This window comes from Solirubrobacter phytolaccae, from assembly GCF_027587195.1.
Taxonomy (GTDB): domain Bacteria; phylum Actinomycetota; class Thermoleophilia; order Solirubrobacterales; family Solirubrobacteraceae; genus Solirubrobacter; species Solirubrobacter phytolaccae.
In genome coordinates, this window is the sequence record NZ_JAPDDP010000033.1 from 1 (window position 1) to 57452 (window position 57452).

48 protein-coding genes, 1 pseudogene and 1 riboswitch (1 of these 50 running past the window's edge) are annotated in these 57452 nt (G+C 70.5%); of the genes and pseudogenes, 20 read left to right on the forward strand and 29 right to left on the reverse strand.

Annotation, left to right across the window (positions count from 1 at the left end; all coding sequences use genetic code 11):
- Window positions 1–547: pseudogene (locus OJ997_RS18150) on the reverse strand (hypothetical protein); the annotation flags it as partial.
- Window positions 548–700: 153 nt separating this feature from the next.
- On the opposite strand from OJ997_RS18150, the gene OJ997_RS18155 reads away from it, so the two are divergent.
- On the forward strand, window positions 701–4405 hold the full coding sequence (locus OJ997_RS18155) for a M14 family zinc carboxypeptidase (RefSeq protein WP_270026604.1): 3705 nt from the start codon (window positions 701–703) through the stop codon (window positions 4403–4405).
- Here the strand turns inward: OJ997_RS18155 and OJ997_RS18160 are convergent, their stop codons facing one another.
- Window positions 4406–4564 (reverse strand): hypothetical protein, encoded by a 159-nt coding sequence (locus tag OJ997_RS18160; RefSeq protein WP_270026605.1) that lies wholly within the window; start codon window positions 4562–4564, stop codon window positions 4406–4408.
- A gap of 94 nt (window positions 4565–4658) precedes the next feature.
- Here OJ997_RS18160 and OJ997_RS18165 point away from each other — a divergent pair, with 94 nt between their 5' ends.
- Complete coding sequence (locus OJ997_RS18165) at window positions 4659–5285, forward strand: cobalamin B12-binding domain-containing protein (protein ID WP_270026606.1); 627 nt, start codon at window positions 4659–4661, stop codon at window positions 5283–5285.
- Window positions 5286–5407: 122 nt separating this feature from the next.
- Window positions 5408–7255, forward strand: coding sequence for a M1 family metallopeptidase (locus OJ997_RS18170; protein WP_270026607.1), 1848 nt, complete (start codon window positions 5408–5410; stop codon window positions 7253–7255).
- A 27-nt stretch (window positions 7256–7282) separates the two neighbouring features.
- Here OJ997_RS18170 and OJ997_RS18175 read toward each other — a convergent pair whose 3' ends face one another.
- Window positions 7283–7435, reverse strand: coding sequence for a hypothetical protein (locus OJ997_RS18175; RefSeq protein WP_270026608.1), 153 nt, complete (start codon window positions 7433–7435; stop codon window positions 7283–7285).
- Window positions 7436–7485: 50 nt separating this feature from the next.
- Between OJ997_RS18175 and OJ997_RS18180 the strand changes: the two genes are divergently transcribed.
- A complete protein-coding gene (locus tag OJ997_RS18180) occupies window positions 7486–7806 on the forward strand; it encodes a hypothetical protein (protein WP_270026609.1) in 321 nt (106 codons plus the stop codon).
- Window positions 7807–8248: 442 nt separating this feature from the next.
- On the opposite strand, the gene OJ997_RS18185 is transcribed toward OJ997_RS18180, so the two are convergent.
- The 3 genes from OJ997_RS18185 to thrC are packed head-to-tail and all read right to left on the reverse strand — an operon-like array spanning window position 8249 to window position 10718.
- Window positions 8249–9142, reverse strand: coding sequence for a methylenetetrahydrofolate reductase (locus tag OJ997_RS18185; RefSeq protein WP_270026610.1), 894 nt, complete (start codon window positions 9140–9142; stop codon window positions 8249–8251).
- Window positions 9139–9414: a ubiquitin-like small modifier protein 1 gene (locus OJ997_RS18190; protein ID WP_270026612.1), complete on the reverse strand. Its 276-nt coding sequence runs from the start codon at window positions 9412–9414 to the stop codon at window positions 9139–9141. The genes OJ997_RS18185 and OJ997_RS18190 overlap by 4 nt, the downstream gene beginning before the upstream one ends.
- Window positions 9414–10718: a threonine synthase gene (gene thrC, locus OJ997_RS18195; protein ID WP_270026613.1), complete on the reverse strand. Its 1305-nt coding sequence runs from the start codon at window positions 10716–10718 to the stop codon at window positions 9414–9416. Before thrC ends, OJ997_RS18190 begins: the two co-directional genes overlap by 1 nt.
- A gap of 68 nt (window positions 10719–10786) precedes the next feature.
- Window positions 10787–10908: riboswitch (SAM riboswitch) on the reverse strand.
- 95 nt (window positions 10909–11003) lie between these two features.
- Here thrC and corA point away from each other — a divergent pair.
- On the forward strand, window positions 11004–11993 hold the full coding sequence (gene corA / locus OJ997_RS18200) for a magnesium/cobalt transporter CorA (RefSeq protein ID WP_270026614.1): 990 nt from the start codon (window positions 11004–11006) through the stop codon (window positions 11991–11993).
- Window positions 11984–12925, forward strand: coding sequence for a diacylglycerol/lipid kinase family protein (locus tag OJ997_RS18205; protein WP_270026615.1), 942 nt, complete (start codon window positions 11984–11986; stop codon window positions 12923–12925). The genes corA and OJ997_RS18205 overlap by 10 nt, the downstream gene beginning before the upstream one ends.
- A 66-nt stretch (window positions 12926–12991) precedes the next feature.
- Here OJ997_RS18205 and OJ997_RS18210 read toward each other — a convergent pair whose 3' ends face one another.
- Complete coding sequence (locus tag OJ997_RS18210) at window positions 12992–18418, reverse strand: OmpL47-type beta-barrel domain-containing protein (RefSeq protein WP_270026617.1); 5427 nt, start codon at window positions 18416–18418, stop codon at window positions 12992–12994.
- Between the two features lie 26 nt (window positions 18419–18444).
- The gene (locus tag OJ997_RS18215) at window positions 18445–22173 is read right to left on the reverse strand and encodes an OmpL47-type beta-barrel domain-containing protein (RefSeq protein ID WP_270026618.1); all 3729 of its coding nucleotides are present in this window, start codon (window positions 22171–22173) and stop codon (window positions 18445–18447) included.
- 213 nt (window positions 22174–22386) lie between these two features.
- Between OJ997_RS18215 and OJ997_RS18220 the strand changes: the two genes are divergently transcribed.
- Genes OJ997_RS18220 through OJ997_RS18230 form a run of 3 tightly spaced genes read left to right on the forward strand, consistent with a single transcriptional unit; the run spans window position 22387 to window position 25351 of the window.
- A complete protein-coding gene (locus OJ997_RS18220) occupies window positions 22387–23130 on the forward strand; it encodes a cupredoxin domain-containing protein (protein ID WP_270026619.1) in 744 nt (247 codons plus the stop codon).
- The gene (locus OJ997_RS18225) at window positions 23130–24635 is read left to right on the forward strand and encodes a multicopper oxidase family protein (RefSeq protein WP_270026620.1); all 1506 of its coding nucleotides are present in this window, start codon (window positions 23130–23132) and stop codon (window positions 24633–24635) included. The genes OJ997_RS18220 and OJ997_RS18225 overlap by 1 nt, the downstream gene beginning before the upstream one ends.
- Complete coding sequence (locus OJ997_RS18230) at window positions 24632–25351, forward strand: cupredoxin domain-containing protein (RefSeq protein WP_270026621.1); 720 nt, start codon at window positions 24632–24634, stop codon at window positions 25349–25351. The genes OJ997_RS18225 and OJ997_RS18230 overlap by 4 nt, the downstream gene beginning before the upstream one ends.
- On the opposite strand, the gene OJ997_RS18235 is transcribed toward OJ997_RS18230, so the two are convergent.
- Window positions 25348–25917, reverse strand: a complete 570-nt coding sequence (locus OJ997_RS18235) for a universal stress protein (protein WP_270026622.1) — start codon at window positions 25915–25917, stop codon at window positions 25348–25350. The genes OJ997_RS18230 and OJ997_RS18235 overlap by 4 nt on opposite strands.
- A gap of 265 nt (window positions 25918–26182) precedes the next feature.
- On the opposite strand from OJ997_RS18235, the gene OJ997_RS18240 reads away from it, so the two are divergent.
- Window positions 26183–26590 carry a hypothetical protein gene (locus OJ997_RS18240; protein ID WP_270026623.1) on the forward strand — a complete coding sequence of 136 codons (408 nt, stop codon included), beginning with the start codon at window positions 26183–26185 and terminating at the stop codon, window positions 26588–26590.
- On the opposite strand, the gene OJ997_RS18245 is transcribed toward OJ997_RS18240, so the two are convergent.
- From OJ997_RS18245 to recJ, 4 genes are read right to left on the reverse strand one after another with little or no spacing between them, the layout of a single operon-like run.
- Window positions 26587–27063, reverse strand: a complete 477-nt coding sequence (locus OJ997_RS18245) for a DUF3450 domain-containing protein (protein ID WP_270026624.1) — start codon at window positions 27061–27063, stop codon at window positions 26587–26589. The two genes, OJ997_RS18240 and OJ997_RS18245, sit on opposite strands and share 4 nt — an antisense overlap.
- Window positions 27064–27097: 34 nt before the next feature.
- Entirely contained in the window at window positions 27098–27466 is a 369-nt protein-coding gene (locus OJ997_RS18250) for a hypothetical protein (RefSeq protein ID WP_270026625.1), read from the reverse strand.
- Window positions 27467–27515: 49 nt separating this feature from the next.
- Complete coding sequence (locus tag OJ997_RS18255; RefSeq protein ID WP_270026626.1) at window positions 27516–29819, reverse strand: RelA/SpoT family protein; 2304 nt, start codon at window positions 29817–29819, stop codon at window positions 27516–27518.
- A 56-nt stretch (window positions 29820–29875) separates the two neighbouring features.
- Window positions 29876–32326 (reverse strand): single-stranded-DNA-specific exonuclease RecJ, encoded by a 2451-nt coding sequence (gene recJ / locus OJ997_RS18260; protein WP_270026627.1) that lies wholly within the window; start codon window positions 32324–32326, stop codon window positions 29876–29878.
- Between the two features lie 73 nt (window positions 32327–32399).
- Here recJ and OJ997_RS18265 point away from each other — a divergent pair, with 73 nt between their 5' ends.
- Complete coding sequence (locus OJ997_RS18265) at window positions 32400–32828, forward strand: methyltransferase domain-containing protein (RefSeq protein WP_270026628.1); 429 nt, start codon at window positions 32400–32402, stop codon at window positions 32826–32828.
- 7 nt (window positions 32829–32835) lie between these two features.
- Here OJ997_RS18265 and OJ997_RS18270 read toward each other — a convergent pair whose 3' ends face one another.
- The 7 genes from OJ997_RS18270 to OJ997_RS18300 form a co-directional block, all read right to left on the reverse strand.
- Window positions 32836–33126, reverse strand: coding sequence for a hypothetical protein (locus OJ997_RS18270; RefSeq protein ID WP_270026629.1), 291 nt, complete (start codon window positions 33124–33126; stop codon window positions 32836–32838).
- Complete coding sequence (gene secD, locus OJ997_RS18275; RefSeq protein WP_270026630.1) at window positions 33126–36092, reverse strand: protein translocase subunit SecD; 2967 nt, start codon at window positions 36090–36092, stop codon at window positions 33126–33128. The genes OJ997_RS18270 and secD overlap by 1 nt, the downstream gene beginning before the upstream one ends.
- A gap of 72 nt (window positions 36093–36164) precedes the next feature.
- Window positions 36165–36614, reverse strand: coding sequence for a PAS domain-containing protein (locus OJ997_RS18280; protein ID WP_121256239.1), 450 nt, complete (start codon window positions 36612–36614; stop codon window positions 36165–36167).
- Window positions 36615–36665: 51 nt separating this feature from the next.
- Window positions 36666–37700, reverse strand: a complete 1035-nt coding sequence (ruvB, locus tag OJ997_RS18285) for a Holliday junction branch migration DNA helicase RuvB (protein ID WP_270026631.1) — start codon at window positions 37698–37700, stop codon at window positions 36666–36668.
- A complete protein-coding gene (gene ruvA, locus OJ997_RS18290; RefSeq protein WP_270026632.1) occupies window positions 37697–38275 on the reverse strand; it encodes a Holliday junction branch migration protein RuvA in 579 nt (192 codons plus the stop codon). The genes ruvB and ruvA overlap by 4 nt, the downstream gene beginning before the upstream one ends.
- Window positions 38272–38787, reverse strand: coding sequence for a crossover junction endodeoxyribonuclease RuvC (ruvC, locus tag OJ997_RS18295; RefSeq protein ID WP_272599937.1), 516 nt, complete (start codon window positions 38785–38787; stop codon window positions 38272–38274). Before ruvC ends, ruvA begins: the two co-directional genes overlap by 4 nt.
- A 25-nt stretch (window positions 38788–38812) precedes the next feature.
- On the reverse strand, window positions 38813–39235 hold the full coding sequence (locus tag OJ997_RS18300) for a hypothetical protein (protein ID WP_270026634.1): 423 nt from the start codon (window positions 39233–39235) through the stop codon (window positions 38813–38815).
- A gap of 30 nt (window positions 39236–39265) precedes the next feature.
- Here OJ997_RS18300 and OJ997_RS18305 point away from each other — a divergent pair, with 30 nt between their 5' ends.
- Together OJ997_RS18305 and OJ997_RS18310 are read left to right on the forward strand one after the other, a co-directional pair.
- Complete coding sequence (locus OJ997_RS18305; protein ID WP_270026635.1) at window positions 39266–40060, forward strand: helix-turn-helix domain-containing protein; 795 nt, start codon at window positions 39266–39268, stop codon at window positions 40058–40060.
- Window positions 40057–40896, forward strand: a complete 840-nt coding sequence (locus tag OJ997_RS18310) for a hypothetical protein (RefSeq protein ID WP_270026636.1) — start codon at window positions 40057–40059, stop codon at window positions 40894–40896. The genes OJ997_RS18305 and OJ997_RS18310 overlap by 4 nt, the downstream gene beginning before the upstream one ends.
- A gap of 69 nt (window positions 40897–40965) precedes the next feature.
- Here the strand turns inward: OJ997_RS18310 and OJ997_RS18315 are convergent, their stop codons facing one another.
- Window positions 40966–41715: a YebC/PmpR family DNA-binding transcriptional regulator gene (locus OJ997_RS18315; RefSeq protein ID WP_270026637.1), complete on the reverse strand. Its 750-nt coding sequence runs from the start codon at window positions 41713–41715 to the stop codon at window positions 40966–40968.
- A 146-nt stretch (window positions 41716–41861) separates the two neighbouring features.
- Here OJ997_RS18315 and OJ997_RS18320 point away from each other — a divergent pair, with 146 nt between their 5' ends.
- A complete protein-coding gene (locus OJ997_RS18320; RefSeq protein WP_270026638.1) occupies window positions 41862–43904 on the forward strand; it encodes a hypothetical protein in 2043 nt (680 codons plus the stop codon).
- Between the two features lie 330 nt (window positions 43905–44234).
- Here the strand turns inward: OJ997_RS18320 and OJ997_RS18325 are convergent, their stop codons facing one another.
- A complete protein-coding gene (locus tag OJ997_RS18325; protein WP_308213577.1) occupies window positions 44235–45755 on the reverse strand; it encodes an RNA polymerase sigma factor in 1521 nt (506 codons plus the stop codon).
- A 16-nt stretch (window positions 45756–45771) separates the two neighbouring features.
- Here OJ997_RS18325 and OJ997_RS18330 point away from each other — a divergent pair, with 16 nt between their 5' ends.
- Genes OJ997_RS18330 through OJ997_RS18350 form a run of 5 tightly spaced genes read left to right on the forward strand, consistent with a single transcriptional unit; the run spans window position 45772 to window position 50853 of the window.
- The gene (locus OJ997_RS18330) at window positions 45772–46410 is read left to right on the forward strand and encodes a class I SAM-dependent methyltransferase (protein ID WP_270026639.1); all 639 of its coding nucleotides are present in this window, start codon (window positions 45772–45774) and stop codon (window positions 46408–46410) included.
- The gene (locus OJ997_RS18335) at window positions 46407–46928 is read left to right on the forward strand and encodes a hypothetical protein (RefSeq protein ID WP_270026640.1); all 522 of its coding nucleotides are present in this window, start codon (window positions 46407–46409) and stop codon (window positions 46926–46928) included. Before OJ997_RS18330 ends, OJ997_RS18335 begins: the two co-directional genes overlap by 4 nt.
- Entirely contained in the window at window positions 46921–48288 is a 1368-nt protein-coding gene (locus OJ997_RS18340) for a phosphomannomutase/phosphoglucomutase (RefSeq protein ID WP_270026641.1), read from the forward strand. Before OJ997_RS18335 ends, OJ997_RS18340 begins: the two co-directional genes overlap by 8 nt.
- On the forward strand, window positions 48285–49247 hold the full coding sequence (locus tag OJ997_RS18345; RefSeq protein ID WP_270026642.1) for an MBL fold metallo-hydrolase: 963 nt from the start codon (window positions 48285–48287) through the stop codon (window positions 49245–49247). Before OJ997_RS18340 ends, OJ997_RS18345 begins: the two co-directional genes overlap by 4 nt.
- 1 nt (window position 49248) lies before the next feature.
- Window positions 49249–50853 carry a Na+/H+ antiporter gene (locus OJ997_RS18350; RefSeq protein ID WP_270026643.1) on the forward strand — a complete coding sequence of 535 codons (1605 nt, stop codon included), beginning with the start codon at window positions 49249–49251 and terminating at the stop codon, window positions 50851–50853.
- On the opposite strand, the gene OJ997_RS18355 is transcribed toward OJ997_RS18350, so the two are convergent.
- The 3 genes from OJ997_RS18355 to OJ997_RS18365 form a co-directional block, all read right to left on the reverse strand.
- Complete coding sequence (locus OJ997_RS18355; RefSeq protein WP_270026644.1) at window positions 50819–51184, reverse strand: hypothetical protein; 366 nt, start codon at window positions 51182–51184, stop codon at window positions 50819–50821. The two genes, OJ997_RS18350 and OJ997_RS18355, sit on opposite strands and share 35 nt — an antisense overlap.
- Window positions 51185–51273: 89 nt before the next feature.
- Window positions 51274–52629, reverse strand: coding sequence for an NAD(P)/FAD-dependent oxidoreductase (locus OJ997_RS18360; protein WP_270026645.1), 1356 nt, complete (start codon window positions 52627–52629; stop codon window positions 51274–51276).
- On the reverse strand, window positions 52626–53570 hold the full coding sequence (locus OJ997_RS18365; protein ID WP_270026646.1) for a glycosyltransferase family 2 protein: 945 nt from the start codon (window positions 53568–53570) through the stop codon (window positions 52626–52628). Before OJ997_RS18365 ends, OJ997_RS18360 begins: the two co-directional genes overlap by 4 nt.
- Window positions 53571–53601: 31 nt before the next feature.
- On the opposite strand from OJ997_RS18365, the gene OJ997_RS18370 reads away from it, so the two are divergent.
- The gene (locus OJ997_RS18370) at window positions 53602–54486 is read left to right on the forward strand and encodes a dihydrodipicolinate synthase family protein (RefSeq protein WP_270026647.1); all 885 of its coding nucleotides are present in this window, start codon (window positions 53602–53604) and stop codon (window positions 54484–54486) included.
- Here the strand turns inward: OJ997_RS18370 and OJ997_RS18375 are convergent.
- The 4 genes from OJ997_RS18375 to OJ997_RS18390 form a co-directional block, all read right to left on the reverse strand.
- Window positions 54454–54852: a hypothetical protein gene (locus OJ997_RS18375; protein WP_270026648.1), complete on the reverse strand. Its 399-nt coding sequence runs from the start codon at window positions 54850–54852 to the stop codon at window positions 54454–54456. The genes OJ997_RS18370 and OJ997_RS18375 overlap by 33 nt on opposite strands.
- Window positions 54853–54976: 124 nt before the next feature.
- The gene (locus tag OJ997_RS18380; protein ID WP_270026649.1) at window positions 54977–56965 is read right to left on the reverse strand and encodes a TRAP transporter permease; all 1989 of its coding nucleotides are present in this window, start codon (window positions 56963–56965) and stop codon (window positions 54977–54979) included.
- Entirely contained in the window at window positions 56962–57414 is a 453-nt protein-coding gene (locus OJ997_RS18385) for a DUF1850 domain-containing protein (RefSeq protein WP_270026650.1), read from the reverse strand. Before OJ997_RS18385 ends, OJ997_RS18380 begins: the two co-directional genes overlap by 4 nt.
- Window positions 57411–57452, reverse strand: the final stretch of a protein-coding gene (locus OJ997_RS18390; protein WP_270026651.1) for a TAXI family TRAP transporter solute-binding subunit. Its footprint extends 912 nt past the window's final position; 42 of the gene's 954 nt are visible here — the last part of the coding sequence; its start codon lies off the right edge, out of view; its stop codon occupies window positions 57411–57413. The genes OJ997_RS18385 and OJ997_RS18390 overlap by 4 nt, the downstream gene beginning before the upstream one ends.

The window sequence follows — 57452 nt, forward strand, 5'->3', positions numbered from 1 at the left end:
CGGCGGGGTACCGCGCGCCGTCTTTGATCGGCCCGCGCGGGCCATTGGTCATGGTCAGCGGCGCCGGCGGCGCGCCCAAGCCGAGCCGGGCGAGGATCGCGGCGGCGTCGGCCGGCGCGGGCTTGCCGCACAGCTTCGCGGCGAGCACGCCGGCGAGGCCCTGCACGTCGGCCTTGCCCGCCACGCGCTTGGCCAGGAGCTTGTCCAGCCCGGAGCACGCGGGCGCCTTGCCACCGCCGTCGAGCGCGGCCGCGACCGTCTTGAAGCCCTTGACCTTGCCCTTGAGCGTGAGCACGACCTTCCCTCCCGTGGCCGCGCCACGCGGACGCACGACGGCGACGGCGAGCTTGCCGCCCTTCACCCCACCGGCGACGGTCACGCCGGCCGGCGCGGACTTGACCTTCACGCTCTTGACGCCGGACGCGAAGGTCACGGCGACCTGGCCTTCGGCGGGCAACGCGAGCGACTTCGAGGCCGCCTGCGCGGCCGAGCTGGATATCAGCAGGACACCGAGTGACGCGATGAGGAGGCGGAGAGCGGGGAGCATGGCCGGCGACGCTACGGTCAAGGCCCCGTGCGCACATCAGGGAACCCCCTAGTGAGCGAGTGTTGAGTGACCTCCACACTCATTTACCGCTAATCCGATCGGGTTTATGTATTTATCTCCCCCGTCCGTTTGAGAACGAGGGGGTCATCCATCTTGCGCACCCGCGCATTCGCGGCGTCCGTCGCCGCACTTCTACTGTCCGCGAGCCCAGCGCTTGCGTCCAGCCCAGCCGACGAGAAGCTCCAGCCGTACGAGGCGACCGTGTCGCGCGCCGAGGCCGGCATCGTCGCCGACTCGGGCATCGAGCTCGACCACGCCGGCTTCAAAGCCGGCGTCCTCGGCGAGCAGAAGCTCGAGATCGCCATCACCAAGAGTCAGGCCGCCGCGCTGGAAGCCCAGGGCATCGCGCTGACCGAGCAGGTGCTGGACAAGCCGGGCGTCGTCGCCACCGGCGGCGACAGCCCGAACCCGTACTACGACGTCTTCCGCAGCTACTCCGAGCCGGGCGGCATCGCGGACGAGCTGCGCGCGCAGGCGGCCGCCAACCGCGACGTCGCGAAGGTCGTGGAGATCGGCAAGTCGCTGCTCGGCAAGCCGATCCTCGCCATCAAGATCACCGACAACGCCCGCAACGTCGCCGACGGCTCGCGCCCCGCGGTGCTCTTCGGCGCCATCAACCACGCGCGCGAGTGGATCGCCGCGGAGGTCGCCCGCCGCGAGGCGAAGTGGTTCCTCCAGCACAAGAACGACCCGCGCGTCGCCGAGCTGCTCAAGACGACCGAGATCTGGGTCCTGCCGGTCTTCAACCCCGACGGCTACGACTACACGTTCACCTGCGGCACGGGCGCGACCGTCGCGCTCTGCGGCCCGGGCGCGGCGAACTCCAACCGCCTGTGGCGCAAGACGCTGCGTGACAACAACAACGACGGCATCTTCGGCAACGCCGGCGACGGCGTCGATCCCAACCGCAACTTCCCCGAGCAGTGGGCGCTCGACAACGAGGGCTCCAACCCCTCCCCCTCGGCCGAGGACTACCGCGGCCCGTACGCGAACTCGGAGCCCGAGAACGCGGCATACGACCGCTTCCTGAAGAAGATCAAGCCGGTCTACAACCTCAACTACCACTCGGCCGCGCAGCTGCTGAACGCCTCCTTCGGCTTCATCACCAACCGCCCGTCCGACGACGACACGCTCTCGCGCGCGATCAGCGGCACCGACGGCGACGCCGCGGTCGACCCGTACACGCCGCAGCAGGCCTCCGAGCTCTACGTCACCCACGGCGAGACCGTCGACTGGGCGTACTTCCAGCACGGCACGATCGGCTTCACCCCCGAGCTGGACACGGCCGCCACCGCGGGCGCGTCGGGCAGCTCGTTCGTCTTCCCGGACGACGAGACCAAGGTCCGGGCGGTGTTCGACAAGAACCTCGACCTGGCGCTTAACCTCGTCAACTCGGCGACCCACGTGGATCGCCCCTCGAACTTCACGCAGGACCCGGCGGAGTACCAGGTCAAGCCGACCGTCGACATCCAGCCGACGAAGTTCGACGTGTCCTACGGCGGCCCGCAGATCGTCGAGGCGATCGTGCGCCGCTCGCTCGGCAACGTCGACGTCTCGGCCACGATCTCCGGCCCGGGCGGCACCTCCCGCTCGCAGCTGCTGCGCGCGACGCCGTACCTCGGCGGCGAGCGCTACGGCGACGTGCCCGGCGCGTACTTCCAGCGCGTGCGGGTCACGCTGCCGGAGAACTGGAACACGGCGGCGGCGCCGCGCGTGCCGACCGTCGGCGACACCGTCGCGGTCACCGTCCGCGCGGGCGGTCAGCAGCAGCGCTTCTCCTACCGCATCGCCTCCACGCAGCAGGACAAGACCAAGCAGCGCGTGCTGGTGGTCGCGGCGGAGGACTACACCGGCACCTCGCCGAATCGCAAGGCCGGCTACGCCACGGCGCCGCGCTACCTGCAGCAGCACGTGGACGCGCTGAAGGCCGCGGGCTACGAGGTCGACACGTTCAACACGGACGCGCCGCCGCTGAACGCCGTCGGCGTCCCGGGGCAGCGCAACCCGACCTTCCTCGGCGTCTTCTCGCACTTCGACGCCGTCGACTACTACACGGGCGACGACTACGTCCCGCAGGAGCCCGCGGAGACCAACCCGCGCTACCTGAGCACGGCGACGGCCTTCACCGGCTCCAACGTGGTCGCCTCGTGGGCGGTCAAGGGCTGGTTCGAGCTGCGCGACTACCTCAATGAGGGCGGCAAGGCCGTGCTCGACGGGCGCAACGTGAACACCACGTTCGCGTCGACGAGCACGTCGCTGACGGCGTACTCGAGCTTCCAGTTCTACGCCGACCCGCTGTACGGCTTCAACTACCCGCCCAACGGTGGCGGCGACGACGACCGCCCGGGCACGGCCTACCTGCGCCCGCACGACGTCAACAACGACATCGAGCAGTACTTCTTCGGCGTCGGCTCGCGGGCCGGCGGCTACGGCTCGACCACCTACAACGCCGCGGCGGTCGGCCCGGTGGGCAGCGGCATCTTCGCCGGCGTGGCGCCGTTCACCGTCGACACGGCGGCGGGCGACGACCCGAACACCGACGCGGCCGGCACCACCGCGGTCCCGCGCGCGAAGTCGGTCACCCGTCTGCGCACGCTCTCGAGCATCACCTCGCAGCAGCCGCTGCGCCAGGAGCGCGCCGAGCTCGACGTCCAGACGACGCCGGCCCAGGCGTCCAATGGCGGCGTGGCGGTCTCCACCCGTGACACGATCACGTTCGGCTTCGGCCTCGAGCAGGTCGACCAGGCGACGCGCGAGACGCTGGTCGCCCGCGCGTTCGGCTACCTCCTGCCGACGGCCGCCGACACGACGGCGCCGGTGGGCGACTTCACCTACCCGGCGGCCAACGCCTCGATCGGCTCCAACAGCCCGGTCGACGCCGAGGTCCAGGGCTACGACGAGCGGGGCGACATCAAGGAGGCCCGCTACTACGTCAACGGCACGCTGATCACGACCGACAAGTCGTTCCCGTTCCAGTTCCGCTACTGGCCGACGGCGGCGCAGTCGAACACGACGCTCACGCTCAAGGCCGAGCTCGAGGACAAGGCGGGCAACGTCAAGGCCGTCGAGCGCCCGGTGCGCATCGTGGCCGAGACGCGGCTCGTCGAGGCGCCGCTCCCGGCGAACCCGCCGACGCTGACCGGCTCCCCGACGGTCGGCTCGGCGCTGACCGTGGTCAACGGCGGCTTCCTGAACAACCCGGCGTCGACGACGGTCGAATGGCTGCGGGACGGCGACGTGATCGCCGGCGCTTCGCAGTCGAGCTACACGCTCACCACCAGCGACCTCGGGCACCTGGTGAGCGCCCGCATCATCGCCGCCAACACGGCGGGCGACGCGGACGCGACGACCAAGGGCCTGTACGTGTCCGCGGCGTCGAGCGGGGCCACCGGTCCGCAGGGCCCGGCCGGTCCGACGGGCCCGACGGGTCCGACGGGCGCCACCGGTGCGACGGGCGCGACCGGGGCCACGGGTCCGGCGGGTCCGATCGGCGCCACCGGCCCGGCCGGCCCGAAGGGTGACAAGGGCGAGAAGGGCGACACGCCGAACGTGCGCGTCACCTGCGACCTGTCCTCCGACGGGCGCTCGATCGTCTGCACGATCACCGCGGTCTCCCCCGCGTCGAGCAGCGCGAAGCTGTCCGGCACGGCGAAGATCTCCGGCGCGAAGACCACTAAGCGCTGGAGCGGCAAGGGCCGCGTGAAGGTCACCCTGAAGTCGACCAAGCGCCTGAAGAAGGCGCCCAAGGTCGTGATCCGCGTGGGCAAGACCGCCAAGACGGTCCAGGCCAAGCGGTAGCTAGGTGCGCGGGCGGAAGCTCGCGTAGGCCCCGGAGTGGAACGCGGCGAAGGTCTTCGCCGCGTCCGGGGTCATTCCCAGGTGGACGAGGTGCTGAGCGGCCTCGCGGTCGTCGAGCGGGGCGCCCTTCGGCGCCTTGTCTTCCTGGGGCTCCGGCATGTTTGTGACGTTACGCCCATGGGCTTTCGACCGACACTGGCCAGAAGTCCGGGGTTATATTCCGAGCCGGGTGAGCCTGGACGAGCATCGCGATGTGTTTCTCGACGCCCTGCTGGCCCGCGACTCCGCTCGCGCGCGGCGGGTCGTCGAAGTCGCGCTCGAGCAGGGCTTCCCGGTCCCGGACCTGTACCTCTCCGTGCTCGACCCCGCCCTGCGCGAAGTCGGGCACCGCTGGGCGATGGGCGCGCTCAACATCGCCGAGGAGCACTACGCGACCGCGATCGCGCAGTCGATCCTCGACGGGCTCTCACGCCGCCTCTCGCGCGCGGCGCGCGACGGACGGCTCGCGGTGGTCACCGGAACGCCCGGTGAGCAGCACGCGCTGGGCGCTCGGATGGTCGGCGACTTCCTCGAGGCCGACGGCTGGGAGGTGATCCAGCTCGGGGCGGGCGTACCCGCCGCGGACCTGCTCGCGCTGGTCGAGCACGAGCAGCCGGATCTGGTCGCGCTCTCCACCGCCACGGCGGGCGCGCTGGACGGCGTGGCCGAGGTCCTGGGCGGGCTCGCGGCTCTTTCTCCGCGGCCGTTCGTGGTCGCCGGCGGGCAGTTCTGGACCGCCCACACGCGGGCCACGGCGCTGGAGCTCGGGGCCGATCACGTGGAGCAGGATCCGCGGGCGCTGGTCGCCGAGCTCTACGAGCGGATCCCGCCACCCGGTTGAGTGCGTATGGACATCCGTCCGCTTGTCTCACCCCTGACTCATCTGTAGCGTCGTCGCCCTACGGCGCGTGCGCAGGGTTCGCACGCATCCACGGATGGAGGGTTTGTATGAGGGGTCGGCCTTTGGCCATCGTCGGAGGACTGCTCGCCAGCCTGGCGCTCACGGCGCCGGCGTACGCGCAACAGTTCACCCCCGGCTCGCGGAGCCTGGGAGACCGCCTGATGCCCGCACTGGGCAACGGCGGCTACGACGCGCTGCACTACACCAACACGTTCAAGTACGACCCGGTCGCGAACTCGATGCTGCCGGGCTCGCAGAGCGAGATCACGATCAAGGCGACGCAGAACCTGAGCGAGTTCGCGCTCGACCTGCGTGCCTATGTCGTGTCCGAGGTCACGATCGACGGGGTGCCCGCGGGCGTCGCGCGCGCGGCGAACGACAAGCTCGTCGTCACGCCCGCCGCCGGCATCGTCAACGGCCGTGAGTTCAAGGTCCTCGTCAAGTTCACCGGCACGCCGCTGGAGATCGAGGACCCGGACGGCTCGTTCGAGGGCTGGTCGCGGATCGCCACCGGCGGGTTCGTCGTCAACGAGCCGCAGGGCGCGATGGGCTGGTTCCCGAGCAACAACTACCCGAGCGACAAGGCGACCTACGACTACAAGGTCACGATCCCGGCCACGCACACCAACGTGTCCAACGGCGAGCTGACCTCCCGCGTGGACAACGGTGACGGCACCCACACGTGGAACTGGTCGATGGGCTACCCCACGGCGACGTACCTGACGACGTCGACCGTCGGCGTCTTCGACTACCGCAAGTGGGACGCGCCGCAGGGTTCCGCGCTCGGCCGCAGCGGCCGGCCGCTGGAGATCTACGACGCTTGGGAGAGCGCGCTTCCCGCCGCCACCAAGACGTCGATCACGAACGCCGCCAACCGCCAGCCCGAGATCATCAAGTGGATGTCGGAGCAGATCGGCCGCCCGTACCCGTACGAGTCGCACGGCACGGTCACGCACCGCACGAGCCTCGGCTACGCGCTCGAGTCCTCGACCAAGTCGCACTTCGGCGGCGGCAGCATCAGCGTGGGCACCCTCGCCCATGAGATCGCCCACCAGTGGTTCGGCAACGCCGTCGGCCCGCAGACGTGGGAGGAGATCTGGTTCAACGAGGGCTGGGCCACGTGGTGGGCCTGGTACTTCGCCAACAAGCTCAACGGCAGCGCGACGACGACGGCGCAGCAGTTCACGAACAACTACAACTCGACCTCCCAGCCCGCGCGCTGGAACACGGCGCCGGCGACGCTCGCGAGCGGGGCGAACCTGTTCGACACGTTCCCGGTCTACACCCGCCCGGCGTTGATGCTCGAGGCCTACCGCCAGATCGTCGGCGACGCGGCGTTCTTCGGCTTCCAGCGCGCCCTGCTCGACGAGCACGGCAACGGGGACATCAACATCAACGAGTTCATCGCGCTCGCCAAGAAGGTCGCCACCCAGCAGGCCGGCTTCGACGCCACGAACGTCGGCAAGCTCGACACGTTCTTCACCCAGTGGCTGAAGACCGCGAGCAAGCCGACGATGACGCCGTCGAACTTCTTCCTGAGCTCGTCCTTCCCGGGCAACGTCTCCGGCACCGTGCCGGCGACGCTGTCGCTCACGCTGGGCACCGTGCCGAGCCTCGGCGCGTTCGTCCCGGGCGTCGCGAAGGAGTACACCTCGTCCACGAAGGCCAACGTCGTCAGCACCGCGGGCGACGCGACCCTCGCGGTGAGCGAGCCCGGCCACCTGGCCAACGGCGCGTTCACGCTGCCCGAGCCGCTCCGCGTCGAGCTCAGCAAGACGAGCTGGACCGGCCCGGTCTCCAACGACGAAGTCACCGTGACGTTCAAGCAGCTCATCAAGGCCACGGACGCCCTGCGCACCGGCGCCTACTCGAAGACGCTGACCTTCACGCTCTCGACGACCACGCCGTAAGCGCCCGCTGAACGCTGTGCCGCGGCCCTATTCGGGGTCGCGGCGCAGCGCGCGCTTGCCCGAGTGGAAGTCCAGGAACGTCCGCGTGCTGTCGAGGCTCATCTTCGTGATCTCGGCCAGCCGCTCGACGTCCGTGTCGTCCTGCTGCGTGGTGTCCGGCTGCGGGTTCGGGGCGTCCATGTGCCCGGGTAATCGGCCGTTCCGTCCGAATCGCCGAATAGGTTCGCCGCGTGGCCGCGATGACCATCTGCCCGCAGTGCGGGTCCAGCTTCCTGCAGCCCTTGCGCTGCGAGGCCAAGGGCTCGGACGTCCTACTCGTCGAGCTGCGCTGCTCCGAGTGCCAGGCCTGGCACAAGGAACCGCACACCCGCGCCGACATGAAGGAGCTGGATCGCCAACAGGCGGCGTTCCGCGCGACGATCGTGGACGGCTACGAGCGGTCGGTGGCCGAGAGCATGGAGGCGCTGGCGACGTGCTTCGGGCATGCGCTGGCCTTGGACCTGGTTACGGCTGACGATTTTCGGCCGCGCGGCGCGGCGCCTCGGGCCTAGCGGAGCTCAGCTCGTGTGGCGCGCCTCGGGCTGAGAGCGCGTCGTTCAACGGCCATCGAGGGGGGAATGGGAGTGCGCTCGTGATCACTTTGGTCCGCTCCACGTCCGGTCGACCAAGCTCGCGCAGGACCGCGCTCCGAACAAAGGGGGTGCGGTCGGAAAGCTTCCCCTGACGCAGCTTTCCGACCGCACCCCCTCTCCGCGCCCGTTCGTGGACCGGAAATCGATCACGCCGAGCCCAAGCGGCACGGCCGAGGGACGATCTCCGTGGCCCGTAACTGTCGGTAGGCCGGCACGGCGCTCCTAGGGAACACCGTGCGGAGCCCGAGAGGCGCTGAGCTCGGGCGCGCGGGTGGCGCCAGAGCTCACTTCCCCCTCGGTGGGCCGTTGAACGACGCGCTCTCAGCCCGAAGCGCGCCACCCGAGCTGAGCTCTACCCGCTCTACCCCGCCGTCGTAGCCGCCGGCAGCGCCCCCGCCGCCCGCAAAGCCGACACGATCGCCCGCGTCGCAGGCGACCGATTGAGCGTGTACAGGTGCACGCCCGGCGCGCCCTCGCTCAGCAGCTCCGCCGCCTGCGCCGTCGCGTAGGCCACGCCGAGCTCGGCGACCGCGCGCGGGTCGTCCTGGCGTAGCTCCAGCTCGCGCCGCAGGGCGGTCGGGATTGTCGCGCCGCACAGCGAGGCCACGCGCTCGATCATGCTGGTGCTGGTGACCGGGATGATCCCGGGGAGCACCGGCACGTCGACGCCGCCCGCGCGGAGGCGCTCGACGTAGCGGCGGTAGTCGTCGTTGTCGAAGAACAGCTGCGTGACGAGCACGCTCACGCCGGCGTCGACCTTGGCGCGGATGTGCGCGAGGTCCTCCGCCCAGCCGCGGGAGTCCGGGTGCGGCTCCGGGTAGGCGGCGCCGAGCACGCAGAAGCCCGCCTCGGCGGCCAGCTCCGTGAGCTCCAGCGACGACTTCAGGCCGCCCTCGGGCGCGCGCCACGTCGACTCGCCGCGCGGCGGGTCGCCGCGCAGGGCGAGCACGTTGTCCGCGCCGCCGGCCGCGGCCTCGGCCAGCAGCGCGACGAGCTCGTCGCGCGTGAAGCCGGTCGCGGTGACGTGCGGCACGGCCTCCAGGCCGCGCTCGCGCGCCAGCCGGCGCACGACGGCGAGGGTCAGGTCACGCGTGGAGCCGCCCGCGCCGCAGGTGACGGACACGAACGCCGGCTCGAGCGCCGCGAGCTCCTCGATCGCGCTCCAGAAGGAGAGCTCGGCCTCGACGGTGCGCGGCGGACCGAACTCGAACGAGACGATGGGCTCGGAGCCGAGCTGGGCGTCGATCCGGGTCATCCGCCGGCCACCGCCGGGAGGATCGTGACCTCGTCGCCGTCGGCGACCTCGGTGTCCAGCCCGTCGAGGAAGCGGATGTCCTCGCCCTTCAGGTACACGTTGACGAAGCGGCGCAGCGAGCCGTCGCCGTCGGCGATCCGCTCACGCAGCTCGGCGTGCTCCTCGTAGAGGCCGTTCAACGCCTCACCGACGGTGCCGCCCTGGACGGCGACCGACGTGTTGCCGCCCGCCGCGTCCCGCAGCTGGGTCGGAAGCTTGACCGTGACCGCCATCACGCCACCTCACCCGGGAGAATCGCCCCGTGGGCGATTGCTCCCCGCGAAGCGAGCCCGCTGGGCGAGGCTTCGCCCACCCCCACCGGAGCGAAGTGCTCGTCGAAGGCGTCCAGGGACGCCGGGATGGTCGTGACCTCGAACGTGTCGCGCACCGCGTCGATCGTCTTCAGGCCGTCGCCGGTGACCATCGCCACCACGCGCTCGTCGGTGCCGATGTCGCCGCGCGCGGCGAGCTTGGCCAGCGTGGCGATCGTGACGCCGCCGGCGGTCTCGGTGAAGATGCCGGTCGTCTCGGCGAGCAGGCGGATGCCGGCGCGGATCTCGTCGTCGGTGACGGAGTCGATACTGCCGCCCGTGCGCTGGGCGAGCTCGACCGCGTACGGGCCGTCGGCGGGGTTGCCGATCGCGAGCGACTTGGCGATCGTGTCCGGCTTGACGGGCTTGCAGACATCGGTGCCGGCGGCGAACGCCGTCGCGACCGGCGAGCAGCCGAGCGCCTGGGCGCCGTTCATCGTGGGGATCTCGCCCTCGACGAGGCCGGCGTCGATGAACTCCTGGAAGCCGCGGGCGAGCTTGGTGAACTGCGAGCCGGACGCGATCGGGCCGACGACGCGGTCCGGCAGCTCCCAGCCGAGCTGCTCGACGGTCTCGAACGCGAGCGTCTTGGAGCCCTCGGCGTAGTACGGGCGCATGTTGATGTTCACGAACGCCCAGCCGGGCCGCTCGCCCGAGACCTGCGTGCAGAGGCGGTTGACGTCGTCGTAGTTGCCCGTGACGGCCACGATCTGCGCGCCGTACGCGCCCGTGGCGAGGATCTTCTGCTCCTCGAGGTCGTGCGGGATCAGCACGTAGGCGGGCATCCCGGCGGCCGCGGCGTGGGCGGCGACGGCGTTGGCGAGGTTGCCCGTCGACGCACAGGCGAGCGTGTCGAAGCCGAGCTCCTTCGCACGAGCGAGCGCGACGGAGACGACGCGGTCCTTGAACGAGTGCGTGGGGTTCGCGGTCTCGTTCTTGATCCAGATCTCCTTCAGCCCGAGCTTGGCGGCGAGGCGGTCGGCCTTCACCAGCGGCGTCCAGCCCGTGGGCAGCGCGCTGCGCGCCGGGCCCTCGAGCGGGAGGAAGTCGGCGTAGCGCCACATCGTGTGCGGGCCCGCCTGGATCCGGCGCTTGAGCTCCGCGGGATCGGAGTTCGGGGCCGCGTAGCTGACCTCGAGCGGACCGAAGCAGCGCTCACAGACGAAGCGGGCCTCGAGCGGGTACTCGGTGGAACATTCCTTGCACTTCAGGGCATCTGCCGGCATGTGATCTTCGAATCCTCCGCCCGGTGTGCGGCGGAGTCTTCTTCGGCAGGTGCACCGGGGAGAACCCAACCGCATCTCCCAGGCTTTCTTGGTTGGAGCCTGATGGAATTGCCACCTTCTTCCCGGCGTGCGACGGGAGCAGGTTGGCGGGGGTTCAAAGGGCCAATCCCTCCCCCCCTCTGGATGCGTACAGCTATGTAGTCGGAAGCCTAGCGGATTTGCTTTAGAGGGAAGTACACTCCCTCGCGATGTTGCCCCCGACCGACGATCCGCTCAGTCCAGGCTATGCCGAGCCTGCCCAGAAGCCCGTTCGGTCGCCGGGGACGCGCCGCCGCTGAGGTCGCGCCTGAGCGCACCGAACCGCGCGTCGAGATCATCGAGTCGCCCGGCCTGCGCTGGATCAACATCGAGCGCCCGCGCTCCCTCGAGCAGGCGTGGCTGGAAGAGCACTTCGACTTCCACGCCCTGGACTTCGAGGACATCCGCTCGCGCAATCAGCGCCCGAAGGTCGATGAGTACGACGACTACCTGTTCATCGTGCTCCACTTCCCGCGCTACGACAAGAAGGTCTCACGGCTCAACGCCGCCGAGGTGGACTTCTTCGTCGGCCCGGACTTCCTGATCACGCTCCCGAACGAGAACGTCGAGCGCGTCGACGACCTGTTCGAGCGCTGCCGCAAGAACGAGGACTTCCGCGACCAGCTGTTCTCCAAGGGCTCGGGCTACCTGCTCTACAAGATCGTCGACGATTGCGTGGACGCCGCCTTCCCGATGCTGGGCAAGATCGGCAACAAGCTCGAGCGCATCGAGGAGGACATCTTCGAGGGCAAGGGCGACGACGTCGTGCGCGACATCTCCAACGCCAAGCAGGAGATCATCAACTTCCGCAAGATCGTCCGGCCGCAGCGCGTCGCCTTCCGCGACCTGGAGCGCAACAAGGCGCGCTACCTCGCCGAGGACCTGGACATCTACTTCGACGACATCATCGACGCGTCCGAGCGCGGCTGGGACATGCTCGAGAACTTCAAGGAAGTCGTGGAGGGTCTCGAGGCCACGAACGAGTCGGCGATCGCGCACCGCACCAACGAGACGTTCCAGGTCCTGACCGCGATCTCGCTGATCTTCCTGCCGTTGACGCTGATCGCGAGCTTCTTCGGGATGAACGTCCACCTGCCGTTCGAGGACTCCGAGTACGCGTTCTGGATCATCATCGCGGCCATGCTCGCGATCGTGGTCGGCGTCGCCGCGTTCTTCCGCCGGCGGGGATGGCTCTGAGCGAAGCCGCCCCACGGCGGCGGATGCTCGTGATCATCAACCCGGTCGCGTCGAAGATGACCGCCCGGATGAAGAGCCTGGTGGTCTACGCGCTGCAGGGTCGCTACGACGTGACCACGGCCGAGACGCAGGCCAAGGGCGACGGGATCGAGCTCAGCCGCCAGGCCGCGGCCGACGGCTACGACGTCGTGCTCGCCTTCGGCGGCGACGGGACGGTCAACGAGGTCGCCAACGGCCTCGTGGGCACCGATACCGCGCTCGCCTGCCTGCCCGCCGGCAACAACAACGTCGTCGCCAAGCTGCTCGGCGTCCCGACCGACGTCGTCGACGCGACCGAGCACCTGCTGCACCTGGCCGACGACTGGGCACCGCGCTCCGTCGACCTGGGCACGGTCAACGGCCGCCTGTTCACGTTCGCGGCCGGCATGGGCCTGGACGCGAGCGTCGTCGAGCGCGTGGACCGCAACCCGCGCCTGAAGAAGCGCTTCGGCCCCTTCTACTACGTCCAGTGCGCGGTCACGACGTTCCTGCGCAAGTACGTCGTGCACCCGCCGCGGCTCGAGGTCGAGGTCGACGGGCGCACGGTCGGCGGCGTCAGCCTCTTCGTCCAGAACGCCGAGAACTACACGTACTTCCACAACCGCGCGGTGCCGCTCGTGGAGGGCGCGCGCTTCGACTCGGGCAGCCTCGCCGGCGTCGTCCTCACCCGCGCGCGGCCGTACGACGTGCCGACCGTGACCTTCCGCGCCCTGTCCGGCGCGGCGCGGATCGCCAAGCACAAGGGCGTCGACGCCTTCGGCGGGTTCCACGAGGCCGTCGTGCGCTCCACCGACGGTCGCCCGATCCCGATCCAGGTCGACGGCGACCACATCGACGACGTCACCGAAGCGCGGTTCGGCATCCAGCCGGGAGCGCTCCGCGTCGTCGCGTAGTCGCCGCTTAAACGACAAAGGGGCCGCCGCGCACCGTGCGCGGCGGCCCCTCTTCACCTCACCTCGCTAGCGGCGCAGGGTGATCGTCGTCTTCTTCGTCTCGGCGGGCTTGCCCCAGTCCCGCATCTGCACGGCCACGTTGAGCTTGACGCTCTTCGGGCCGCCCTTGCGAGCGAGCGCGCGAGCGATCGCCGAGGAGGGCTTGAGCGTCACCGTCGCGGTGTGCGGACCCCAGCAGGTGACGTCCTCGCTGTCGATCGTGGCGGTCGTCAGCTTCAGGCGCTTGCGATCGGCGCTGGACACGGTGAGCTTCGCCGTGCCCGTCATCGCGCCGGTGCAGGCCACCGGGACCTTCACGCCCTTCTTGGTGAAGGTCGCGCGCGTCACCGACGACGCGACGGAGCCCAGGCGGTACGTGGCCGGGGTGTCGATCATCGGCGGCAGCGTGTTGCTCGTCGGCTGCAGCACCGTCGGCTGCTGGACCGGCGGGTTCGCACCCGGAGCCTCGGGCGCGCCGATCTCCAGGTCGAACGTCTGGCGGCCGACGTTGCCGGCGGCGTCAGTCGTGCGGACCTCGATCGTGTGCGGACCGACGCCCTCGATGTCGAACGGCGTGGCCTTCTTGGACGCGGGCGCGCCCGGCGTCAGGTCCTCGACCTTGACGTTGCGGTACTGCATGGTGTCCGCGCCGCCGTGGTTCTGGAGGCCGATGAAGCCGCGCGTGAACTGCCGCTGGCTCGTGTTCGGGTCACCGCCGCGGTCGGCGCTGATGCCCGGGTTGTTGTCCCACTCGTTGATGACCTTGCCGTTGCGGCTGATCTTGTAGTGCTGGCCGACGACCTCGACCTCGTAGTCCTCCCACTGACCGCGCGGCGTCTTGGGCTGCCCGATCTGGGAGATGTTGTTGTTGTCGAACGTGTAGATCGAGCCGGTCTTGCGGGTCTCGCGATCGTTCGCCTCGTCGTCGAAGAGCTGGATCTCGAAACCGCAGTAGATCGCGACCCAGGCCGGGTCGTTGGCGGCCGAGCCGACCTTCGAGCAGTCGTGCGTGCGCGGCGTCTGCTCCGGGTTCGGGAAGCGCACGAAGACGCCACCGTTGGAGAAGCCACCGTCCTGACGACCCTCGCGGAACTGGAGCTTGAGGCGGAAGTCGCCGAACTCCTGGACCGGGTAATAGAGCATGCCCAGGCCACCGACCGGCGTGATGCCGCCCGACCCGTCGGTCATGCGCGAGAAGTTGCCCGGACCGACCTGCTTCCAGCCGGCGAGGGAACCCTCGCTGCCGTCGAGCAGGACCTGCTCCGAGCTCGCCTCGTAGGTCGTCCACGGGCCACCGTCGACGCGGTACTCCGTCAGTGTGGTGCCGGAGCCCTTGTCGCCGTCCGGCGCGTCGAGCGTGACCGTGAGCGGACCGGCCGCCTCGTCGCCTTCGGCCGTGGCCTCGACGACGGGTGCCGTGCCGTCCACCCGCAGCACGAGCCGCTTGGTGGTCTCGACGTTCTCGGCCTTGTCCGTGGCGAAGTACTCGACCACGTGCTCGCCCGGGGCGTCGATCGTGAACGGACCCTCGTAGGTGCGGAAGTCGCCGCCGTCGACGCGGTACGAGACCTTGTCGATGGCGCCGAGCGTGCCGTCGTCGGCGGTGAGCTTGACCTGCGGCGCCGTCTTGTACCAGCCCAGCTTGCCGTCGGCCTTGGGCAGCTCGGCCGTCGTGCGCGGCGGCACGCGGTCCGAGCAGTCCACGCGGAACCAGTCGAACGCGGCGTAGTTCTCCGAGTTGCTGCCGTCGGAGACCTTGAGGCCGAACTTCAGCGTCTCGGGATCGCCGAGGCCGGTGATCTCCCCGCCGATCGCCTGCCACGTCTCGCCGTTGGTCGAGCCCTCGGCGACGTACGTGCCCGAGCCGTTCGCGCTCACCCGCAGCCAGACGTCGCCGTCCGGCGTCGAGATCTGCGGACCGGCCGTGATCTGGTTGGCGTTGTTGCGCGTGGCGACCCACTCGTACTGCGCGAAGGTGCCCTTCGAGATGTAGGTGATCTTCGCGAAGTTGTTCGGGGTCTCGCTGTTCCAGAGCACGAAGCCGGCCTGCTCGCCCTCGAGGGTGAGGGTCGAGACGTCGAGCTTGGTCTGGATCTGCCAGGACCCGGACGGGGCGTCCTGCAGCAGGACGTTCTTCGCGTCGGCCTGGTTGCCGATCATGTCGCCGGCACGGACCTTCATCCGCAGCGCGCCGTCCACGAAGGACCTGGCCGCCGCGTCACCGCGCTTGACTTCCCACTTCGGGTCCAGGTTCGGCCCGGTGAACTCGTCGTTGAAGTTCTGCGGGCAGTTCTCGGCCACGGCGATCGTGAACGTGAGCGCCTTGGTCGCCTCGACATTGCCGGTACGGTCGGTCGAGCGGAACTCGACCAGGTACATGCCCGGCTGCTCGCGGCGGATCGGCGCGGAGTAGCCCGTCCAGTCGCCGCCGTTGACGCGGTACTCGGTCCGGTCGACGCCGGAGCCCGGCTGGGCATCCGTCGCGGACAGGGTGACCGTGACCGGGCGGGTGTAGGTGCCGCCGTCGCCCGGCTGGGCCGGGGTGAGCGAGCCGACCGTGACCGGGGCGGTCTTGTCCTCGGCGGAGAGCACGTCGACGTCGACCGTCTTGGTGTCCTTGGCGCCGTCGGCGTAGGTGACCGTCAGGGTCGCCTGGAAGCGGCCCTCACGCGGGTAGGTGTGGGTCGGGTTGGCCTCGTTGGACTTGGCCGAGCCGTCACCGAAGTCCCACTCCCACGCGACGCCGCCGGAGCCGCCGCTGGAGAAGCGGACGCCCAGGGAGCCGATCGGAAACGAGCGCGGGTTGGCGCCCGGGGTCGGCGCGCCGCCGACGTAGTCGTAGCGGTAGATGCCGACGGCCTGACCGGCGCGGAAGAAGCCGTCGTAGGTCTGGACGTACAGCGCGCCGTCAGGACCGAACTTCGAGTCCATGTACGAGCCGCCCCACGACAGGGTGTCGCGCAGCGAGTCGGCGTAGATCGGCAGGCCGTTGGCCGTGCCGGCCGTGGCCGGGTCGAGCAGCAGGCCGTGCTTGACGGACGGGCCGCCGTTGTTGTGCAGGAACCAGCGGCCGGACCAGTAGGCGGGCCAGCGGCGCGAGTTGTCCGCGCCTTCCTTGTAGCGGTAGACCGGGCCGTTCATGACGGTCAGGCCGGAGTTGGTGACGAACGGGCAGCCCTGCTGGATGTCCGCCGCGGCCGCCGCGTAGTTCGGCGCGCCGAGGCGACCGGCCGGAGCCGTGCGCACACGCGGGTAGGACGGGCAGCCGTTCTTCTCGCCGCCGACGCCACGACCCCACCAGAGGTTGTTGCCGCGGACCTTGCCGGCGTCCGCGCCGGTGCCGGTCGTGTGCGGGAACTCCACGAGACCCGTGTTGTTGATCGAGTCGTTGCGGAGGTTGTCGCAGTCGTACCAGCCCTCGGTGCCGCCCGTCGCCGGGCCGCCGGGCACGTAGCCCTCGGGGCTGTCGGTACGCGCGGCGCCGGTGTTCAGGCGATCGCGGTAGGCCTGCTTGGAACCCATGCAGTACGGCCAGCCGTAGTTGCCGGCGCGGGTGATCTGCGCGGCGTTCTCGTAGGTCGTCGGGCCCCAGGAGGCGTTCGGCGTGCCGGCGTCCGGGCCGACCCACGCCGTGTACGGCACGTCGGTCTCCGGGTCGATCGACAGGCGGCTCGGGTTGCGCAGGCCCATCGCGTAGATCTCGGGCTTGGCCTTGCCGCCGCCACCCTCGGTGCCGTTGAACAGGTTCGGGCCGTTCGGCGAAGTGGCCGTCGGCAGCGTGTAGGTCTTGCCGGGGCCGACCTCGGCACCCGGATCAGCGAGCGGCTTGAACCGCAGCATCTTGCCGTTGTAGTCGTTCGTGTTGCCCGCGGTGCGGCGGGCGTCCTGGAAGGAGAACGTCGTAGGGCCGCAGTGCGCGCTGGACGGCTCGTTCGGGCCGGTCGGGCACTTGGCGATCGGGTTGTTGCCCGAGTAGCCGAGCGGGCCGGTGTCGACGCCGTTGGCGCCGGCGGTGTTCTGCGAGGAGTTCGTGTCACCCGTCGTGACGTAGAGGTTGCCCTCGCTGTCGAAGCCCATGCCGCCGCCGACGTGGCAGCAGGAGTAGATCTGGGCGTCGTACTTGAAGATGATCTTCTCGGAGTTCAGGTCGAGCTGCTTCGTCTGCAGGTTGACCGTGAAGCGCGAGATGCGCGGCTCCGACATCTTCGAGATGCGGCGCTCGAGCGGCAGGCCCTTCGGCTTGGCGTTCTCGTTGTAGGACGGGAAGTACTGGAGGTAGACGTGACCCGTCGAGGCGAAGTCCGGGGCCACGGCGACGCCGATGAGCCCGTACTCCATCTTGTGGTCGCCCTCGCTGGTGCGCTCGCCACCGGTGCCGCCGTCGCCGTAGACGGTCAGCGTGCCGGCCTTGCTGACACCGCTGTTCTCCGCGCCCGTGTACTGCGACGGGTCGAAGATGTGCACGGTGCCACAGGCGATGCCGACGTTCTGGTCGGCGTGGTTGAGGATGCGGCCGAACGGCGGGAGGCCGAGCAGGTTGCCGCGCTCGGTGTCGGTGCGGCAGTCGCCGCGGCCGATGTAGACGACCCAGCCGTTGGAGGCGACCGAGAGGCCGTGCGACTCGCCCGCGGTGGTGGTGCCGGTCGCGGTCGGGCCGGCGCTCAGCACGCGCGTGCCCTTGTAGTTGGCGCTGATGGTCGCCTTGCAGTCGCCGCGGACGAGGCCCGCGGACCACTCGAGCGCGCCCAGGAGGTGCTTCTGGAAGTTCGTGTCCGAGTAGGCCCCGACGACGCGGCCCATGCCGGTGTAGAAGGAGCGGCCGCCGCGGTAGTCGCGGCACCACGAGATCGGCCAGTCGGTACCGCCGACGGCGGTACCGTCGCCGGCCGCCGCGCCCACGGCGTGGTAGCGCGCGACGGTGTGGACCTGACCCGTCGGGCGGGTGCCCCACGTGTAGTAGAGGTCCGCGCGGTCCTGCATGAGCGGCAGATCGCGCGTGGAGGGGTGCACGCGGTCGCCGGCGACGATCGTCTGGGTCGTCTGCGACGGGGTGTTGTTCGGGCGCGCGCCGATCAGCCCGTTGACGAAGCTCGAGCCGGGCTCGACCGTCGCCGTGGTGCCGATGCCGAGGAAGCCGTTGCCGGCTTCGACGTACGTCTGGAGCGCGGCCTCACCGGCCGAGTCCAGCGTGTCGCCGCCGACGTTGACGAAGACCAGGGACTGGTAGCCGGCGAGCTTCGTCGTGTTGATGTCGGCCAGCGTCGCCTCGTCGACCGTGAAGTCGTTCTCGGTGCCGAGCGTCTTGATCGTGTTGAGCGCCGCCGCATCGACGTCGCTCGTGCTGCTGCCCTTGAGCACGAGCACCTTCGCGCCGCTCTGGGCATGCGCGGTCCCGGTGCCGAATACCCCCAGCGCGAGCGTGAGCAGCAATGCCCACAGCCAGCGTCCCCTCATTGCCTGGTCTCCCCTCCGGTGGAACATCACGACTTCCCCTTCAGCGTCACGTTCTGCGTGTCGGCCGGCGCACCGGTGACCCGCAGCGTCAACTTGGCCCGCACGGACGCCTTCGTCCGGGCAAGCGCCTTCTTCACGGTCGACGAAGGCGTCAGCGACACCGTCGCGCGGCCCTCGTCACCGCAGTCGAGCGCCTTCCTGGCGAGGGTGCTCGACTTCAACTTCAGCTTGCGCTGGGTGGCGCGGTCGACGGTCAGCGTCAGCGTGCCGGCGGAGACGCCCTGGCAGCTCACGTTGACCTTGAAGCGACCGGCGCGCAGCGCGGACGTCGACAGCAGCTTCGAGGACACGTCCTCGAGCGCCGCGTACTTGCCCGGTTTGTCCGTCGACGGCGCCTGCGGCGTCGGCGATCCGAGGACCGTCTGCGCCCGCACGGTGAACCGCACGCTCTTGTAGTTCTCGACGTTGCCGACGAGATCCTCGGAGCGGAAGTCCACCTGGTAGCCGCGCAGCTCGCTCAGGTCGAACGCGCCCTCGTACGCGGTCCACTCGCCGCCGTTGACGCGGTACTCGGTCGCGACCGCGCCCGAGCTGTCGTCGCCGTCCGCGCGGCTGAAGGCCACGCGCACCGCGCCGATGTAGTCCGCGACCGGGTCGGCGCCGTTGAGCAGCACCGCCGTGGTCGGCGCCTTCACGTCCACGCGGACGTTGAGCGTCTTGATCGCCTCGGTGTTGCCGGCAACGTCCAGCGTGCGGTACTCCACGAGCTGGGTGCCCGAGCCGCCGACCGAGAACGTGTCGTCGTACGCGGTCCACTCGCCGCCGTTGACGCGGTACTCGGTCTTGACCGAGCCGGAGCCCGCGCCGTCGACGCTGCGCAGCGTGATGCCGACCTCGTGGTCGTTCCAGCCGCTCGCCGGGAGGTCCGTCGGGTACGTGAACGACGTCGTCGTCGGCGCGGTGGCGTCCACCTTGAGCGAGATGCTCTTGAACGGCTCCGGGTTGCCGGCGCGGTCGATCGCGCGGTACTCGATCTTGAGGTCGCCCTCGGTCGTCAGGTTGAACGGGCCCGCGTAGAACAGCGTCGAGCCGCCGTTGATCCGGTACTGGATCTGCTCGACGCCCGAGCCGCCGTTCTCGTCCGTGCCGGTCAGCGTGATCCGCGGCGCCGTGGTGTGCCAGCCGCTCGCGGCGGGCTCACCCTGGAGCTGCAGGTTCGACGTCGGCGCGGTGTTGTCGTTCGGGAACGGGTTCACGCCGGTGAGGTCGGGCATCTCGAACGAGCCGCCCGGCTCCTCCAGCGTCATCGCCATCAGGTACGCACGGACGTTGCCGCCCGTGTTGGTGGACGTCGGCATCCGCCACGACGCGAGCTTCTTCGTCGGGTTGGGGTTGTCCACCGGCACGTGGAAGATCGAGCAGCGAGCGCCGTCCGATCCCGAGCCACCGGTCGTGTAGCGACCGCTCAGCGGGCCGATCGCGATGTGCGCCGGCAGCGTGGGCGTGCCACACCAGTCGGCGAAGTTCACCGTGATGTCGGCGAACGTCCCGTCGGTGTAGTTGAAGCGGAACGTGCCACCGCCGGCGCCGTCGGCCGTCGTGCCGAAGACGTGGAACTTGGTGAACGCCTTCTGGTCAGCCGGGTCCAGCGTGTACGTCTTGCCGGTGAAGCTGGCGAAGTTCGCCTTGGTGCCCGAGGTGTCGGGCATCCGCAGCGGAACGTCGTCGAGCGCGTCCTGGCCCGGCGTCGCGACCGTGTTCGAGGGCGGCATCTCGTCGCCCTTGAACGAGTAGCCGCCGCGGATCTGCGTGTTCGCGCGGGTGGCCGGGAGCGTGATGCCGATCGTGTCGAGGATGTTCGTGACCGCCGGGGCGGCGAGTTCCTGGATGCGGATGTTCCGGAAGGAGACGTCGTCGGCGGTGCCGTGGTTCTGCAGGCCGATGTAGCCGGCCGACGCGCCGTTGGCGCCCGTCCGGGTCCACGTGTTCACGACCGTGCCGTTCAGCGTCATCGTGTAGACGCCGTTCTGGAACTTGATCTCGTAGTCGTTCCACTGACCCGCGGGCTTGGCGGCACGCGCGTTCTCGCGGTCGAAGTTGTAGACCGAGCCCGTCTTCTGGTCCTCGCCGTCGCCGGCGACTCCCTCGCGGATCTGGATCTCGTGACCCTGGTTGATCGCGACGTTCGGGTCCGTGCCCGGGTTCGGGAAGCGGACGAAGACGCCTGAGTTGTCCGTCGCGTCGGCGGTCTTGAACTGCAGGCGCAGGACGAAGTTGTCGTAGGTCTTGGTGTTGAACCACAGCAGGCCGAGGCCGCCGCGGCTCTGGAGCCGGCAGCCCTCGCCCTCGTCCTGGACGAGGTCGAAGCCACCCGGGCCCGCCTGGGTCGTGCCCGCGAGGTCAAGGCCGTTCCAGAGGCGGGTGAAGCCCGACTCCACGGTGCCGTTGACCGTGCAGGCCGCGGCGACCGAGGGCCGGACGCGGAAGTAGTCGAACTTGGCCGTGACCAAGTTGGCGGCGTTGCCGCGCAGCGCCATCGGGCCGAGGTGCGCGGCGGAGAGGTCCGAGATGTCCCGGGCCTTGCCGATGTCGGTCCACGCGGTCCCGTTCGTCGAGTACTGCGCCGTCGCCTGGCCGGCCGCGTTGGCGCGCATCCGCAGGTAGAAGCTCGTGAGCGTCGTGGGGACGGTGACGCGGTACGGCTCGTCGAGCTGGTAGGCGCCGTCCTTGACGCGGACGAACTCGACCTGGGCCGACGTGTCGCCCGTGCGGACGAGCACCGCCTTGACCCAGTTCGCGGGCTCCTTGTAGAGGAGCAGGCCGGCCTGCTGACCGCCCGCGGCCGTCGTCAGGTCGATCTTGGTCTCGGCTTCCCACGTACCGGCGGGGACGGGCTGTCCGATCAGGTTCGGCGCGGTGCCGTCGACCTCGTTGGCGCCCGTGTCGATCTCGAGCGCGCCGTCCTTGACGCGGTAGCCGCCCGCGACTTCGCGGACGATCTGGCTCCAGCGGCACTTCTCGATCTCGGTGCCCGAGAACTCGTCGCTGAGCGCGTTGAGGGAGAAGGAGTGGAACGCGACCTCGGGGCCGTCCTGGGCGTTGTCGGCGGCGTACATGCCGACCTTCACGCCCGCGCCGATCTTGGCGGGACGTCCGATGGGTGACCAAGTGGTGCCGTCGCCCGAGTACTGGGCGCGGATCGTCTCGCCGTCGGAGATCACGCGGATGTACACGTCGGCCGGGAACGAGTCGCCCAGCGCGGGCGTGGTGTCCACGCCGATCTCGAGGCGCGGCTGCTGGTCGTTCGTGTAGATGTGCTCGAACCAGCGGCCCTGTGAGCCCTTGTTGATGACGACGACCTTCGAGAAGGTGCGGTCGTCCTTGTAGACCATGATCCCGGCCTGCTGGCCCTCACGGTTGAAGTCCTTCGAATCCAGCTTGGCGGTGGCCGCCCAGCCGCCGGTGGCCGGCGTGTTCTGAAGGATCAGGTTCTTGGCGGTGGCGCGGTCGCCGTACATGTCACCGGTGAGCGCCTTCAGCTTCAGATCCCCGTCAGCGACGCTGTAGCCGGTGGTGTCTGGACGGACCACCGTGCTCCAACGCGTCGTGTCGAGGGTGGTGCCGGTGAACTCATCGACACCGCATGACGCGACATCGAGTGCGGCGTCTCGCACCGGCGCCGCGCTCGCCGACCCGACGAGCGCGCACAACAAAATCAATACCCCACAAACCAGCGACGTCCGTGTGGACCGCATTCCCCCTCCGTTTCTCCCCCTGCGGCATTCAGCTACGACTTGGCGTAAGCTACCACCGAACTGGAATTAGGGTCGAGTCTTTGGTTCGCTTGTTGTCCGAAGTGCCAGGATGGACAGCAGGATTTGGGGGGGAGATCGGTGTTGGAGGAGAACATGAGGCAAGGAAGGCGTCGCTTCGGGCGCGCCGCAATGGGGGTCGTGCTCTCTGGAGCCGTGGTCGGATACGTCGGCGTGGCCGGTGCTTCCGAGCCGCGTGCGGACGAGACGATCGGGGTCACCGTGTCCAACGAGTGGGCCCCGAAGACGATCGCGATCGAGACCGGAGACACGGTCACGTTCGACTACTCCGCCAGCGCGGGGGTGCAGCACAACCGCAAGGGCGAGACCGGTCCGGCGGAAGACACGACGTGGTTCGTCGCGACCGAGTTCAAGGCCAGCGGCACGGACGAGCACACGTTCAACCTGCCCGGCGAGTACACGTTCATCTGCCAGGCGCACACGAACACGATGACCGGGACGATCACCGTCACGGGCGATCCGGTCGAGCCCACGCCGACCCCGACGGCCACGCCGACGCGGACGGCGACCCCGGTGCCCACGGTGCGCCCGACGGTCACGCCGGCGCCGACGCCGGCGGGCGAGAACCGCGACACGCCCGCGCCCCAGGGTGCGGCGCGCGCCGACACGGTCCCGCCTGCGCTGACGAACCTCAAGCTCAAGGCGCAGACCCGCGGCGCGAAGGTGTCCTTCAAGCTGTCGGAGTCCGCGGCCGTCACGCTCCGCGTCAAGCGCGGCAAGGCGACGGTGCGAACCGTCCGCGCGTCCTTCCGGGCGGGCGGCGGCTCGGTCACCCTGCGCCGGCTCCCGCGCGGCAGCTACAAAGTCGAGATCGAGGCGCGTGACGCGCGCGGCAACCGCGCCGCCGTCCAGCGCAAGACCGTGAAGGTGACCCGCTGATGGCCCCGATGGAACCGCCGATGGGCGCCGGGGGCAACCGGCGTGACTTCATGCGCAACGGCTTCGGCTCGTTCGCGCTGGTGTGCACGTTCGCCGCGCAGAGCTCGCTCCGCGGCTCCGAGGTGACGAAGTCCAGCGCGCCGGCGACGTCCGCCGGGCGCCGCTTCCAGGCGGCCTCGCCGTTCACGCCCTTCCAGCGTGACCTGCCGATCCCGCCGGTGCTCGCGCCGGTGTCTACCCGCAACGGCGTCGACGTCTACTCGGTGGACATCAAGGACGGCATCGCCGAGATCCTGCCGGGCTTCGAGACGCCGATCTACGGCTACGAGGGCGTCTACCCCGGGCCCACGATCCGCGCCGTGAAGGGCCGTCCGTCGGTCGTCCGCCAGACGAACAAGCTCGGGTTCGACTCCAACGTCCACCTCCACGGTGGCTACGTCCCGGCCAAGCACGACGGCCACCCGATGGACGTCATCCTGCCGGGCAAGTCGTTCGACTACACGTACCCGAACGAGCAAGACGCGGCGATGCTCTGGTACCACGACCACGCGCACGGCCGCACGGCGCACACGCTCTACTACGGCCTGGCGGGCATGTACCTGCTCTCGGACGAGCGTGACGTGGAGCTCGGCCTGCCGCAGGACGAGTACGACGTCCCGCTGATGCTGGCGGACCACGCGTTCAACAAGGACGGGTCGTTCCGCTACGCGGAGAACGTGGACCTGGGCTTCCGGGGAGACACGATCCTGGTCAACGGCGCGGTCTCGCCCCGGATGACGGTCCAGCGTCGCATCTACCGGCTGCGCTTCCTCAACGCGTCGAATGCGCGGTCCTACAACCTCAAGCTCGGCAACGGTCGCACGATGCTGCAGGTCGCGTCCGACGGTGGCCTGCTCGAGAAGCCGGTCTCGCGCTCGACGGTGCTCATCCACCCGGCCGAGCGTGTCGAGCTGCTCGTCGACTTCCGCGGGTTCCGGCCCGGCTCGGAGATCGTCCTGCAGAACATCGACGGCGAGTCGCCGGGCACCAAGTCCGTCATGCGCTTCGACGTCGAGAGCGGCGGCGGGGCCGAGGAGTTCGTGATCCCGACCGGGCGCATGCGCACGCTCGAGAAGCTGCCGGCGCCGAACGCGAGCCGTCGCTGGGACCTCGGGCTGTTCACGCAGTCCGGCGTGCAGTGGCGGATCGCCGAGCGGGGCTTCAACCCGGATCGCATCGACGTGCGGCCGCGGCTCGGCTCCTCGGAGCTGTGGCAGTGGCACAACCCGTCCAACCGCGTGCACCCGATGCACCTCCACGGCATGCTCTTCCGCATCGTGGAGCGCTCGACGGGCGTCGTCCATCCCGCCGACCGCGGCTGGAAGGACACGATCGGCGTGCTCCCGGGCGAGACGGCCACGGTCCAGCCGTGGTTCATCCCGCACACGGGCCGCTACGTGTTCCACTGCCACGCGCTCGAGCACGGCGATAAGGCGATGATGCTGCAGCTGGAGGTGGAGAAGTGAAGCGCGTCCTGATCTCGACGGCGCTCGCCTTCGGCGTGCTCGCGTCGCCGGCGCTCGCCGCCGACGAGGTGATCAGTGGGCTCGACACGCTCGTCTGGGACAAGCCGGCCGTCTCGATCCTGCCGGGTGAGAAGGTCACGTGGCAGTTCCCGGGCACGGCGCAGGCGCACCACGTCGCGTCCAACGGCGTTGACGGCGCGGCCGTCGTCGACGCCTCGTGGACGAGCTTCACCTCGCCGCTCGGCGTCCCCGCCCCGAACGCGGAGTTCACGTTCACCGAGCCGGGCACGTACAAGTTCATCTGCACGGTGCACAAGGACACGATGTTCGGCACCGTGTCCGTGGGCGTTGCGCCGCCGCCCCCGGCTCCGCCGCTGCCGCTCAGCCAGCAGCCGCTCGGCAACGACGCTCCGGCTCCGACCACCTTCGAGAAGGTGCAGGAGGACAAGGCCAAGCCGAAGCTGTCGAAGGTCTCGGCCACGCGACGCGCCCGGGGCACCGTGCGCGTGAAGTTCCGCGTCAGCGAGCAGTCCACCGTGCTCGTGTCGCTCAAGCGCGGCGGCAAGACGATCAAGTCGGTCGTCGGCGCCGGCACGGGCAGCGGCTACCTGGACGTCAAGAAGGTCAAGGCCGGCCGCTACACCGTCCAGGTGCGCGCGGCCGACGTCGCCGGCAACGAGGCGGCGATCAAGAAGACCAGCATCACCGTCCGCTAACCGCGGGCGACGGCGACGGGGCAGTCGACGGTCTCGATGAGATCGTCGACCGCGCTCGTCCCGAGTCGGCGGCGCAGCCCGTGGAAGCGCTCACGGGAGGTGACGGCCAGCAGCGGTGGCCGCTCCTCGCGATGGACGAGGCGTGCGTCGAGCGCGGCCGCCAGCGTGGCCGCCGCGTCCGCGTCTCCCCCGGCCAGCAGGCACGTGCCGCGGTCCAGCACGGGCGGGTGACGCACGAGCACCACCGCGCACGGCGCGCTGGCCAGCAGCTCGTGGCGCAACCGCGGCGCGATCAGCCGCGCGGACCCGGCGAGCGGCCGCGTGCCGGCGACGAGCACGTCGATCCGCTCGCGCTGGGCGAGCCACACGAGCTGCTCGGCGGTCCGGCCGCTGAGCACGTGCGTCCCCGGCGGCAGCGGGATCGCGATCTCGTCCGTCCCGGGCGGCACGACGTGGGCGATGATCAGCTCGGCGCGGCCTCCGCGCGCGAGCCGCGTCGCGAACGCGAGCGCCCAGCGCGACGGCAGCGAGGCGTCCCAGGCGACGCAGATGCGGCGCAACGGCATGTGCACCACCGTGCCGCGCGTGCGGTCCGCCCGCCATTGGGCGCTATCCCCATCATCGGACGTGTGGCCAGCCCCACGACCATTGACCAGTTAGGCCTATGGGCGCGGCGCCCGGTCCGCGAGACCATGCTGGACATGACCTCCCCGCAGCCGCAGCCGAAGCTCACGCAGGTCGTCGCGACCGCGCTCTCCAAGCCGACCGCGCACGACCGTCAGCGCGAGCTGGTCCGCGCTTCCCTGCTCTGCCGCTAGCCTCCGCCGCACGATGGGTGCGGACGAGCTCGTAGCGCTGTCGTTCTCGGCGAGTTGGGAGGACCGGATCCGCGCCGCCGAAGGGCTCGCCGCGCTTGGCCCCGAGGCCGGCCACGACGACCGCCTCCGCGCGCTCCTGAACGACCCGGACAACACGGCGCCGCCGGAGGCCGCCGCGGTTGCGCTCCTCAAGCGCGAGGACCAGTGGGGCGTCGACCTCGTTTTGGAGATGCTCGGCAGCAACCCGGACGACAACTACGTCGACAAGCTGCTGTTCCTGGTCGGGCGGCACTTCACGTGGGAGAACGCCGGCGGGATCGGCCCGCTCGTCCAGCACCGGCTCAACAGCTCGGATGACGCGCTGCGGATCGGCGCCGAGGAGCTGCTCTCCGACCTGCCCTGGCCGCCGCTCCCGGGCTAGCGACCGATCCCCGGGATCTTGTCGGCCAGCTCGCCGAGCGGGCCGAGCTCGGCCCGGAGCGAGTCCAGCCGCTCGATCACGCCACGGATCAGCGGCTCGAGGTCATCGACGGAGTGCCGCACCGCGTGCATGTCCTCGTCGAGCGGCTCGATGCCCTTGCGGACCTCGCTGATCTCCTTGATCGGCGCGACGTCGCCGCGGAGCGCGTCCAGCTTGCCGCCGAGCGTCTCCACGCCCCGGCGCACCTGCGAGATCTCCTTGATCGGCGCGACCTCGACGCGCAGCGCCTCCAGGCCGTTGCGCATCGCGGTGATCTCCTCGCGCACGGCTTCGAGCTCGCCCTGCATCGCGTCCACGCGCTGCAGGACGGCGTGCTCGATCTCCGGCAGACGGCGGGCGGCGTCGGCGATTGCGCCGAGGTCGTCGAGGAGGCGGGCAATGATGGTGGGCGGAAAGAGGCTGCTCAGGTTCATCGCCCGAGTCCTCCCCACCCCGGCGCCGCGCTAGTCAGTCGGGGAGCGGCGTCGCGCCCGGGTACCGCGCCACGATCCGCGCCAGCACCTCACGGTCCGAGGAGCGCACGTCCCACGCGTCGCCGCGGATGGACTCGATCATGACCCACGGCGCGCCGTCGCCGAGGTCGCCCACGATCCGGCCGCCGATGAGCTGCGTCCCGTCGAGCAGTGGCCACAGCTCGTCCGCGGGCACGGTCGCCTCGCGTTCGGACAGCTCGTGGAGCCGCTTCGCGTGCTCGCACCCGGTCGCCTCCACCCAGCGGTCCAGCGTCCACGTCGCCCGGCGAGCGTCGTCGCCGAGGGCGTCGAGGAGGTCGATCGCGTCGACCTCGCGCGCCGAGATCGTCAGCCCCGGCGTCACCGCACGGTGCCGTCCTGGCCGTACGGAATCGGCTCGAGGCCGACGAACTTCATCCGCCGGCGGGGATGACTCGGTAGGCGTCGAAGACGCTGTCGATCGCGCGGAGGCGGTTGATCGCCGCCTTCAGGGCCTGGGTGTCCCCCACTTCGATGACGAAGCGGTTGCGGGTCATCGGGTGCTGGACGAGGCAGCGGGCCTCGACGATGTTGATGCCGGCCTCGGCGAACGTGCGCGACAGGTCCTCGAGCAGGCGGTGGCGGTCCCAGGCGTCGACCTGGATCTCGACCTTGAAGCCCGTCTCGTTCTCGCCGTCCCAGGAGACCGGGACGAAGCGCTCGGGGTCCTTGCGCAGGGCGGCGACGTTCGGGCAGTCGTCGCGGTGGATCGTGATGCCGCGGCCGAGCGAGACGTAGCCGACGATCGGGTCGCCGCTCACGGGGCGACAGCACTTGGCCAGGCGGAGCGGGACGTCCGCCACGCCCTCGACCTGGATGCCGAACTTGGCCGCGTTACCGTCCGGGCGGCGCAGCGCGGGCGCCTTGCGGCGATCCAGCAGCAGGTCCTCGCCGGCCGTGGGTTCCTCGACGCCCGCCTCGCCCTGCTTGAGGCGCTGCAGGACCTTGTTGACGACGACCTTCGGCGAGATCTTCGCGCCGCCGAGGGCGATGTAGAAGTCGTCGGCCTTGCGGAAGCCGAGCTCACGGATGACGTCGGCGAGCAGCGGCGAGCCGGTGAGCTTCTGCGCGGGCAGGCCCGCCTTGTTCAGGTGCTCCTGCAGCAGCTCGCGGCCGGTGTGCTCGGAGTCGTCGCGCGACTCGGCCTTGAACCAGGCCTTGATCTTGTTGCGGGCGCGGGTGGTCTTGACCAGCGCGAGCCAGTCGCGCGACGGGCCGCGCTCACGCTTGGACGTGAGGATCTCGACGATGTCGCCGCTCTGCAGCTCGTAGTGCAGCGGGACGATCTTGCCGTTCACGCGCGCGCCGACGCAGCGGTGGCCGACGTCCGTGTGGATCTCGTAGGCGAAGTCCAGCGGCGTGGCGCCGATCGCGAGCGACTTGACCTCGCCCTTGGGCGTGAAGACGAAGACCTCGTCCTCGATCAGCTCACCGCGGAGCTGGTCGGTGAACTCGGTCGGGTCGTCCGGGTCGCCCTGCCAGTCCAGCAGCGACTTCAGCCACTTGAGCTTCTGGTCGGTGGCGTCGATCCGGCCGTTGGTGTTCTCCTTGTAGCGCCAGTGCGCGGCGACGCCGTACTCGGCCGTCTCGTGCATGTCGCTCGTGCGGATCTGGATCTCCAGCGGGCGGCCCTCAGGCCCGATCACCGTCGTGTGGAGCGCCTGGTACATGTTGAACTTCGGCATCGCCACCATGTCCTTGAAGCGGCCCGGAAGGGGCTTCCACAGGGAATGGATGACGCCGACGGCGCCGTAGCAGTCCTTGACGGAGTCCACGATGACGCGCATCGCCGTCAGGTCGTAGATCTCGTTGAACTCGCGACCCTTGCGGGTCATCTTGTTGTAGATCGAGTAGAAGTGCTTCGCGCGGCCTGAGATCTCGGACTGGATGCCGAGCGCCTCGAGCTCCTTCGCCAGGTAGCCGCCGGCGCGCGCGACGTAGCGCTCGCGCTCCTCGCGCTGCTGGTTGACCAGGCCCTTGATCTCCTGGTACTTGCGCGGATGGAGCGTCGCGAACGCGAGGTCCTCGAGCTCCCACTTGATCGCGTGGATACCCAGGCGGTGCGCGAGCGGCGCGTAGATCTCGAGGGTCTCCTTGGCCTTCTCGATCTGCTTCTGCTTGGGCATCGCGCCGAGCGTGCGCATGTTGTGCAGGCGGTCGGCGAGCTTGATCAGGATGACCCGGATGTCCGTGGCCATCGCGACCATCATCTTGCGGTAGTTCTCGGCCTGCGCCTCGTCGCGCGACTGGAACGTGATGCCGGTGAGCTTGGTGACGCCGTCGACGAGCGCGGCGACCTCCTCGCCGAACTGCTCGCGGACCTCGTCCAGGCTCGCGGACGTGTCCTCGACCGTGTCGTGCAGGAGCGCGGCGCACAGCGTCTCGGTGTCCAGCCGCATGCCCGCGCAGATGCGCGCGACGCCGACCGGATGCGTGACGAACTCCTCGCCGGACTGGCGGCGCTGGTCGGCGTGGTGCTCGCACGCGAACAGGAACGCGGCCAGCACCCGCTGGCGATCGACCGGCGCGGCGACCTCGTCGGCGTGCTCGGAGATGATCGCGAACAGGTCCTGCAGCAGCTCGTGCTCGAGCGCGGTCAGGTCGTCCGGGATGTCGACGGCGCCGTCGTCCGCGCAGTGGGCGAGGTCGACCGGCTTGTGCGGAGCGATCGCGACCACGGCCCCGTCCCCGTTCTGGGTCAGGGGACTGGCGCCGTCGATCGAGGCTTCCTCGGTCAGGCCGCTTGTCGCCTCATGTTCGCGCTGGTCAGAAATCGTCTGCCGTCCTCGAGCCGTCGCTGGTAGGCCACGTAGGCGGCCGATCGCTCGAGCGCGGTGCGCTCGGGGTTCTCGGCTGCTTCGAGGCCTGGCCCTTCACGATCGAGGTTGACGAGCCCCAGCTCGGTGAGGACCCGCACCAGGCGCCCCGCGAGTGCGGCGCTCCGTGGTTGCGGCCCCTCGCCCCGAAGCAGCTGCTCGACCGCCTCACCGCCGCTCGCCCTGCCTGCGCGCAAGGCGCGGTACACGGCGGTCAGCGGGTCGCGGAGGGCGAAGTCCCATTCGTGTATTCGTAGAGCAAAGTCTAGTTCAGGCGTACCCCACGCCAGGTGGGTCCATCCCTCACCGGTGTGGACCGTCGGTCGAGTCGGCGGATCGACCGCCACCACGTGGACGAACGGCTCGGCCAGCTCGGGCGCATCTTCGAGAGCGCACCAGGAGGTCAGGGCGAAGCCGCCGACCCGCTCCGACAGCGCGCGGGCCCGCGCCGGAGCGTGCGCGGCGACGGCCAGCACGGGCTCGCCGGAAGCGACGAGATCGCCCAGCAGGCCGGCGATTCCGGTGCCGCGCAGGTCACGCGTGAGCCGTACCCCGCCGACGTGGGCCGGCGCGGCGAGATCGGCGTGGGCGCGCGCGACGCCGCCGCGCGTCTCCGCGCCACTCCACGCGTCGAGGTCGCGGTCCAGCTCGCGCCGCCAGCCCGCGTGGAACTCGCCCTCGCCGACCACGTCGATCGCGCCGGGGGCGCAGCGCTGGGCGCGCCGGAGCACGAGCTTGGGCGAGACGGCGCCGTTCCAGCGGTCGATCTCCAGGCGGACGGCGGCATCCGCGGGCTCGTCGGGCTTCACCGGCAACGTCCCGCCGTTGCCGAACGCGACGCAGCGCGACTTCGCGCCGCCCGCGCTGAGCGTGAAGCGCACGTGGCGGCCTTCGCTCATCGGCTCGGGGTCGATCAGGTGCGCGGACGGGACGAGCAGCGAGACGCCCGGGTTGCCCATGCCGAACGGCGCGAGCTCCTGCAGCTCCTCAGCGAGGTCCAGCGAAAGCGCGTCGCCTTGGGCGACGGCGTCGATCCGCACCTCCGGGCGCAGATCCTCCTCCGTCAGCATCTCGTTCGCGTAGGCGAGGAAGCTGGCGCGGAACGCGTCGACCTCGTCGCGATGGATCGTCAGGCCCGCGGCGGCCTTGTGCCCGCCATGGCGCAACAGGTGACGCGCGCTCGCGTTCAGGCCGCCGAGCAGGTCGAAGCGCGGGATCGAACGCCCGGAGCCCGAGCCCTCGTCCCCTTCGAGCGCGATCAGCACCGCGGGCCGGTGGTGGCGTTCGGCGATCCGCGAGGCGACGATGCCGATGACGCCCGGATGCCAGCCGTCGGCGGCGAGCACGAGGGCGTTGCCCGCGGGGTGCTCGGCCACGAGGGCCTCGGCCTCGAAGCGGATGCGGGTCTCGACGTCGCGGCGCTCGCTGTTGACGGCGTCCAGCTCGGCGGCCACGGCGCGGGCGCGCTCCCGGTCGTCCGTGAGCAGGAGCTCCAGGCCGGCGTCGGCGCGGTACAGGCGGCCGGCGGCGTTCAGGCGCGGGCCGAGGCGAAAGCCGATCGCGCTCTCGTCCAGCCCGCTCGGGTCCACACGGGCGACCTCCATCAGCGCGCGCAGGCCGACCTTGCGCGTACCGGCGATCGCCTTCAGGCCTTCACGCACCAGCCGGCGGTTCTCACCCTGGAGCGGGACGACGTCGGCGACCGTGGCCAGCGCGACCAGATCCAGGTCCTCGTCGCACAGCGCCGGGTCCTCCCCGATCGCCGCGACCAGCGCCTGCGCGAGCTTGTACGCGACGCCGGCGGCGCACAGCTCCGGGCACGGGTAGCCGTTGAGCCGCGGGTGCACGATCGGCGCATCCGGCAGCGCACCGTCCGCGCGCGGCGAGTGGTGGTCGGTGACGATGACGTCCATCCCGAGCGCCTTGGCCGCCGCGACCTCCTCGACCGCCGTGACCGCGCAGTCGACCGTGATCAGCAGGTTCGTGCCGCGCCCCGCGAGCCGCTCGACCGTGGCGGCCGCGAGCCCGTAGCCGTCGTCGATCCGCGACGGCAGGTACCAGTCCACGCGCGCCCCGATCGTGCGCAGCGCGCGCACGAGGATCGCGGTCGAGCAGACGCCGTCCACGTCGTAGTCGCCGTGCACGGTGATCTGCGACCCGCGCTGCACGTGATCGAGGATCCGCTCGGCCACCTGCGCGAGCCCGGGCCACTCCTCCAGCCCGTGCCGCACGCCCGCGGCCAGGAACGCCCGCGCGGCCTCGGGCTCCCCCAGCCCGCGCCGCACCAGCACCTGCGCGAGCACATGCGAGCAGCTGAGCTCCGCGGACAGCCGTGAGGCCGCCGCGAACGCATAGGGAGAGACCGACATCCGCGCGTCCACGATGCCCACACGCTAGGTCCGCCCCAGGACGGAACGCCGGTCCCCCTTTATCTTGGGGGTCATGGACGACGGGGCGATCGCCGCGCTGCGGGACCTGTACAGCGACTTGGAGATCGACGGGCAGGTCCTGGACCTGTGCGGCGGCGGGCAGGCGCACTTCGAGGTGCCGCCGGACTCGCTCGTCGTGTTCGACGGCGAGGACAAGGCCGAGCTGCCGTACGGTGACGCCGAGTTCGACGACGTGGTCTGCCTGCTCGCCGGTGTCAAGCAGCCGAAGGAGACGCTGGTCGAGGTGGCGCGCGTGCTCAAGCCCGGCGGGCACTTCGTGTGCTCGTTCGTCGGCGGGGCCGACGACGCCGGGCGCGTGCGCAAGCTGCGCAAGTACTTCGACGGCTCACCCGCCTTCGCGGGCGCCGAGAGTGACCTGCGGACGTCGCTGACGGGCAGCGGCGACCGGCTGTGGGCCGTCTGGGCTACCAGACGGCCCTAACCAGAGATCAGTGGCTTCCGAAGTGCGCGGGGGTGCCGCCGGCCTCGCGGATCTGCCGCAGGCCGAGCCACCAGATGAAGCCCATGCCGGCGAGCGCGCCCGGGATGGCCTCGAAGCCGGTGAGCAGGTTCGTGTCGTCCTCGCTCGGGATGCCGAGGTTGATCAGCAGCCCGAAGACGATCGAGCCGACCAGGGCGCCGCAGAACGCGCCCACGATCCCGCCCCAGAAGTTGTCCGGCAGGAAGACGGTGAAGTGCCAGAGGGCCAGGCCCACCATGGTCCAGATGAGCAGAGCCATCAGCGCGGCCTCCCGTGACGCTTGTTGCGGGGCTTTCGGTCCTTGGCATCGCCGCCGTCATCCGACGGCGTGTCCGGTGTGTCCGGCGTCGATGACGACGGGGTCTCAGGCGGCGTGGTCGTGCCGTTGCCCGTCGCACGGGCGCGGGCACGGCGGCCACCGGCGGGCCGGCCACTCGCGGCGGTCGCCGCGGCGGCGGGCTGACGCGAGGTCGCCTCGTCGATCCCGAGGTCCTTGACCATCTCCTGGAACTCGGTCGCCGAGACCTCCTGGCCGGGGGGAGCCGACACGCTGCGGCGCTTGCGCTCCTTGGGCTGGACGTCGATCGGGCCGCCCTGGTCGGCGACCGCGTACGCGGGCACCCGGCCGAGCCGCTCGAGGATCCGCGCGTGGCGGGCACGGAAGCCCGGCTCGCGCTCCTTCCAGTGCTGGAGCACCGGCGTGGCGATGAAGATCGACGAGTACGTGCCCGACGCGATGCCGACGAAGAGCGCGAACGCGAAGTCGCGCAGCGTCTCGCCGCCGAACAGCATCAGCGCGAGGACCGGCAGCAGCGTGCAGAAGGACGTCGCCAGCGAGCGGACGATGACCTCCGACAGCGAGCGGTTGACGATCTGGGAGAACGCCGCGCTCGGCATGCGAGGCACGTTCTCTCTGATTCGGTCCATCACGATGATCGTGTCGTACAAGGAGTAACCCAAGACGGTCAAGAGCGCCGCGACCGTCGACGTCGTCACCTCCCGGCCGACGAGGGCGTAGACGCCCGCCACGATCAGGATGTCGTGCAACACCGCGATCAGGACCGGCACGGTGAACTTCGGCTCGAAGCGCAACGCGAGGTAGACCGTGATGACGAGCAGCGACGCGATGATCGCGATCAGCGCGGAGTTCGCGACCGACTCACCGAAGCTCGGGCCGATCGACTCCACGCTCGGTTGCGTGTCCGCCGGGAAGCCGTAGGCCTCCTCGAGGCGGTTGTTCGCCTCGCCGACGCGGCTCGGGCCGAGCTCCTCGGTGGAGATCTGGACGACGTGGTCGCCGAGACCGCTGCCGCTGAGCGTCTGGATCTTGGCGTCCGCCAAGCCCATCGGACCGAGCGTGTCACGCACCTGCTCGACGGTTGCCGCCCGCTCCAGCGACGCGGTGATCCGCGTACCGCCGTCGAAGTCGATGCCGAAGTTGATCCCCTTGCCCGACATGGCGAGCGCGCAGATCAGCAGGATGAGGCCGGACGCGGAGAAGAACCACTTCGCCTTGCCCATGTAGTCGATCTGGAACTTGTGCTTCTGCTCACCGGCGCCGAGCGCGGCCTTGGAGGCCAGCAGGCGCGTGTTGCGCAGCGAGTACAGGATCGCCTGCGTCGCCAGCACCGCGGTGAGCAGCGACAGGATGACGCCGAGACCGAGGGTGAAGGCGAAGCCCTGGACGCCCGAGGTCGCGAGGATGAAGAGGATGAACGCGACGAGGAACGTGACGATGTTCGCGTCGATGATCGCCGTCAGGCCCTTGCGGTAGCCCGTGACGATCGCCGTGCCGACCGATCTTCCGGCCCGCACCTCCTCTTTGACGCGTTCGAAGATGACGATGTTCGCGTCTGCGGCGACGCCGAGCGTCAGCACGAGGCCGGCGATGCCCGGCAGCGTCAGCGTGATCGGGATCAGCTTGACGACCGCGTAGAAGTACAGCGCGTAGATGAGCATCGCGATCGTCGCGATGACGCCCAGCACGCGGTAGAAGATGATCAGGAAGAGGGCGACGATGATGAAGCCCGCGATGCCGGCCTTCAGGCCCTGGTCCAGCGCCTGCTTACCCAGGGTCGCGGAGACCTGCGAGCGCGACACCTCGGTGAGCTTGAGCGGCAGGGCGCCGATCTTGAGGACCGTCGCGAGGTCCTGCGCGGACTTGATCGTGAACGAGCCGGAGATCTGCGCGCCCGTCGAGCCGTCGATGCCGTCCGAGTTCTCGCGCCAGTTGATGTACGGCGCGGAGACGAGCTCGTTGTCGAGGGCGATCGCGAAGTGCTGCGAGGTCTGGAGCGGATCGCCGCCGAGGGCGTTGTCCGCACCGCGCTGCGCGACGCGACGGGTGATGGCCTGGAACGCCTTGCGCCCCTGGTCGGTGAAGTTGAACGTGACGATCGGCTCGTTGCCGATCGACTGGTCGAACGACTGCTCCGGGTCCTTGATGTCCGTGCCGGAGAGGCCGGGACGATCCTGCAGGACCCACCAGCGGTCGGGGTCCGGATCGTCGGGCTCGGCCTTCTGCTCACGCAGGACGAGGACGCCGGCCGGGACCTCGAGGAACTCGGCCTTCGCCTTCTCGGCGGCGGTCAGCGAATCCTCGGCGTCCTTGCGCGACCCGAAGGTCTGCGCCGCGGTCGGGTTCGTGCCGAACGGCTTCTTCGTCACCTTGTCGAAGACGTACCAGCGCGGCTCGGCGGCCGCCTGCGAGGTGCCACCGGGCGAGTCGTCGGCGAGCGGGTCAAGACCCTTGCCGACGCCGACGGCCGTGCACTTGGACGCCTGCTCGACGGCCGTGCGGAGACCGCTGATCGGCTGACGCTGGTTGGCGTTCTGGTCCGGGTCGGTCTTGCAATCCTCGTCAAGGAGGTTCGCTTCCCAGTCGTAGAAGTACAACTGGGCGGTGGAGCCGACCTGGTCGGCGGCGGCTTCGGCGTCCTCGACGCCCGGCAGGTTGACCTCGATCTGGTCATTGCCGGACTGGAAGAGCTCCGCTTCGGAGACACCGAACTCGTTGACACGCTGCTGCATGAGGTCCAGCGAGCGCTGCATGGCATCGGGTGTGATCGGCTGCTGAGCCGTCGCCTCCGCCTTGTAGACAAGCTGCACTCCGCCCTGGAGATCCAGGCCGAGAACCGTTGGCTTTGTAGCCACAACAGCGATCGAGCCGCCGATGAGGGCAGCCACGAGTAGCAGGACGAATAGGGATCGACGACGTTCAGACATGCGAAATCACGCGATGAGGGTACTCAGACCTCGGCATAGAGCCGATTGGCGGGACGGATAGGTTTTCTGGCGCTACCTGGACGGCGTCAGGACGAGCAGGAGACCACCGTCATCATCGTAGGCCGGAAAGAGATCGGCCACAGCCTTCGCGGGCAGATCCCCCTCGGCGTTGACGATGACAGGCTTTCCGAGACGGCGTACTCCCCACTCCAGGGCCGTCCCGACATGATCCTCGCCTCCATCGAAGTCGAGACCGAGGACATCCTTCACCGGGCGCCCGATGACCTTCTCGTCGGAGAGGCCGGTCAGCTCGCGAGAGCCACGGCCACAGCCGATGATCCGGCCCTCCTTGTCACAGACGAAGAAGGCGGCGTTGGGCGCCGGGTAATAGTCGTCCAGCAGCTCGAACAGGAAGCCGAAACCGCACTTCGAGCACCCTTTGGGCACGTTGCGGAACCCGGACGTACGCTCGTTCGCGGTCGTCCGGTTGCCGCAGTTCGGGCAGATGAACAGATGAGCCATCAGAATCGTGAGGGTAGTCCCCGGCTTAAACGGACGCTATGGGCCGTTCGGCTAGAAGAGCCCGGCGGGGTCTGAAGGCGGCTCCAGACCGAGGTGGCGGAAGGCGTGCGGCGTGGCGCAGCGACCCCTCGGCGTACGCAGGATGAACCCGCGCTGGAGCAGGTACGGCTCGTAGACGTCCTCGACGGTGTCCTGCTCCTCGTGCACGGCGACCGCGAGGGTGGACAGACCAACTGGTCCGCCTCCGAACCGATCGCAGATCACGGTGAGGATCTCGCGGTCCAGCCGATCGAGGCCTTCGTCGTCCACGCCCATGGCGTCCAGCGCCGCGTACGCGGTGGTCGCGTCCACGGTGCCGTTGCCGTGCACCTGCGCGAAGTCGCGCACGCGCTTGAGCAGCCGGTTGGCCACGCGCGGGGTGCCGCGCGAGCGCTCGGCGACCGCGCGGGCACCGTCCATGTGCACGGCGACGCCGAGCACGTGGGCGCTGCGGGCGACGATCGCGGCCAGCTCGTCCGGGCTGTAGAGGTCCAGCCGGTGCTGGATGCCGAAGCGGTCGCGCAACGGCGTCGAGAGCAGGCCGGCGCGCGTCGTGGCGCCGATCAGCGTGAACGGCGGGATCGGCAGCGTGACGACCTTGGCCCCTGCGCCGACGCCGAACGTGATCGGCAGCTCGCCGTCTTCCATCGCCGGATAGAAGGTCTCCTCCACCGCCCGTGGCAGCCGGTGGATCTCGTCGACGAAGAAGACGCTGCGCGGCTCCAGGTCGGTGAGGAAGGCGGCGATGTCGCCCTTGCGCTCGAGCGCCGGGCCGGCGGTCTGCACGAACGGGACCTCGAGCTCCTCGGCGATGATCCGGGCGAGGCTCGTCTTCCCCAGGCCGGGCGGGCCGGCCAGCAGGACGTGGTCCAGCGCCTCCCCGCGGGCGGCCGCGGCCTTGATCGAGACGTCGAGCTGGGCCTTCAGCGCGGGCTGGCCGACGAACTCGTCCAGCCGCCGTGGCCGCAGCGACTGCTCCGCGTCGTCGTCCTCCCGGACGCGCGGCGTCTGGATCCGCTCCAGGTCGGCGCCGGGGGTGCGGATCATCGGCGCGACACCTTCAGGGCGTGGGTGATGAGGGCCTCGGGCGTGTCACCCGCGGCGCCGTCCAGCAGCTTCTCGATCTCCGGCGGGGCGAAGCCGAGCCCGAGCAGGCCGTTGCGGGCCTGGACGCGTGGGTCGTCCGAGCCGAGGGTGCTCCCGGAGATCGGGTCCTGGACGTCCGGGATCTTCGTCTTGAGCTCGACGATGATCCGCTCGGCGGTGCGCTTGCCGATCCCCGGCACGGCCACCAGCCGCGCGGTGTCCGACGCCGCGACCGCGGCCAGCAGCTCCCGCGGCGGGCCGCCGCTCAGCACCGCCAGCGCCATCTTCGGGCCGACGCCCTGGACGCCGATCAGCAGCAGGAAGAGATCCCGCTCCTCCTCGGTGGCGAAGCCCATGAGCGTGAGCGCGTCCTCGCGCACGATCAGGTGCGTGAAGAGCGTCACCGGTTCGCCGATCCGCGGCACGTGGCTGAGCGTCTCGGCCGAGACGCCGAGCCGGTAGCCAACGCCCCCGCAGGAGACGACGACGTGGTCGCCGCGGCGGACCGCGACCTCACCCGAGACGAGCGCGATCATGCCGTCACCCGTTCCATCGCGGCCTGCAGCGACGCTCCGTTGGCGTGGCAGATGGCCACGGCGAGCGCGTCGGCCGCATGGTCGGGCGTGGGCAGCTCCGGCAGCGAGAGGAGTGTCTGGACCATCCGCTGCACTTGCTCCTTCCCGGCCCGGCCGGAGCCGGTGACCGCGGTCTTGACCTGCTGAGGGGTGTAGGACGAGCAGCGGATCGCCCGCTGGCCGGCGGCGAGGATGACGACGCCGCGCGCCTGGCCGACGGCGAACGCCGACCGCGCGTTGGAGCCGAAGTACAGATCCTCGACCGCGACCGCTTCCGGGTTGTACTCGTCGATGAGCTCGCACACCCGCTGGTGGATGTGCGCGAGCCGCAGCCCCGCGTCCGTGCCCGCGCGCGTCTCGATCACGCCGCCGTCGAGCGCGACGACACGGCCGCGCTGATGCGCGACTACGCCGTAGCCGGTGTTGGCGACACCGGGGTCGATCCCGAGGACGATCACGTGCACCCGCCTCATTCTGCGGAGGGGGTCGGACGTCCTTCTATTTCGGCAGCGAGCTTCCTGCGAACCCGAAGAACCAGATCGCGAAGGCGACGAGCGCCACCCCCACCGAGACGATCATCACGGTGTCGAGCACGCCGCCGCGGCGGCTGGAGGTCCGCTCGGCCCGCATCGACCGCAGCCAGGCGCCGCGGTGGCGCTCCTGCGCGCGGCCCGTGAGCCGGCCGTGCAGCCGGTCGAGCCAGCCGAGGAACTTGCCCACGATCGCCATCCCGACCGGCAGCCCGAGGATGATCAGCAGGTACGGTCCGGCGCTCGGGTTCGACGAGTCCGCGAGCTGCGAGGCGACGTAGATCAGCCCCAGCGGGACGCCGATCCACATCACCACGGAGCCGACCGCCATCAGCAGCACGAGCGCCATCGCGGCCGGTGAGTAGGGCGAGCGCAGCATCGTCGGCCTCATGTTCCCGGAAACTCTGGGCACAATCGTCACATGTACCGTGAGCTCGCTCCCCCGGACGACGTGGCCGAATCGGTCGCGTGCGTGTGGGAGAGCGTCTCGAGCGGCGGCGTGATCCTGCCGGACGGCTGCGTGGACCTCGTCTGGGGCGGTGAGGGGCTCAAGATCGCCGGTCCCGCCACGCGCGCGGCGCTCGGTGGCGTGCCCGCCGGGAACGCCGTGTTCGGCGTGCGGTTCCGGCTCGGCGCGGCGGGCGCGGGGCTCGGGATTCCGGCCGCCGAGGTCGCCGATCTCAGCGTCGACGCCGAAGAAGTCCTGGGCCGTGGCGTGTCAGAGCGCGTCGCCGACGGTGGCCTGCCCGCGCTGCTCGCGCTGGTCCGCGAACGGCTGCAGCCCGTCGACCCGATCACCCGCGCCGCCGCGCTCGCGATGGCCCGCCCGGACACGCGCGTGGCGGAGCTGGGCGCGACGCTCGGCCTGAGCGAGCGCCAGCTGCGGCGCCGCTTCCTCGACGCGGTCGGGTACGGCCCGAAGACGCTCGCGCGGGTGCTCCGCTTCCAGCGCTTCCTCACGCTCGCCGCGGCGGGGCGCGACGAGGCGCGCGGTGGCGCTGCGCCGCGAACGTCCAGCCGGCGGCCGCCCGCCGATCTCGCACGGCTGGCGCTCGACGCGGGCTACGCCGACCAGGCGCACCTCACGCGCGAGGCGCGGCGGCTGTCCGGCCGCACGCCGGCGGAGCTGATCGCGAGCGGCGCGGGGCCGGCGGGCGAACGTGTCCGTTCCGTTCAAGCCGTCGGCGCGCCGGGCGCGTACCGTCCGGCGGGATGATCGACCGAGCAGAGGCGTACATCTGGAAGACGGCGCGCGTGCTGGAGCAGCGGCGCTTCGAGGTCCTGTTCAAGGACGGGGATCCCGAGGCCGTGAAGGCCGCCCTGGAGCCGTACAAGACCGCGGACGGCGGCTACGGCTACGCGCTGGAGCCCGACGGGCGCGGCCCCACGAGTCAGCCCCCGCACATCTGGACCGCGCTGGAGGCGCTGGAGGACGTCGGCGCGACCGATCCGCGCGTGCCCGACCACCTGCAGACGATCACCGCGCCCGACGGCGGCGTGCCGGTCGCGACCGTGGCGATGAACGATTGGCCAGTCGCGCCGTGGTGGGCGATCGGCACCGAAGGGTCGCTCCTGGCCACCGCGCTGCTGTACGCGCCGCTCTCCACGCACGTCCAGCATCCGTGGCTCGACGGGGCCGAGGCGTTCCTGTGGAAGACCGTCGACGGGATCGAGAAGACGCACCCGTACGAGGTCGAGGCCGCGATCACGTTCCTGGACGCCGCGCGTGACCGGCCGCGCGCGGAGGCGGCGGCGCAGCGGCTCGGGCAGCTCGTCCGCGAGCAGAACCTCGTGGGCGTGCAGCCCGAGGGCTACTCGGTCGGAGAGATCCACCACCCGCACGACTTCGCGAAGTCCGCGGACAGCCTCGCCCGCGCGTGGTTCACGGACGCGGAGCTCGAGGCCTCGCTCGACCACCTCGCCTCGCGTCAGAACGACGAGGGCGGCTGGGACATCACGTGGTCCGTGTGGACCCCCGCGATCAAGATCGAGTGGAGCGGGCTGGTGACGATCGCAGCGCTCAAGACGCTGCGATCGTACGGGCGCGTCTAGCCCGCAGACCAGCGGGAGCATCGCCCTCTGGGCGATACTCCCAGGCTAAGCGAGCCCGCAGGGCGAGGCTTAGCCCGCGATTTTCTCGAGGACGTCGGCGGCGACGTCGAAGTTCGCGTGGATCTCGTCGGTGTCGTCGAGATCCTCGAGGGTGTCGATCAGCTTCATCAGCTTGGTCGCGCCCTCTTCGTCCAGCGGCACCTGCACCGTCGGGCGGTACATGATCGAGAACTCCGTCAGCTCGATCCCGGCCTCGGTCAGCGCGGAGCGGACCGCGGTGAGGTCGGACGGCTCGCACAGGACCTCGAAGACGTCCTCGTCGAGCACGATGTCCTCGGCGCCGGCGTCCACCGCCGGCATCAGGTCGTCCTCGGAGTAGCGCTCGCCGTCGACGAGCACGACGCCCTTCTTGTCGAACAGGTACGCGACCGAGCCGGGCTCGCCGAGGCTGCCGCCGTGCTTGCCGAACGCGTGGCGGACCTCCGCGCTGGTGCGGTTGCGGTTGTCCGTGAGCGCTTCGACGAGGAGCGCCACGCCGCCGGGGCCGTAGCCCTCGTACATGACGTGGTCGTAGGACTCCGTGTCCGCGCCCGCGCCGGTGCCCTTCGCGATCGCGCGCTCGATGTTGTCCTTCGGCATCGAGGCGGCCTTCGCCTTCTGCACGGCCAGGCCGAGGGCGGGGTTCCCCTCGACGTCACCGCCGCCTTCCTTCGCCGCGACGGTGATCGCCCGCGCGAGCTTCGTGAAGAGCTTGCCGCGACGCGAGTCGACGATCGCCTTCTTGTGCTTGATTCCCGCCCACTTGGAATGACCGGCCATGGGCGGGGATTCTAGAAGAGCGCAGAAACTCCGACACGCGTCGAAATCCCCTGCGTCATCAGGGTCGACACGCCGGTGACCCAGGGGCTGAAGCCCGCCTCGCATAGACCGCACCGGCGGCCCTAGACGACAAGGAAGTGCTCCCCATGCCGGCTGCCCCTGCCGGTCGCGTCCCGCTGCCTGCCGGCGGCGGGATCGATCGCCCCTGCTCCAGCACACGCCGTGGCTTTGTCTTCGGCGGTGGTGCCCTGCTCGCCTCGATGCTGATCCCCGGCGCGCGCGCCCCGCGGGCGGCCGCCGCCGCGAACGCGCTCGATGGCGCCGCCTACTGGGCGTTCGCGGACCGCATGCAGGACACGCTCGACGGCTACTGGCGGGACGGGCTGTACCGGCCGGAGCGGTCGATGGTCAACGCGACGATGCTCCTCACGCACAGCGCCGCCGCGGTCGCCGGGCACACCGGCGCCGCGCGGCGCGACGACCGCGTGCGTGAGCTCGTCGACCGTCTGTGCACCGGGCCGGCGTGGGTGAAGAGCCCGTCGACCGGCTCGCAGGGCCACATGCCCGGCTGGCGTGACGGGATGACCGGCGGCGGCATCCAGCACCTCGTGGTGGACACCGAGATCGTCTGGGGCCTCCTGCACGCGTGGCGCGCGCGGGAAGTCCTCGGCCTCGACGGCGACCTGATCGCCGACCGCATCGTCAGCACCGCCAGCGGCCAGTTCTGGCGCTGGCCGGCGCTCCGGCTCAACCAGGCGAACTGGTACGTGCGCATGTACGCGGCGGCCGCGGAGGTCGGCGGCGACAAGGGCAGCTTCCACGACCAGATCCTCAAGCAGCTGCGCCGCTTCGTCGACGGCGCCAAGCAGCCGATGAGCGGCGCGACGATCTCCAACCTCGGCCCCAGCTACCGCTTCCACTACCTCCCGGGCAGCACCGAGAACCACAAGTACAACCTCGACAGCGCCGAGTACGCGAACATCGTCTGCGGCATGCTCGTCGCTTACGAGCAGGCCCGCAAGGCCGGGATGCCGGCGCTCGACTCCACCCGCACCGCCGTCATCCGCAACTGGTGCGAGCGCGTCCTCTGCGGCTACTGGACGCACGCCGGCTACCTGAACTGGGACACCGGCCTCGGCTTCAAGCGCTGGCACCAGGGCAAGAAGCTCGGCCTCTCCCAGGGCGCCCTGCTCGGCATCGCCGCCTGCGACGAGCTCTCCGACCACGGCGCGTGGGCCAAGCACATGCTCGACCGCTCCTTCGAGCTCTTCGGCCGCTGGACCGACCGCGCCAAGGGCCTCCCGCCCGCGAACGCGTTCGGCGTGCCGTCGATCGACGACAACGAGTCCTCCGCCCTCCTCGCCGCCGCCCGCGTGCAGGCCAACGCGGCCCAGGCCGCCCTGCTCGGCCTCGGCGCGATGGGCGCGGAGGAGCCGCCGCCGTTGTACGCCTACGACCCCGACGTCGGACGCCTGGCCGTGACGACGCCGTCCTACAACACGGCGATCGTGGCCGTGAACCGCGGCGCGTTCCCGTACGGCGGGCTCGAGCTCTCGCGGCTCTTCGACGGCCAGCAGGACGTCGCGGGCGGCGTGGGTGGCCGGCCGCCGGCGTCCTTCGGCGTCGTCGTGAGGGACGCCGGCGGGAAGATCGTCCACGCGTCCCAGCGGGCGGTCGACCGGGACAAGCCCCTGCAGCTGCTGGCGCCGCACGACACCAAGCCGCCCTACGCCGGCGCGTTCTCCACCCTCCGCGTGCGCGGGAAGGTCACGCGCGGCTCGATCGCGATCGAGACGACCCACACGTTCCGGGCGACGTACATCGAGACGTCCTGGAACGTGGACGGGGCCGACGGGAAGACGATCGAGGTGCTGTTCCCGTCTTGGGGGAAGGGGGCGCGGGTGTGGGCCGTGAACGCGGCCGGTGAGCGGTCGACCGTACGCGGGTCCGTGTCGCTGGAGGGCGTGGACTACTTCCACGTCGAGAGTGAGTTGTCGGGCTACGTGGTGGTGATTCGCAGCGGGGCGGCGAACGCGAGCGCCGCGGCCAAGGCGGTGGCTTCGCAGTCGTCGGCTCCGGACCCCGGGCCCACGTTGACCGTGCGGGCTAAGGGGTCGTCGGTGACGGCGCGTGTGGCGCCCGTGCGGTCGGTGGACGAAGCGCGAGCTGTAGCGGGCCGCCTGGTGTAGCCGAGCGTTCGTGGTCGCTTTGGTCCGCTCCCCGTCCGGGCGACCAAGGTCGCGCACGACCGCGCTCCGAACAAAGGGGGTGTGGTCACAAACTCCCGCATAGCGGGAGTTTCCGACCGCACCCCCTCTCCGCGCCCGTTCGTCGACCGGAAACCGATCGCGCCGAGCCCAGGCGGCACGGCCGAGGGACGATCTTCGATGCCCGTAACTTGACGGTAGGCCTGCACGGCGCTTCTAGGGAACACCGCGCGGAGCCCGAGCGGGCGCTGAGCCCGGGCGCGCGGTCGGCACCCGGGCTCCCTTCCCCCTCGATGGCCGTTGTTCGCCGGCTTACTCCACGGGGACCGGGGACGCCGTCTCCGTAGGCGTCGCCACGGCCGTCTCCGTCGGCACCGCCGTAGCGACGACAGTCGGCACCACCGTCGGAGCAACCGTCGGCGTCTCGACCGGGGTCGCAACCGGAGTCGCCACCACCGTCGGAACCGGCGTCGCCACACTCGGCACAGGCCGCGCGAGCCCCTTCGGCGGCGCCTGCCGCGGCTTGTACGCCTCCCGCGCGATGTTCGCCAGAGCGTCCCGCCGCGCCTTCGAGCCGGGCGGCGAGAGATGGAACTTCTTCGCGCGGGCGAAGAACGCCTGCTGCTCTTCCGGCGTCGGGTTCGTGCGCATGAACGCCTTGACGGCGTGCAGGTAGAGCTTGCGGTCGTCGAAGCGGTGCGAGCGGGGCGTCGCCGGGACGCGGCGGGCCTTGCGCTTCGGCGTCGCCTTCTTGGTCGTGGCCGTCACGGCCGAGCGGGTGGCCACGGCGGTCGGCGTGGAATCCACGACAACCGCCTTCCCCGGCTCGGAGCGCTTGGGCTTGTGGGCGGCGCGCGGTCGGTCCGCGGCGTCCAGGTCAGCCGGGGTGACCATGGCGAGCTGCGGCTCCTCGCTCGCGTGGTGCTTGACCACGGGCACGGTGACGGCGCTGCCGCCGAGGACGAGCGCGCAGCACGTGCCGACCGCGACCTTCTGGACGGTGGCCACGCTGCCGCCGCCGATGAGCTGGGCGAGAACGCCCCACGGGCTCCAGCCCGCCAGCCGGCGCAGGCGCGAGGGACGCTCGCGCAGCAGCGCCTGGTGCGCGCGGCAACCGGCGCAGCTCCACAGGTGCCGACGGGCGATCTCGCTCGCACGCACGCCGCCGTCGGCCGCCATTTCCAAGGCGTCCCGCACTGAGACGCAAGAGGTCTCGCGCGCCTCCGCGGTCTGGCGCAGGTTCGCGCGGGCCCGGGCGAGGAGCGAGCGAGTGGTGTCGACGGTCGTGTCCAGCCGGACGGCGACCTCCTCGTGCGAGAGCCCGTCCAGCGCGCTCATCACGAGCACGGACTTCTGGCGGTCCGGCAGGCGGTGGATGTCCCCGAGCAGCTCGCGCGCCTCCGTGCGGTCCACGAGCACCTCGGGCAGCTGGCCCGACGCGGACGGGAGCGTCTCCAGCTCGACGTCGCCGGCGGCCGCGCGCACCTTCGCGCGGCGCAGCTCGTCGAGCGAGGCGTTGCGGACGAGCCGCAGCAGCCACGCGCGCGTGTCGATCGGGACGACGCCGCCGCGCAGCGCCGTGTCGGCCCGCAGGTAGACGTCCTGCACGACGTCGTCGGGGTCATGACCGGACCCGCGCAGGAGCCGCCCGGCGTGCCGCCGCAGCACGGGGCGATGACGCTCGAACTCAGTGGCGAACGTGTCCTCGTGGGTGAGCAGGGGATCCTCCTGGGAAAACTCGGGCGGGCGGGTGGTCGACTCGGGAGACGCACCGGTCCGGTTGACGTGTCGCCTGTTCTTATTGGTTTCTTCGCGTCGTGTGACGGGGGTTATCCGTACGCTCCCCGCGGTGTGGACCGAACTACGTACGGCACGGGCCGCGGCCTATGAACGCGCCCGGCCCGAGATCCTCGAGCACGTCCCGCCGACCGCACGGCGCGTGCTCGATCTCGGCTGCGCCACCGGTACCACCGGGGAAGCGCTCAAGGCCCGGCAGGAAGTCGAGGTCACGGGCATCGAGATCGAGCCCGAGTACGCGCGCGAGGCCGAGACCCGGCTGGACCGCGTGCTCTGCGCCGACGCGGCGTCCGTCCCCGAGGACCTCGAAGGCCCGTTCGACGCGCTGATCGCCGCCGACATCCTCGAGCACCTCGTCGACCCGTGGACGACGCTGAAGGCCTACGCGGCGCTGCTGGAGCCGGGCGCGGCCGTCGTGATCAGCCTCCCGAACGTCAACCACTGGAGCACGTTCGCCTATCTCGCCCGCGGCCGCTGGCCCCGCAAGCCCGAGGGGATCTTCGACGCCACCCACCTGCGCTGGTTCACCCGCGCGGACGCGCTCGACCTGCTCGACCATGCCGGCCTGAAGCCCCACACCGTCGTCCGCCGCCGCTGGCTGCTCACGCGCGGCTCCCGCCTGGACCGGCTCGCTCCGCCGCTGCCGCTGTTTACGTTCCAGCACGTGATCGCCGCCACCAAGCCCGCATGAGCTACGACCTGCACGGGTTCCGGGTCCCGCCCGGCGTGACCGTCGAGGAGTACTACGAGGACGAGGCGCGCGAGGAGGAGCTCATCGCCGACGACCGGCCGCCGACCGCGGTTGAGCGCGCGGAGATGGAGCGCCTGGCCGCGGCGGTGCTCGCCCACGACCCGACCCTCGAGCGCTTCGACGGCAAGGACCACATCGAGCTCACCAGCAAGGACGCGATCCAGGTCTCGCTGTTCAAGCAGGAGGCCGGGATCACGGTCCCCTACTGGTACGAGGGCGACAAGGCCCACGACGTCCTGATCGAGATGTACGAGCTCGCGGAGCTGATCACGCGCGAGAGCGGCCTGAGCTTCTACGACCCGCAGAGCGGCGAGGAGGTCAGCGGCCCAAGCGCCACGGACGCGTACGCCTCCGGGGTCCAGGCGACCCAGGCGATCGCCGCCAAGTACGCGGCCGACCCGCCGCCCGCCCCGCCGAAGAAGCGCGGATGGCTCTCTAAGCTCACGCGCCGTGACTGATCTCTCCCGCATCTTCAAGGCCTACGACGTCCGCGGCATCTATGGCGAGGACTTCAACGGCGACACGGCGGAAGCGATCGGCCGCGGCCTCGCGCGGGCGCTGTCGGACCTGTCGGGCAAGCCGGCGAGCGAGCTGAAGGTCGGCCTCGGCCGGGACATGCGGCTGTCGGCGCCCGAGATGGCCGCGGGCTACCGCAAGGGCCTGATGGCCGAGGGCGCGCACGTCGTCGACGCCGGGATGGTCGGCACGGAGATGCTCTATTGGCTCGTCGGCAGCCGGGAGCTCGACGGCGGCCTGATGTGCACCGCGAGCCACAACCCGAAGGCCTACACGGGCGCGAAGATGGTCGAGAAGGGCTCCGTCGCCCTGTCCGGCGACCGCGGCCTGGCCGAAGTGCAGGCGCACATCGAGAACGGCCTCGGCGAGGCGCCGGGCGGCGGCTCGTTCGAGGAGGTCGATCTCTACGCCGACTTCCACAAGGTCGCGCTCGAAGTCATCGACACCAGCGTGATCAAGCCGCTGAAGGTCGTCGTGGACGGCGGCAACGGCATGGCGGGCCCGATGGTCGGCCCGATCCTCAACCAGCTCCCGGTCGAGGTCATCGAGACCTACTGGACCCCGGACGGCAACTTCCCGGACCACGAGCCGAACCCGCTCCTGCCCGAGAACCGCGAGTTCATCATCAAGAAGGTGCTGGAGACCGGCGCCGACCTCGGGATCGCGTGGGACGGCGACGCCGACCGCTGCTTCTTCATCGACGGCGAGGGCGAGTTCGTCCCCGGCGACTTCTTGACCGCGCTGCTGGCCGCGTCCGTGCTGGAGAAGGTCCCGGGCGCCGACATCCTCTACGACGTGCGCGCCTCCCGCGCGGTGCCGGACACCGTCGAGCAGCTCGGCGGCCGCGCGCTGATCAACCGCGTCGGCCACGCCTTCTTCAAGACCCGCATGCGCGACGAGGGCGGCGAGTTCGGCGGCGAGGTCTCCGGCCACTACTACTTCAAGGCCTTCTACAACGCGGACTCCGGCACGATCCCCGCGCTGCTGATCCTCGAGCTGCTGTCCAAGCGCGAGACGACGCTGGCCGAGCTGCTGCGCGAGTACCGCTCCACGTACTTCATCAGCGGCGAGATCAACTCGACCGTCGAGGACCAGCAGGCCAAGATGGACGAGATCAAGGCGCTGCACTCGGGCGCCACGATCACCGAGCTCGACGGCATCAGCATCGACTACGACGACTGGCACTTCAACGTGCGCCCCTCCAACACCGAGCCGCTCCTGCGCCTCAACCTCGAGAGCCTCGTCTCCCAAGAGGACATGGAGGCCAAGCGCGACGAGATGCTGGCCTTGATCCGCGCGTGATCCACCGCGTCTCCATCCCCACGCCGTTCCGGGTTGGAGACGTCAACGCGTACTTGATCGAGGACGATCCGCTCACGCTCGTCGACGTCGGCCCGGGCTCCGCGCGCTCGCTCGTCGCGCTCGAGGCCGGGCTTGCCGCGCTGGGCCGCAGCGTCGAGGAGCTCGAGCGGATCGTGATCACCCACCAGCACGCCGACCATCTCGGGCTGGTGGACATCGTCGCCGACCGCTCCGGCGCGGCGGTGTGCGCGCTCGACGAGCTCGTGCCGATCCTGGAGGACTGGTCCGGCTACGCGGAGCGCAACGACCGCTTCGCGCAGAGGCTGCTGCGGCGCCACGGGCTGCCCGAGGTGGTCGTCATCACGCTCGGCGCGGTCACCCGCGGCTACCGGGCGTGGGGCGCGGGAGCGGCGGTGAGTGAGGTCCTGCGCGACGGTGGCGAGCTGGCGTTCGCCGGTCGCAGCTTCACCGCCTACCACCGGCCGGGCCACTCCCCCACCGACACGATCTTCTTTGACGAGCGCGGCGGCGACCTGATCGCCGGCGACCACCTGCTGCGCCAGATCTCGTCCAACCCGCTCGTGTCGCTCTCGCCGACGGGCGACCCCGAGGACGAGCGCCCGCACGCGCTCGCGACGTACATGGCGTCGATGCGGGCCACGCGCGAGCTGCCCGCCGGCACGGTCTTCCCCGGCCACGGCGACCCGTTCACCGACCACGCCGCGCTGATCGACGAGCGCTTCGCGATGCACGAGCGGCGGGCGCAGAAGTTCGCGGCGTTGATCGCCTCCGCCCCACGCACCGCGCACGAGATCGCAGTCGAGACCTGGGGCCAGACCGCGCTCACCCAGGCGCTGCTGACGATCAGCGAGGTGCTCGGCCATGTCGACCTGCTGATCGAGCGCGGTGACGTGATCGAAACCGACCACGACGGCGTCGTTCGCTTCACTACGACGTAAGTTGGACGAACTCGAAGTCACCCTCGTCGCTCTGCTGCTCGGGATCACGATCCTGTCGGCCGCGGCGCGCACCATCAACGTGCCGTACCCGATCGTGCTCGTGCTCGGCGGCGCGGCGCTGAGCTTCTTCCCGGGCCTGTCGGAGATCAAGCTCGACCCGGACCTGGTGCTGCTGCTGTTCCTGCCGCCGCTGCTCTACACCGGCGCGTTCTTCGCGAACCTGCGGGAGCTGCGGACCGCGATCAGACCGATCTCGCTGCTCGCGATCGGGCTCGTGCTGGTGACGATGGTCGCCGTCGCGGTCGTCGCGCACGAGCTGGTCGACGGCATGTCGTGGCCGGCCGCCTTCGTGCTGGGCGCGATCGTCGGCCCGACCGATCCGGTGGCCGCGACCGCGATCGCGCGCCGGCTCGGCGTGCCCCGGCGCATGGTGTCCGTGCTCGAAGGCGAGGCGCTGGTCAACGACGCGACCGCGCTCGTCGCCTACCGGATCGCGATCACCGCGGCCACGAGCGCCGTCGCCTTCAGCCTGCTCGACGCCACCTGGGACTTCCTGTGGAAGGCCGCGGGCGGGATCGCGGTCGGCCTGGTCGTCGGGTTCATTGTCGCGTTCGTGCGGCGGCGGTTGAACGACCCGCTGATCGAGAACACGATCGGCCTGCTCAGCCCGTACGCGGCCTACGTGCCCGCTGAGCTGCTGCACGTGTCCGCCGTGCTCGCCGCGGTCACGGTCGGGTGCTACGTGGGCTGGATGGCGCCGCAGATCGCCGGCCCGGCGACCCGCCTGATGGGCTTCGGCATGTGGGAGCTGCTGCAGTTCCTGCTCAACGCGTTCCTGTTCATCCTGATCGGGCTGCAGCTGCCCGCGGTGCTGGAAGCGCTGGAGGGCACGTCGCCCGCGACGCTGATCGGGTGGGGGCTCGCGGTCAGCGCGGCCGTGATCGTCGCCCGGCTGGCGTGGCAGTGGTTCGTCGTCTATCCGATTCGCTGGCTGGCGGCGCTCCGGCTGCTCAAGACGAGCGGCCGGACGCGCTGGCAGGAGCGCACGATCGTCGGCTGGGCCGGCATGCGCGGCGCCGTCTCGCTCGCCGCCGCGCTCGCGCTTCCGGCGGACTTCCCGTCGCGCGACGAGATCCTCTTCCTCACGTTCGCGGTCATCTTCGCCACGCTCGTCCTGCAGGGGCTGACGCTCGCGCCGCTGATCCGGATGCTCGGCGTCGTCGACGACGGCACCGAGGAGGAGCGCGAGGAGCTCAAGGCGCGGCTCTACGCCACGCAGGCCGCGCTCGGACGGCTCGAGGAGCTCGGCAGCGAGGACTGGGCACGCGACGACACGCTCGAGCGCATGAAGAACATGTACGAGTACCGGCGCCGGCGCCTGAAGGCGCGCGCGGGCAAGATTGAGGACGAGGGCTTCGAGGACCGGTCCACGCAGTACCAGACCGTCGTGCGCGAGATCCTGGAGGCTCAGCGGCGGGAGATCGTGCGGCTACGCAACGAAGGCACGATCTCCAATGATGTGATGCACCGGCTCGAGCGGGAGCTCGACCTGGAGGACGAGCGCCTGGAGTTCAGGCCGGGCGAGCGAAGTCTGCCGGCTCAATGAGCCCGTGGCGCAGCGCGCCGATCATCGTCTCCACCTGCTGGGCCATGTGCTCGCGATCGAGCTTGGCCAGCGCGCGATGGATGAGGTCGGCCCGGCGGTCCAGCTCGACGTCGAAGCGCTCGGCGACGCGGTTGGTCACCGTGACCTCGCGCCAGACGTGGCATTCGCCGCACCGGAGCTGCATCCACCACGCCTCGGGCGTGACGGGCTCCCATTCGACGGGGTTGACGTAGTCCTTGCCGCAAGCGGCGCAGTGGTGGAGGTCGTCCTCGCTCGGGCGCGAGGGACGCTTAAGGGCGCGGGAGAGCCAGTTCGAGTCCGGGGAGTGCATCGCAATCTCAGTATCGGCAGGAGAAGGGGTCTTCTCCAGGGGTACTAACCGAACTTATGTTTAGGGCTAGCCCGTCTCGGTGAGGTGCGTCACTTTGGTCCGCTGGGCAACCATTCGAGCAGCGCTTTCGCGGCTTCGTCGCCCTCCCTTACCGCGTAGTTCGTTCCCCGGTCCTCGGGGAAGATCTGCGTCGTGTTGGCCAGCACGAGGCCGCGGCGCGGGGTCTTCATGGCCGGGATCTTGTCCCGGTAGCCGACGGTGACGATCGGCTGCGCGGCGGGCTCGCGGTGCGACCAGATCTGCTTGACCCAGGAGCGGTCGAAGCGCGGGTTGATCGCGTTCAGGCCGGGCGTGTAGCGGGCCAGCAGGTCCTCGGGGCTGAGGTCCAGGAGCTCATGGCCGGCGGGGAGATAGTTGGCGACGTAGAGGAACCGGCGGCCGTCATAGCGCGCCACGCCCATCAGGTTCGTGTGCTCGATCAAGCCCACGAACGGCAGCGCGTCGTCGCCGATGTTGGTCCAGTAGTACGGCGAGAACTGCTGGTCGATCTCGAGCAGCAGGCAGAGCGCCGTGAAGTACTCGATCCCGCGCAGCTTCGCGAGGTAGGCCTCGGGCAGCACACCCGGCTCGAGGACGTGCTCGAAGACGTCGCTCGGGAGCGTGGCGAGCACCGCGTCGTACTGGACGGGCTCGAGCGTCTCGAAGGCACGCGGGTCGTGGCCTTTGCGGAAGCTGTTGGGCGCGCCCGGCGTGACCGTGAAGTCAGCGGAGAGCTTCGCGATCGGGCGGTCGATGAAGACGTTCCCGCCCCCGGCCTCGATCTTGTCGCGCAGCGCGTGGAAGAGCGGCTCCCAGGAGCGCTTGGGGTAGCCGAGCTTCTCCTCGGCCGCGTCGTCGCCGCGGCGCAGGCGCAGCTTGTTCTGCAGCCAGACCATGGCCACGTCGTCGGCGCGCTCGCCGAACTTGCCGCGCAGCAGCGGGCCCCAGAGCGCGCGGTAGGCGTCCTTGCCCATGTAGCGCTCGATCCACTTGCGGGCGGTGACGCGTTCGAACGGACCGGGCGCGCCTGGGCCTCGTTGGATCGCCAGGACGGCCATGCCGAGGCGGATGCGGGCGAGCGGCGGCAGCGGCTTGAAGCGCAGCAGGTCCATCGGGGTCACGAACGGCCACTGCTTGCCGTCGGCGAAGTAGGCGACGGAGCTGCTCAGCCACTCCAGCTCGTCCGGCATGCCCAGCTCGTCGTACAGGCCCGCGATGTGGCGGTCCGTGCTGAACAGGTGGTGGTAGTAGCGCTCGAGCAGGTGTCCGCCGCCGATGTCGATCGTCGCCGCCTGGCCACCCAGGCCGGGCCAGCGCTCGTAGACGTCGACGGTGTGCCCGGCCTGCGTCAGGCGCAGGCCCGCGACGAGGCCGGCGACGCCGGCCCCCAAGACAGCGATCTTCACTGAGACGGTTCCTCGACGTTGATGCGTTCACCGACGACGTACAGCGGCCGTTTCTTGACCTCGTCGTAGATGCGTCCGATGTACTCGCCGATGATCCCCAGCGTGATCAGCTGGATGCCGCCGAGCAGCAGCACGATGATGATCGTCGTCGGCACGCCGCGCTCGAAGATGTTCGCGTAGCGCGCGACGACGGTCAGCGGGATCGCCAGGAAGGCGACGACGCTGAAGAAGAAGCCGAGGATCGTCGCCCACTGCAGCGGCGTGGACGAGAAGCTCGTGATCGCGTCGAAGCTGAACCGCAGCATCTTGCGCAGCGGGTACTTGGTGACGCCCGCATGTCGCTCCTGGCGCACGAACGGCACGGCGATCTGGCTGAAGCCGATCCACACCGTCATGCCCCGCAGGAAGCGGTTGCGCTCCGGCATGGCGAGCAGCGCGTTGAGCGCCTTGCGGTCCATCAGCCGGAAGTCGCCCGACTCCACGGCCAGGTCCAGGCCCGTGAGGCGGCGGAACGTCCGGTAGAAGCCCTTGGCCGTGACGCGCTTGAACGCCGTCTCCCCCAGCCGCTGCTCGCGCACCGCGTAGACGACGTCGATCCCCGCCCGCCACTGGTCGATCATCTGCGGGATCACCTCCGGCGGGTCCTGCAGGTCGCCGTCGAGCATCACGATCACGTCGCCGCGCGCGTGCTCGAGCCCGGCGGTGAGCGCCGGCTGGTGGCCGAAGTTGCGCGCGAGCGAGACGACCTTGATCCGCGGATCGCGCTCCGCGGCGGCCGCCATCGCGTCCCGCGTGCCGTCCTTGGAGCCGTCGTTGACGAGGATCAGCTCGTAGTTGAGATGCCCGAGGGCCGCCGCGATCCGCTCCGTGAACGGATCGACGGTGTCCTCCTCCTCGTACATCGGCGCCACCACGCTCAGCAGCTCCGGCTCGCGGTTCATGCGCGCCAGGGTACTGGCGTACTCTGCGCGGATGCTCCAGGGAGTCTTCGCCGCCGTTTTGACCCCGATGCGTGAGGACCTGTCGGTCGACCGCGCCGCCTACGCCGCGCACTGCCGCCGATTGCTCGACGAGGGCGCCCACGGGCTCGCGATTTTCGGGACGACGGGCGAGGCGAACTCGCTGTCGGTGGCGGAGCGGGTGTCGGCCTGGGACGACCTGGTCGCGGACGGGATCCCGGCCGACGCGCTGCTGCCCGGGACCGGCGCCTGCGCGCTCCCCGACGCGGTGGACCTGGCGCGGGCGGCGCTGGACGTGGGCGCGCCAGGTGTGCTCGCCCTGCCGCCCTTCTACTACAAGGGCGTGTCCGACGACGGGCTGTTCCGCTTCTTCGCCGAGCTGATCGAGCGCGTCGGCGACGACCGCCTGCGGCTGTTCCTCTACCACATCCCGCCCATGGCCCAGGTGGGCTTCACGCCCGAGCTGATCGGCCGGCTGCTCGACGCTTACCCGGGCGTGGTGGCCGGCACGAAGGACTCCGCGGGCGACGCCGCGCGGATCGAGCGCCTGTGTCGCGAGTTCCCCGACCTGACGGTGTTCGCGGGCTCCGAGCGCTTCCTGCTCGACACGCTGCGCTGGGGCGGCGACGGCTGCATCTCGGCCACCTGCAACGTCACGGCGGCGCAATCGCGGCGCGTGTACGACCTGTGGGCGGCGAACGATCCCGCGGCGGACGCCGAGCAGGCCTCCTTGACCGAGGCGCGCACGTTCCTCGAGGGCTTCCCGCCCATCCCCGCGCTGAAGGCGATCATGCGTGCCCGCACCGGCGACGACGTGTGGGCGAACCTGCGCCCGCCACTGGACGCGCTTGCCGATCCGACCGCGCTACTGGCTCGGGTGGCAAATCACGGCTTGTAGCGCCATCGGCAGGTAGATCGCGAGGCCGATCAGCAGGCAGACGAGCGGCGACAGCTCCGTCAGCCAGCCGAAGAGGACGAAGGCCATGGGCACGATCGGCAGCGGGCCGAGCGGCGCGAGCGCGCGCGGTCCGGGTGGGCGCGGCTTCAGCAGCCAGTCCCGGGCGAAGAGGCCGAGGAGGATCAGCGGCGGGAACGTGAGCAGCGCGACGATCCCGAACAGCGCGCCGCGCTCTGACCACACCTCGACCGGGATGGCGCACACGGCGACGGCCGTGAGGAGCCGCAGCGGAACGGGGATCGGCCGCTCGATGAGCTGCCGGACGTGGTCTGCACGTGTCGGAATGCGCGCCAGCTTACGGGTCACGCGTCTGACGCGCGAGTGTCCCGCGCCGGCCGGTTGGGCAGCGCCACGACATGGACCCAGAGCCCAAGAAGGACGAGCAGGACCAGGACCACGATCCCGAGCGGACCTCGGAGAACCCCGGCGGTCAGGCCGAGGCGGAGCTCGAGCGCGAGAACGTCGACGGGGACGACTCGTCCGCCTGATCGCGGTCGAAGCGCTCGCTGCCGTCGGTGGGCGGTTCTGATGGCGGGCGGCGCGTGACGAAGTGCAGCGCCAAGCCTGCCGCGAGGATGGCGAGGCCGACGAGGGTGACGGTCGGCTCCAGCCACAGCAGGAGCAGCGCGGCGACGCCGATGATCGCGCGCGCCGGCCAAGCGATCTCGCCCTTCAGCCAGCCCTCGAGCGCGAGGCCGAGCGCGATCACGGCGATGATCGAGACGACGACGGCGAACGCGATCGTCTCCAGGCCGCCCTGAAGCAGCAGGCCTTCGCCCTTGGGCGCGAGCACGAACGCGAACGGGACGAGGAACGCCGGCAACGTGTAGCGGCAGGTGAGCATCATCGTCTTGAAGCCGTTGCCGCCCGTGATCGCGGCCGCGGCGAAGGCCGAGAGCGCGGTCGGCGGGCTCACCTCGCTCAGCACCGCGTAGTAGAAGATGAACATGTAGGCGGCGAAGTCCTCGACGCCCAGCGCGACCAGCGCGGGAGCGACGACCGCGGCGGCGATGATGAAGCTCGCCGTCACCGGGACGGCGAGGCCGAGGATCAGCACGGCGACGGCGCTGAGGATCGCGGTCAGCGCCAACGACCCGCCCGCGAGGTCGACGATGAGGCCCGCGAGCTTGAGGCCGAGGCCGGTCAAGGACACGACCGCGACGATGATGCCCGCGGCCGCGGTGGTCGCGGCGATCGGCAGCACGCCCCGCGCGCCCGCCACGAGCGCCTCCCAGACCTGCTTCGGGCCCATCCGGTCGCGGCGGTCGAGGAAGCTCAACGCGAACGCGACGACCGTGGCGATGATCACGCTGCGGAACGCGCTGAACCCGACCGCGAGCAGGATCACGATCAGGAACAGGCTCGAGAAGTGGTAGCCCCAGCGGGCCAGCAGCTTGAGCACGCCGGGCGTCTGGATGTCCAGGCCGTGGACGGCGTGGCGCCGCGCGTCGGCCTCGATCGCCATCAGGATGCCGACGTAGTAGAGGATCGACGGGATCAGCGCGTAGACCAGCACCTGCAGGTAGCTGACCTCGAGGATCTCGGCGATGATGAACGCGGCGGCGCCGAGCGTCGGCGGCGACAGGATCGCGCCGATGCCGGACGCGGCCATGATCCCGCCGCCCTGGTCCTTGGGGTACCCGGCCTTGCGCAGCAACGGCCAGGCGACGGAGCCGAGCGTCACGGTCGTGGCGACGCCCGAGCCGGAGACCGTGCCGAGGAGGAAGCCCGCGGCGGCGCTCGTCCGGCCCGGTCCGGTCTTCGAACGCCCGAACGCCGCGAACGAGATCTCGACGAAGAACCGCGCCGCGCCGCTGAACTCCAGCACCGCGCCGTAGATCGCGAACAGGACGATGTAGGTCGCGGCGACGTCGAGCGGCACGCCGAAGATGCCTTCGAGCCCCATGTAGGACTGGCCGACGATCCGGTCGATCCCGTAGCCCTTGTGCCCGATCTGCGTCCAGTCGGGCAGCAGGCCGCCGAAGTACGCGTAGAACAGGAACGCGAGGCAGATCGCGGGCAGCGCCCAGCCGGTCGTGCGGCGCGTGGCCTCCAGCACGAGCAGGATCGACGCGACGCCGAACACGATGTCCAGCGACTCCGGCCGCGCGGCGCGGCGGACGAGGTCGGGCGTGAAGACCGCGTAGCCGATGGCGAGCAGCGCGAGCACGGCGATCACGTAGTCGGCGGCGGTCGGGCGCTTGGCGCGGCCGAAGACCACGAACGTCAACAGGAGCGCGACGGCCAGGAACGCCGGCCGGTAGACCTGCGGCGCGAGCGGCTGGAAGACCCAGAAGATCGCGAACAGCGAGAGCCCGGCGCCGAGCACGGCCACCATCCGCGCTGGGAAGCCCTCGAGCTTGCGCCCGGGCCGCTCGGCCTCGAACTCGTCCAGGAGCTCTTCGGTCTTCGGGCTCACTGCTCCACCACCAGCTTCAGATGGACGGGACCGCCGTACAGCGGGACGTGTCGCGTGCCGGCGACGAGCGTGCGCTGCCCGCGGCGGGTCGCGGCGAGCGGCATGGTCTCGAAGCGCGCCGGACGGTCGGGACGCAGCACCCACAGCGCGCCCTCGCGGGTGCGGGCGCCGTCGAGCTCGTAGTAGTCGAGCACGCGCCCGTCGCGCGAGGCGATGCTGTCGAGGACGAAGCCACCGTCGGTCGCGCGGAAGCGCTCCTCGGCGGCGGTCTTGTAGACGGAGTGCCGGTAGGTGAGGGCGAACTCGCCGCTGGCCGGCAGGGCCGCGCTGGCGACCTCGTGGCCCGCGCCGTCGCGCGCCACGACCGCGGGGCCAGCGCCGCAGCCCGCCGCGACGAGGGCGGCACCGACGAGCGCGCCACGGGCGAGGATCGTCGCGCCCGCGCTCACTCCGTCGCCGCCTCTTGGTAGTACTGCTGGGCGCCCTC

Coding starts and splice junctions, on each gene's coding strand:
- OJ997_RS18160 (WP_270026605.1), bottom strand. CDS start 4,564: ATGCCGGAGCCCCAGGAAGACAAGGCGCCGAAGGGCGCCCCGCTCGAC.
- OJ997_RS18175 (WP_270026608.1), bottom strand. CDS start 7,435: ATGGACGCCCCGAACCCGCAGCCGGACACCACGCAGCAGGACGACACG.
- OJ997_RS18185 (WP_270026610.1), bottom strand. CDS start 9,142: ATGACCCGGATCGACGCCCAGCTCGGCTCCGAGCCCATCGTCTCGTTC.
- OJ997_RS18190 (WP_270026612.1), bottom strand. CDS start 9,414: ATGGCGGTCACGGTCAAGCTTCCGACCCAGCTGCGGGACGCGGCGGGC.
- thrC (WP_270026613.1), bottom strand. CDS start 10,718: ATGCCGGCAGATGCCCTGAAGTGCAAGGAATGTTCCACCGAGTACCCG.
- corA (WP_270026614.1), top strand. CDS start 11,004: ATGCCGAGCCTGCCCAGAAGCCCGTTCGGTCGCCGGGGACGCGCCGCC.
- OJ997_RS18205 (WP_270026615.1), top strand. CDS start 11,984: ATGGCTCTGAGCGAAGCCGCCCCACGGCGGCGGATGCTCGTGATCATC.
- OJ997_RS18210 (WP_270026617.1), bottom strand. CDS start 18,418: ATGAGGGGACGCTGGCTGTGGGCATTGCTGCTCACGCTCGCGCTGGGG.
- OJ997_RS18215 (WP_270026618.1), bottom strand. CDS start 22,173: ATGCGGTCCACACGGACGTCGCTGGTTTGTGGGGTATTGATTTTGTTG.
- OJ997_RS18225 (WP_270026620.1), top strand. CDS start 23,130: ATGGCCCCGATGGAACCGCCGATGGGCGCCGGGGGCAACCGGCGTGAC.
- OJ997_RS18235 (WP_270026622.1), bottom strand. CDS start 25,917: ATGCCGTTGCGCCGCATCTGCGTCGCCTGGGACGCCTCGCTGCCGTCG.
- OJ997_RS18240 (WP_270026623.1), top strand. CDS start 26,183: ATGGGTGCGGACGAGCTCGTAGCGCTGTCGTTCTCGGCGAGTTGGGAG.
- OJ997_RS18245 (WP_270026624.1), bottom strand. CDS start 27,063: ATGAACCTGAGCAGCCTCTTTCCGCCCACCATCATTGCCCGCCTCCTC.
- recJ (WP_270026627.1), bottom strand. CDS start 32,326: ATGTCGGTCTCTCCCTATGCGTTCGCGGCGGCCTCACGGCTGTCCGCG.
- OJ997_RS18265 (WP_270026628.1), top strand. CDS start 32,400: ATGGACGACGGGGCGATCGCCGCGCTGCGGGACCTGTACAGCGACTTG.
- OJ997_RS18270 (WP_270026629.1), bottom strand. CDS start 33,126: ATGGCTCTGCTCATCTGGACCATGGTGGGCCTGGCCCTCTGGCACTTC.
- secD (WP_270026630.1), bottom strand. CDS start 36,092: ATGTCTGAACGTCGTCGATCCCTATTCGTCCTGCTACTCGTGGCTGCC.
- OJ997_RS18280 (WP_121256239.1), bottom strand. CDS start 36,614: ATGGCTCATCTGTTCATCTGCCCGAACTGCGGCAACCGGACGACCGCG.
- ruvB (WP_270026631.1), bottom strand. CDS start 37,700: ATGATCCGCACCCCCGGCGCCGACCTGGAGCGGATCCAGACGCCGCGC.
- ruvA (WP_270026632.1), bottom strand. CDS start 38,275: ATGATCGCGCTCGTCTCGGGTGAGGTCGCGGTCCGCCGCGGCGACCAC.
- ruvC (WP_272599937.1), bottom strand. CDS start 38,787: ATGAGGCGGGTGCACGTGATCGTCCTCGGGATCGACCCCGGTGTCGCC.
- OJ997_RS18300 (WP_270026634.1), bottom strand. CDS start 39,235: ATGAGGCCGACGATGCTGCGCTCGCCCTACTCACCGGCCGCGATGGCG.
- OJ997_RS18305 (WP_270026635.1), top strand. CDS start 39,266: ATGTACCGTGAGCTCGCTCCCCCGGACGACGTGGCCGAATCGGTCGCG.
- OJ997_RS18310 (WP_270026636.1), top strand. CDS start 40,057: ATGATCGACCGAGCAGAGGCGTACATCTGGAAGACGGCGCGCGTGCTG.
- OJ997_RS18315 (WP_270026637.1), bottom strand. CDS start 41,715: ATGGCCGGTCATTCCAAGTGGGCGGGAATCAAGCACAAGAAGGCGATC.
- OJ997_RS18320 (WP_270026638.1), top strand. CDS start 41,862: ATGCCGGCTGCCCCTGCCGGTCGCGTCCCGCTGCCTGCCGGCGGCGGG.
- OJ997_RS18335 (WP_270026640.1), top strand. CDS start 46,407: ATGAGCTACGACCTGCACGGGTTCCGGGTCCCGCCCGGCGTGACCGTC.
- OJ997_RS18355 (WP_270026644.1), bottom strand. CDS start 51,184: ATGCACTCCCCGGACTCGAACTGGCTCTCCCGCGCCCTTAAGCGTCCC.
- OJ997_RS18365 (WP_270026646.1), bottom strand. CDS start 53,570: ATGAACCGCGAGCCGGAGCTGCTGAGCGTGGTGGCGCCGATGTACGAG.
- OJ997_RS18370 (WP_270026647.1), top strand. CDS start 53,602: ATGCTCCAGGGAGTCTTCGCCGCCGTTTTGACCCCGATGCGTGAGGAC.